This window comes from Acetobacter aceti, assembly GCF_002005445.1.
Classification (GTDB): Bacteria; Pseudomonadota; Alphaproteobacteria; order Acetobacterales; family Acetobacteraceae; genus Acetobacter; species Acetobacter aceti_B.
Map to the genome: position 1 here is coordinate 2,908,895 of NZ_CP014692.1, position 57,671 is coordinate 2,966,565.

Genomic DNA, 57,671 nt, shown 5'->3' on the forward strand with positions numbered 1-57,671 from the left:
AGACGCCGATCGACTCAGTCTTTACTTCCCGCTTTTGCCACTGAAATGCGCCGACAACGACAGGCTGACGAGCACGGCTTCGATCTGCTCTGATTTTATAATCCAGTATTCGGAGAATGCCATCAGCAATTCCGGCAGGATCTGAAACCTTGTACACTTCTGAAAATCCCTTTGTTTCATCAGGATTTTTCGCAGAATCCAGTGTAATCAGCTCGCCAGGAGCAATCCCATAATAATCAGCTTTTGCCTTATTCGCCTGATCGATCAAACAAAAATTACTATAAGTCGTCATATTATAGTTGATCATGAATATATAATCGCGCGGCACAAAAATGCTTGCATGAAAAGCTGAGCCGATAAAACCCGCCACGTAGGGACGATTGGCCCATAACGCAATCTGCTCTTCAAGAGATAGCATCTCGGGATAAACAATCTCAACACCGTTCGCCGCCAGACGCTCACAGATCACGTCTTCATTAATCAGACGCCTGACACCGGACTGAAGTTTCGATTTGGAAAGATAGACCGGACGATCATCAGATTTTCCCATCAGATGACCCGCAAGTTTTTGGCCGATCTCATGGCAAAACGTTGCATAACGACGATAAGCAAAACTGGCTTCTTCAAATGCCGGAGCTGGTACGATCAAGCGTCTTATTTTCTGGGGCGAAGAAAAGCGAACAAAATCATCCTGTGAAAGATTCAGAGCGCCAAACAGTTTCCGCATAAAACTGTTCTCTTCAAACCAGACGTCCATACCCTGGTGCGAGCTATAGAGTATTTTGGCTTGAGGATATTTTTCGCGTGCCGCCGACCAGAAACGACTGAATGTCGACAGCAGAAAGTGACCAAAATGGTAATGGATAAAGCCGCAATAAATATAAACATCGTCCGGAGCGTAGTCTGTGATGTCTCCGTAACGGTATCCCATAGTGAGAGATGGCGCCATCTCTTCCACATTCGGCCCACGAAAATAAGCCGTTTGCAGGACACGTTTACGCCCCTGATCAAATACTCCACTTGGCGAGTTGGAATCCTGCTCAGGCACATAAACAACATCACACAAATCAAGTACAGCCGGCTCTGAATCCAGAATAACTGTCTCACCAAAAACTATATTGGTTTTACAGATCGACGCCATCTAAAATTCCAATCCATTTTTATAGACAGTTTATTGTGTTATGGATGCAAATCTGACTTTCGTCGCAATGCATTACACAAAAAAAGGCGTTTGCAGAATATCGTGATGGAATAAAAATTCTACTTAGATAATCACAAAAATCCCTGAACGTCACGAACAGGACGGAGCGAATCTGTCGATTTCATCACTACCGAAAGAACGCCGCCCTTCCTCTCCCATACTGCCCAGAAAGTGCGTGAAAACAAAAAAAAGCCGACCTTGCGGTCGGCTTCCCTGTCCGGATGATCTGAAAAGATCAGGCAGATTTTGCCATGATCTCTTCGGCCACGTTACGCGGAACCGGATCGTAGTGATGGAACTGCATCGTAAAGGATGCACGACCTTTTGTCATCGAACGCAGGTGCGAGATGTAGCCGAACATTTCCTTCAGCGGCACCTGAGCGCGGACCATAACCGTGGAACCCGACGTTTCCTGACTCTGGATCATGCCACGACGACGGTTGAGATCGCCAACCACGTCACCGACGTGATCGTTCGGTGTCGTGACTTCCACGTCCATGATCGGCTCAAGGATCACAGGACCGGCGTTCTTCATGCCTTCACGGAAGCAGGCCTTTGCCGCGATTTCGAACGCCAGAGCGGACGAGTCAACGTCATGGTACTTGCCGTCAAGCAGGGTGAACTTGAAGTCCACCGTCGGGAAGCCTGCCAGGACGCCACTGGTGGACTGAACACGGATGCCTTTTTCGACAGCCGGAATATATTCCTTCGGAACCGTTCCGCCGACGACCTTGTTCTCGAACTCGATCTCACCTTCATGCGGAGCGAACTCGATCTTCACTTCAGCGTACTGACCCGAACCACCAGACTGCTTCTTGTGAGTGTAGGTTTCGACGTGCGCCTTCGTGATCGTCTCACGGTAAGCAACCTGAGGCGCACCGACGTTGGCTTCAACACCGTATTCACGGCGCAGACGGTCAACGATGATGTCGAGATGCAGCTCGCCCATTCCGGACAGAATGGTCTGACCTGTTTCCTGATCGGTCTTCAGACGCAGGGAAGGATCTTCCGCGGCCAGCTTCTGCAGGGCCAGCGTCATCTTCTCGACGGCGTCCTTTGTCTTCGGCTCGACGGAAATGTCGATAACCGGAACAGGGAAGCTCATACGCTCCAGAACAACCGGATCAGAACCGTCAGCCAGCGTGTCACCGGTCTGGGTGTCCTTCAGACCCACGAAAGCGGCGATGTCACCAGCATGAACTTCCGACAGCTCTTCGCGCTTGTCGGCATGCATCTGGTAGATACGGCCGATACGCTCCTTGTGGCCCTTGGTCGTGTTCAGGATGGTGTCACCGGTCTTCAGCACGCCACGATAGACGCGGACGAAGGTCAGTGTGCCATACTTGTCATTGATGATCTTGAACGCCAGACCGGCGAACTTACCATTCGGATCAACCGGAATGATCGGCAGGTTCTTGGAATCGGTCTCTTCCTCACCTTCCGGCGGGGCGCAGCGGATGCCTTCCACGTCGTCAGGAGCCGGCAGATAGTCGATGACAGCGTCGAGCAGCGGCTGAACGCCCTTGTTCTTGAAGGCCGTGCCACACAGAACCGGACGGAAGTCGCCGGAAATCGTGCCCTTCTTGATGCACTTTTTCAGGGTCTCGACGGAAACATCGCCTTTCTCGAAATACTCTTCCATGGCGTCGTTATCGACGGCCAGAGCGGTATCAAGCAGGTTCTGACGGGCTTCTTCAGCCTTTTCCTTCAGATCGGCCGGTATTTCTTCATCGTGGAACTTCGCGCCGAGTTCGCCGCCTTCCCAGACGATGGCCTTCATCTCGACGAGATCGACGACACCAATAAAGTTATCTTCGGCGCCGATCGGCAGTTGCAGCGGGATGGCGACGATGTCCAGCTTCTCTTTCAGCGTGCTGAAAGCATAGTAGAAGTCGGCGCCCGTACGGTCGAGCTTGTTGATGAAGATGATGCGGGGAACGTTGTAGCGGTCAGCCAGACGCCAGTTGGTCTCGGACTGCGGCTGCACGCCGGCCACACCTTCAATGATGAAGATCGCGCCATCAAGCACGCGGAGCGAGCGGTTCACTTCGATGTTGAAGTCGATGTGGCCCGGAGTGTCGATGATGTTGATGCGGTGGTTGTCCCACTCACAGGTCACGGCGGCGGACGTGATGGTGATGCCGCGCTCACGCTCCTGCGCCATGTAATCGGTCGTGGTGTTGCCCTCATGGACCTCGCCGATCTTATGCGACACGCCTGTGTAATACAGGATACGCTCGGTCGTCGTGGTCTTACCCGCGTCAATGTGCGCGGTAATCCCGATATTACGGATTTTCGAGAGTTCGGACTGGGCTGACACGGGGCTTCTCCGGGAAACGGCTGAACCAGAAATTCAGAGGAAAGCGACAAACACACAGGGCGCGACAGGAGAAAATCTCCCCGCGCCCTCTACCCTTTCGAACGCAGGCAGCATTCTCGCGGGCTGTGTGATCACGCGGTCCCCGCTGACGCGGGGGCGATCAGGGTGCCGGCCATCACCATGGCCGGCAGTCAATCAGGCTGCTGCCTGCTTCTTGCTCTGCGCACGCAGAATACGACGCTTGATCACCTGAGCTTCGGCGGTCAGGTTACGATTCGGTGTATCGAGCAGATAGGAGTCCAGTCCCCCATTGTGCTCAATGGTGCGCAGGCCGCGCGTGGTCACACGCATGGAAATCGGCGCGCCGAGAATGTCGGAAAGAACCGACACTTCCTGCAGATTAGGCAGAAAACGGCGGCGTGACTTGTTGTTGGCGTGACTGACATTGTTGCCCGTCAGCACACCCTTGCCTGTGATCTCGCAACGGCGGGACATTCGGTTTATCCTCGGTCAAAAAACAGAACGGGGCCGAGGCAGAAGCCCGGCTTTCATCCTTACAATCAGGCGCGGCTTATGACGGAGGCATCGCTTCCCGTCAAGCAAACAGTGGCGGAAAGCCGTTTTTCCGTCACTTTTCCACCAGCCGCACCCGCTTTTCTCCATACTTTCAGGGAGACAGGCTTTCTCTCAGGCGCTCCCTGCCTTGCGTGCTTTTTCAGCGTCTTCCAGTTCACCCGCGCGCACGCTCTGCACGGCGCTGTCCAGAATACGCAGAATCGTCTCACGATCCATCGTGCGGGACAGAAGGCCGAGCGAGCCACCCAGAAGCGCAGAGGCAACCGCCAGAGGCGCGTGGTTTTCCTCCAGAAGATGGTCTATGGCGTGCTCGATGACCATCGCACATTTGGTCAGTTCTTCAGACACCTGTTCCATCTGTCCGCTTCCCTCAGGAATATTCTCGGCCATGCTCATTCTCCCATACTGCTCCGGCAGCATGCCGGAGTGTGATTGTTCCTGTCAGGGCGCCGGTCACCCCAGGGCAGGAGCAGAAGCCTCCATGCCGGAGCCCGGCGCAGCGTCCTGTCCCGCGTCCTGCGCCGCCCACATGGCGGCATACAGCCCGCCACGAGCGATCAGATCAGCGTGACGCCCCCGCTCTTTCACAAGCCCGTCACCCAGAACCAGTATTTCGTCCGCTTCGACGATCGTTGAAAGACGGTGAGCGATCACGACTGTGGTACGTTCAGCCGAAACGGCCCTCAGGGCCGCCTGAATCTCGCGTTCAGTGTGGGTGTCGAGGGCGCTGGTGGCCTCGTCCAGTATCAGAAGGCGCGGGTCTTTCAGGATCGTTCGGGCAATGGCCACACGCTGCTTCTCGCCACCGGAGAGCTTCAGTCCTCTCTCACCAACCCGCGTCTTATAACCTTCCGGCAGGGACAGGATGAAGTCGTGGATGCGGGCCAGCTTCGCCGCCTGCTCGATCTCCTCCTGCGTGGCGCCCAGACGTCCGTAGGCGATGTTGTAGCCGATCGTATCGTTAAACAGCACCGTATCCTGCGGCACGACGCCAATCGCCTCCCGCAGGTCTGCCTGCCGGTACTCGCGGACATCATGCCCGTCGATCATCACCTTTCCGGACCATGTGTCATAGAACCGGAACAGAAGACGGCTGACGGTGGATTTTCCGGCTCCTGTCGGACCTACGATCGCAATCAGACCACCCGGCGGCACGGAAAAGCTGACGCCATGCAGGATCTCACGGTCCTTGCGATATCCGAAATGCACATCCTGAAAAGCGAGGACCACGGGAGGAGCATCCTTCAGATGAGCCGCCAGCGGCAACGGATGCGCGGGATCAGCCACTTCCACCGCCTCGTCCAGCAGCCCCAGCATGTGCTCAAGATCGACCAGCGACGTGCGGATGGACGAGTAGATGGAACCAAGGAAGTTCAGCGGCGCGTAGAGCTGCAACAGATAGGTGTTGATCAGCACAAACTGCCCCACCGTGAGATGACCCGCCGCCACATCGTGTCCGGCCAGCAGCATCACCAGCGTGAGCGCCAGCGAGATGATCACCACCTGCCCGAAATTCAGCGCGCTGAGGGAATACTGGGTGTGAACGGCGGCTCTGGCGTAGCGGGTCTGGGCGTCGCCGTAGCGTTTGGCTTCATGCGCCTCGTTGCCGAAATACTTGACCGTCTCGTAGTTCAGCAGACTGTCCAGCGCCTTGCCCGTCGCCTCGCTGTTGATGTCGTTCATCCGGCGACGGATACCGATTCGCCATGAGGTGAACGAGAACGTGAACACGACATAGCCGATGACCGCGCCCAGAACGAGCGCTGCATAACGCCAGTCGAACACCTTCCAGATCAGGCCGATGACAAGGATGGCTTCGAGCAGGGTCGGCAGGATCACCAGCCCCATCCGCAGCAGGGTTTCCACGCCTTCCGTGCCGCGTTCGATGGCGCGGGTGACGCCCCCTGTGCGGCGATCGAGGTGAAAGCGCAGCGACAGGTCGTGCATGTGCATGAAGCTGCGGAGCGCCGCATCGCGGGCGACCCGGTAGCGGACAGGGGCGAACACGGCGTCACGCAGTTCGTTGAACGCCGAGGCGACCAGCCTGACCAGACCATAACCGACAATCAGCAGGACCGGCACGGTGGCGATCCCCGCCGGATGGGACAGCGTGTCGATGATGCGGCTGTACACCCACGGCACGGCCACCGTGACCAGCTTGGCGGCCAGCAGCAGCAGGGCAACCACCGTCACGCGCAGTTTCAGCTTCGGGTCATTCCGTGGCCAGAGATACGGAAGCAGGCGGGCAATGGTCACTCCGGCAGGCTTGCCGGGCGCCGTATCAGATATTGATGGCGGGCTCATTGTGTCCGATGTGGCACGTTGCCGCTGTTTTGCAACCCCGCAGACAGTCGAACAGGTCATCAAACCACGATGTTGTCAGGGTCCACATCGCCCCGTAGGAGGGAGATGGGCCGGACAATGCCGGTCAGAATTCGTCGGAAGAGCACGATGACCCCAGTTTCCGAAGAAACATTTCACGGACCGCATGCGGAAGACGGCTCATGACCGAGCCCCACACAGACGGCTTCATGCGGCACATCAGGGCCTGCAACACGGCGACACTGCCAGGTCAGCGTCTGCCTCTCCGGATCAACGGCGCTCTGGCAGGGTATGTTGACCCGGACGTCGTCCCTGCCCTGAAGGAACTGGGCCTGACGGAAGACAGCGCTTCAGGCGGCCTGTCCCTCAGTGACCCGGCGCGACTCGAATCGATCGGGGAAGAGCTTGCGCGCCGGGGTCTCTATCGCACGCACAATGAATTGTTCGATGTGTGGGGTGACGACGGCCAGCCGCCACTCGGGCGCATCGACCGGGGCGCGTTGCCACTGTTCGGCTTTATCGGGGTCGGCGTCCATCTGAACGGTCTGGTCCGTAAGGAAGACGGGCTGCATCTCTGGATTGGTCGCCGCGCCCGGGACAAGCGCCTTGATCCGGGGAAACTGGATCATCTCGTCGCGGGCGGCGTTCCTGCGGGCCTCACGCCCGACGCCGCGATCCTGAAGGAAGCCGAGGAAGAAGCCAGCCTTCCCCCCGATCTTGTGCAGCGGGACGCGAAAAAAGTCGGGCTGCTGCATTACGCGCTCGAACGCCCGGAAGGACTGCGGCGCGACCGGCTGGTCTGCTACGATCTTTTTCTGGCGGAAAGCTTCCAGCCCATGCCCGCAGATGGTGAGGTCGAAGAGTTCCTGCTTCTGCCGATCGGCGAGGTATTCCGGCTTGTGCGCGACACGGACGAGTTCAAGTTCAACGTCAATCTGGTCCTGATCGACCTGTTCCTGCGAATTGGCCTGATCGATCCGCAATCAGAGGAAGGGGGAAGGCTGCGTCGGGGATTACAGGGCGACATCCACTGAAAGCGCGACCGCCCCGACCATCCGCCATCCTTTCCCTGCTGCTGGGACTGACGGCGGTCGGCTGTTCGTCGACGCATCCGAGCGGCCCTGCCAGTCTCTGCACTCAACTGGCGGCGCAGACCGACCTGCATGTGACCCTGATGTTTGGCCTGAGTCGCCCGGATGGCAGCCTGATTTCAGACGCTGCATGGCAGGATTTTCTGGGAAAGGAGATCACCCCCCGTTTCCCCGATGGTCTGAGCGTCCTTCCCGCTCAGGGTTTCTGGCGAGACCGGCAGACCGGAAAGACCGGCTCGGAGTCTTCCCGACTGGTCTGGATCGCCACGCCGGACAGGCCGGATCTTGCCGGACGCATCGAGGCTGTCCGTCGGGCCTACAGAGCCCGGTTCAGTCAGCAGTCCGTGGGCGTCAGCCTGCAACGTGGCTGCACCGCGTTCTGAACCGGCTTTGGTCACAATGCTGTCGTCACCGCCTGCCGGAATGCTGACGGCAGAAAAGACAGATCTCCGGAGTCTTCCGCCTCAACTGCATGATTGACCCCACACCCTCCCTCCGGCACCAGACTTCACTGCATGACACGATTTGATCCTCTTTTCAGGCAGGCCGTCGATGCGCTTCAGGCGCAGGACCGACGACGTATTCTCCGACCGCTGACAGCGACGGGTGTGGCGCGTTTCGAGCGTCCGGACGGGTCGTGTCTGCTGGATTTCTCGTCGAATGATTATCTCGGCCTGTCACAGCATCCTCTTCTGAAAGAACGGGCCGCAGACTGGGCGCTCGGATATGGCGCCGGTAGCGGGGCGTCCCGCCTGGTGACCGGCACGCGCCTGTTGCACGAGCAGGTCGAGGGGCGGGTCGCCCGCCTCAAAAAAACCGGGGCGGCCCTGCTGTTCGCCTCGGGCTGGCAGGCCAATGCCTCGCTGGTGCCGTCCCTCGCCCGCCTCTCGTCGGAGCAGATGGGAGCCGCACCGCTGATTTTTGCGGACAGGCTGAATCACGCCAGCCTGCATCAGGGATGCGCCGCGGCGGGCGTCAGGCAGATCCGGTTCCGGCATAATGATCTCGAACATCTCGGAACACTCCTCAAGGCCCGCGACAATGAACCGGGCCTGAAACTGATCCTGACCGAGAGTGTCTTCAGCATGGATGGCGATCGGGCCGATGTCCCCGGACTGGCCGCGCTGGCCGATCGGTATGGCGCCTTTCTCTGTCTCGACGAGGCGCATGCGACCGGTGTTCTCGGCCTTCATGGCGCGGGTCTGGCGAGCGAAGCGCCTGATGGGGTGCACCTTGTCATGGGCACGTTCAGCAAGGCGCTGGGCGGGATGGGCGCGTACATCGCAGGCTCACGCCTCCTGTGTGAATGGCTGATCAACAGCGCTTCAGGATTCATCTATTCCACCGCCCTGCCACCAGCCATGCTGGGCGCGGCGGACGCGGCGCTGGAGCTCCTGCCGGATCTGGAGGCGGAACGGGCACGTGTTGCGCGTCATGGGGCCGTATTGCGACAGCGCCTGCACGACGCAGGGCTGGAAACAGGCGCCTCCAGCACGCAGATTGTGCCGGTGATGCTGGGCGAGGCCGCGACTGCGCTGGCTGTCGCAGCGAAGCTGGAAGCGGACGGGATGCTGGTCGCCGCCATCCGCCCGCCGACAGTGCCGAAAGGAGAAAGCCGCCTGCGCATCACCCTGTCGGCTGCCCATACGGACGAGGATGTGATGCATCTGGCCGACGCGGTCATTCACCTGTGCGACACGATCTGATGCAGATTGTTCTTGTGCATGGATGGGGTTTCGCACCCACGATGTGGAAACCTGTGCTGGAGTTGCTGGGACGGTCGACCCTGACGCCTGATCTCGGTTTCTTCGGTCCGGCAGAGACGGCGCTCCCTTCTGATCAGCCGCTGCTGGCTGTCGGACACTCGCTGGGGCTGCTCTGGCTGTTGACCAGCGCCTGCCTGCCGGAAGGAAGCATCCTTCTGGGGATCAATGGCTTTACCCGCTTCAGCCGGGCAGACGGTTTCCCGGCGGGTGTCATGCCGCGTGTTCTGGAGCGTATGATGAGCGGTCTCGGGCGGGATGCGGCGCTGGTTCTGCATCAGTTTCAGCAGAATTGCGGCCTTCCCGCAGAGACACGTCTTTCCTGCGGCGTTCCGGAGAGTCCACGCCTCATGGACGGTCTCCGTCTTTTGCGGGATGGCGACGCCCGGACGCAGAGTTCCCGCGTGCACTCCGTCCTTGCCAGCCGGGATGATACGATTGTCGGTCCAGCCATGACGGACGCTTCTTTTCCATCTGAACGCATTCAGTGGGTGGAAACCGGCGGTCATCTTCTACCGCTCACCCATCCGGACAGATGTGCCGCTTTCATTCTTGAGGCTTGTGAGGAACTCTCTGCCGATGGTCGATAAACGCCCTCAGACGGAGCCGCAACGCAAGGCCATCGCGGCACGTTTCGGTGCGGCTGGAACGTATGATTCAGCGGCGGTCATGCAGCGTCTGGTCGCGCGCCGTCTGCTCGACAGGATCGTTCGCAGTCTCAATGGCCGGACGCCCGGACGCATTCTGGAATTTGGCTGCGGCACCGGCGCGTTTACGGCGCTGCTGAAAGAGCGTTGGCCGGAGGCGGAGCTGGTCGCCACGGATCTGGCTCCCGAAATGCTGGAACGGGCCAGAGCCCGTTGCGGAGATGACGTATCGTTCGCCATCATGGATGCGGCGGCGCCTGCTCTGGAGGGATCATTCGATCTCATCTGCGGCAATCTGGCCCTGCAATGGATCGACCCGCCGGAACTGGCTCTGTCCGCACTCTATCGTCTGCTCGCTCCCGGTGGTCTGCTGGCCGTCTCGACACTTGCCGCCGACTCTTTTGAGGAATGGCGGCGGGCTCACCTGCACGAGGACGTCCCTTCAAACATCCGCGTTTACCCCACGCGCTCGACCTTTCAGAAAGGATGGCCGGGGAATGGAGGCACCCCGATACTGCATCCGCCTTCCGGTCAATGGTCATTTGAAACATTCGTCGAACAGACGGCAGGCGGTCTGGCGTTTCTGCGCGGACTGAAACGGATTGGCGCGACGACGCCGGTTGCTGGCGGCCAGCCGCTGAATGCCGGGGCCTTGCGCAAAGTCGTGCGGCGTTTCGACGCCGAAGGGGCGGCGCTGACATGGGATATCGCCTTCGGACTTTTTCGCCGCGCGCCCCGGGCCGGGATTTTTGTGACGGGAACCGATACCGGAGTGGGCAAGACGTTCATCTCCGCCTGCCTGACAAAGGCGTGGGATGCGCTGTACTGGAAACCCCTTCAGACGGGTCTGGCGGATGAGGCGGGTGACACGCCGACTGTGACAGCGCTTGCGGGTGTGGCGACAGACCGGATCCTTCCTCCGGCTGATACCTTTCTGGCGCCTCTGTCTCCGCAGGCGGCGGCAGAAGCTGAAGGCCGAGCTGTGGACTTGAGCTGTCTGGTTCTGCCGATGATCCAGCCGGAGCGGCCTCTTGTTGTGGAAGGGGCTGGCGGAGTGGATGTGCCCGTGGCGAAAGACCAGCTTCTGATCGACCAGATCGCGGAATTTGGTCTTCCTGTGGTAGTGGTGGCGCGCAGTGGTCTGGGGACACTCAATCACACCCTGCTCACTCTTGAAGCCTTACGGCAGCGGGGCGTTGGCATTGCTGGCGTCGTGCTGAACGGACCGCTCAATCCCGGCAATCGGGCGGCGATCGAAGAGCATGGCCATACCGCAGTGCTGGCGGAAGTACCGTTCTTTGAGAACGTCTCTGCGGACAGTGTGAAGGAAGCGGCTCGTCTCATGCCCTGCTGGGATGACGTGGAGAACTGATCGCCCGGCGGAAGGCAGCGCCGGATCGTCAGCGGAGTGATGTCAGCCTCTTCCCGGAGACTGCATCAAACGCTTTGATGCACAAAATCTCCATAAGAAACGAGTAATTTTAAGTTTTCCACCACAAGAGCCCACTCACTTCGACCGGAACCAGAAGCACTTCATGAACAATCATCGATAAAAACAATAAAAGTTTTGGGTGCCTCCTTTTTTCAAAAATGAGGTGCCTTCAGAAGCTTTTTTTTAAAAAGCTTCACCAGAAACTTCCGTATAATTTACAGAAGGTTTCACGAACAGGCTCTGGAAACAGGCTCTTCCGTTCAACACGGAACACCCGGTCTCTGATGGAATTGCCTGCTGTAAAGACCAATGTCGGCTCTTGTCGGCATCCGGAAAGGACCGCAGCCTCAACTCCAGGGCAGGAAACGGATTACGAAAGCATCCCCGCGCGAGATCATGAGCGCAGTTCCGAAAAACATACTCTGCATAAGAGGCGGACCGGGTGGCATAAGGCGTTCAGCGCTGCCTGCGAGCGCGAACCGGAGCGTCCTGTGCTGGCCTGTCCTTTGCAAGAACAGGCACAGGAAGCGCTACCAGCTTGAGGCCGAGCGTGCTCTCGACTTTACGCATGGCCTTGCGTTCCTCCGCCGCGCAGAGGGTCATGGCCCATCCCATACGTCCCGCCCGCCCGGTGCGGCCAACCCGATGCAGATAAGTGTCGGGCTGTTCGGGCGGTGACATGTTGATGACCTGCCCCACCTGCTCAATGTCCAGACCACGTGCGGCGATGTCGGTCGCGACAAGGGTTGTGGCCCTGCCGGTGGAGAAAGCGTCGATGGAAGCGTTTCTTGCGGGCTGCGTGAGGCCGCCATGCAGACCTACGACTTTCAGACCCTGTTTACGCAGATGCCTTGTCAGAAGGTCGGCTTCATCGCGCGTGGATGCAAACACAATGGCGCTGCGGTCGGGGTGACGCCGGAGAAGGGCTTCCACAGCGGTCGGCTTGGCTGGTTTATCCACAAAGACCACAGCCTGCCGGATGCTGGGTTTTTCGTCTTGCGCCGGTTCGATCCGCACCGGCTTGTAGAGAAACTGCTGCGCTGCGGTCATCGTCTCCTGCGAGCCGGTGGCTGACACAAGAACCGTTTGCCGGTCACGCGGCAGAAGCGCCAGAATGCCCTGCATTTCTTCACGGAACTCTCCGGCCATCAGGCGGTCCCCCTCGTCGAGGACAAGGAAACGGCATGAAGCGGACTCAACGCGTTCCGTGCGGAGCATATCCAGCAGGCGGCCGGGCGTCGCCACGACCAGGCGAGCCGTTTCCGGCGGCGCATCATATTCCCTGTCCGGATCATCTTTTGTGCCGCCATAAACCGCAAATGGCGCAAGATCCGGACGCGGGGCGAGCAGGGCGCCCATTTCGGTGACCTGTCGCGCCAGTTCGCGGGTCGGCACAATGATCAGTCCGGTATTTTTTTTCTTGCGGAGCAGGACATCAAACAGCGGCAGCAGGTAACAGGCCGTCTTGCCGGTTCCTGTCGGCGCGAGGATTTCCGCATCGCTTCCCGAAAGCAGAGCGGGGATGGCCGCTTTCTGAATGGGAGTGGGGGCCTTCAGACCGGCCTTTCTGAGACGGGCATGCAGGGTGGCATTCAGATTCAGGGAAGAAAAACCGCTGTTTTCCGGATTTTTCTGAGCGTCAGATGTCTGAGAAGAAGCGGGAGTCGATGAAGGCATGATAGGTATCCGAAGGAGTCCGCTGAACGTAGTCGTGGAACGGACCACGACCGGTCCGGACAGCCTGCCGCAAACGGGTCAGGGCGTTAGCGCAGACATATGCCAAAATACCATCGCGGATGCCATGTTTCCATGACATCCGTTTTGCCAGAGGATATTATCCTGAGAGTGGCTGCTGTTCACGCTATCGATCTGTTCTGGATAAGCCCATCCGTTTCATTTTTCGAAACGGGTTTGTGTTGATCAGATCTCAGGCGGCGTCTGCGAGCTGAGTGAGATCTTCGTTATTGTTGTGGTTGTTATACAGGCGGGCCTGACGGGGCGTCTGAATGGCTAACCAGCTGATGGGATGCCCCGCAGCCAGCGGCTCGAGCCCCGCCTGCTCACGAACAGTACTGCAGGCACGAAAATGGATCTCATTTTGCATTCTCTGAGATCTTCTGTGAATAAAACTTCTACTAACTCCAAGTTCCTTAGCAGCGCCTCTAAGTGTCATCTTTTTCTTGTTAAGAAGAAATGAAAGTTTTTCATCCTGTTCCGAGGACCATATCAGTGCGCGAGGCATTAAATACTCTCTTTCTTTTGTGATCGAGTGAACATCTCCATTATTGCGATACCAACTGAAAAACGAAGGCAATATTTAACGATCAATTAACGGGAAGCGTGGTGTTGCGATAATAAGTGATCTAATTTTATTTTTTGTTTTTAAATTTACACATCCATATTATCGAATATTAGTTGTGTTATAGAGATACATTGTATCGAATAATATGTTTTTATTTATGATAAAAAATATCAAAAATAATAATATTCAAGAAAAAAAAGACAACGTCCGCAATAAATTGTCTGTTCTGAAAAGGGTTATGGAACCTATCTCATTGAAATATATCGATTAAATACAAAAGAATTTTCAATGAAACACTTTGCAGAAAAGTTGCATGGAAAAAGGCACAAAAAGAACGGCTTCGTCATTCTTATTGTATCGCATTATGAAGCCTGTCTGGAGAGGAACAGGCTGGTTTCATTCCTTGAAAATGCCGTTTTGTATGTCTCACCCCACGAGACCCGCCAGACAGGCGAGCGCGAATCCAAATCCGATGTCCCTGTTGGCGCGGAACTGGGCAAGACAGAGACGTGGATCCCGAGGATTGACGGTTGCGGCCTGTCTCAGCAGCAGGACGATGCAGAAAAGAGCGACAAAATAGAAGCCGGCGCCGGTGTGCGCGAGGAAACCCGCTCCCAGAAAGGCGAGGCTGGCCGCAGCGTAACAGACACCGATAAACGCTTTCGCGCGTCCTTGCCAAAGCAGCGACGTCGATTTCACGCCGATCCGGGCATCGTCATCCATGTCCTGAAAGCCGTAGATCGTGTCGAAACCGAGCTGCCACAGGATGGTCGCCGTGTACAGCAGGAGCTGTGTCGTGTCGCAACGGTCCGCCACCGCGGCGTAGCCCATGGGCGCGCCAAAGCCGAACGTGAAGCCCATGACAAGCTGCGGCCACCATGTGAACCGCTTCGCCAATGGATACAGCGCCACCAGTATAAGAGAGGAAGCGCCCAACATCTGCGCAAGCGGATTGAGCTGGAGCAGGATGCTCAGCCCTATCAGCAGCAGAAGCAGCAGAAACAGCGCCGCGTGACGCATTCTCAGGGCGCCTGACGCCAGCGGCCGTCCCGCAGTGCGTGTGACCTGACGATCGATATCCCGGTCCCACATGTCATTCACGACACATCCGGCGGACCGCATCACAAGACTGCCGATCCCGAACAGCGCCAGCAGGCGCACACGCTCAAGCGGCGGAGTTGTTCCACCAGCGTCCGGCAGCAGAATGCCCCATGCGCCCGGAAGGAAAAGAAGCCAGGTACCGATCGGCCGATCCAATCGGGCCAGAAGCGCATAAGGGCGCAAGGGCGCGGGAAGGCGGGAAATCCAGCCAGTGCTGCGAATGTCCGTGTGCGGAGTGGCTGTATCTGACACTGCAATCCCTCTTTTACTGGCTCTGTCACCGGGCTCTTCACCCAGGATCTGGGGCGGAGATGAGTCCGGCCTCTCTGAAACAACACTGAACCCGAGCCTTGCCACCCGGCATGCGGACGCACTTCGGACGCTTCGGGCTTGACCGACAGGCGAATCCCGTCGAAACCGCGCCGATTGATGCGGGGCAGGCCCGTCGGGGTCAATGGCGTCCGGGCATTCCGACGCAGGCCTGGCCCCACGTTGCTCCAAACCTGCGAGAAAGCGCCCGACATGTCAGCCCATCACACCCTGCCCCGCCTGTATCTCCCTGCGGATGCCCCGCTGACTGGTGATAGCGTCATTCCCATGCGCCCTGAACAGGCGCGGCATCTCGGGACGGTTCTGCGCCGGGCGGAGGGAGACACAGTCAGGGTCTTCAACGCCCGTGATGGAGAGTGGCTGGCCCGTATCGCGTCCATCAGAAAGGATAAGGGCGCTTTCACGATCATTGAGGCGTTGCGTCCCCCCACCGATGAATATGGCTGCACTCTCGCTTTTGCACTTTTAAAGCGTGATGCGACGGACCTCGTCATCCGGATGGGAACAGAGCTTGGCGTATCTTGTTTCAGGCCAGTGATTACGGAACGGACAGTTGGCCAGAGGGTCAATGAGGGGCGTCTCGAATCGATCGCCATCGAGGCGGCCGAACAGTGCGAACGCATGACGATTCCGCAAATTTCCACACCGGTGCGCCTCGCTGATTTTCTCGGCGAATGGTCTGCTGAAAATCGTCTCTTTATTGCCCTGGAACGACTGGAAAACCATGTAAGGACGCAGAAAACCGGACAGGAAGCCTCGACAAACCCGTTCGCCGGAGCGACCACAGGCGACGGGATTCTGACAGGGCCGGAAGGAGGTTTCGGCCGGGCGGAACTTGACGTCACGCTGACGCGCCCCTTTGTTACGCCAATCACATTGGGAAACAGAGTTCTGCGCGCCGAGACTGCCGTCGTCGCCGCGCTTTCCTTGTTCGATTCCCAGCTCCGAAATATCTGAGGCCGGATAGTCTCCCCGGTCGCCCCTGAGTGGAAGCACAGAAGCCCGATGTCGAATCCTGCCGATCAGGACACCCGTTCCATCACATCCACACGCGACCTCGTGGATGTACTGGCCGCAGGGAACAAGCCACGTGACCTCTGGCGGATCGGCACGGAGCATGAAAAATTCGGCTTTGTCCGCCCTGAAGCCGCAACGGCCGACCGGCCTGCTTTTTCGTCCCCTGACTACGAGCATCAGGGGATCGGCGCTCTCCTGAAGGGCGTGGAGCAGCAGGGCGACTGGCTCCCCATCACGGATGGCCCCGCAGTGATCGGCCTGAAGGGCACCGGGATCAACAAGGGCGGCGCGATCTCTCTTGAACCCGCCGGGCAGTTCGAACTGTCAGGCACGCCGCTGGCCAGCCTGCACGAAACACGGACGGAGCTGGAGCGTCATTTCGAGACGATCCGCGCACCTGCACGCGCCCTTGGACTCGGGTTTGCGCCACTCGGCTTCCACCCTTTCGCCACACGTGCGGCGCTGCCGTGGATGCCGAAGAGCCGCTACGCGATCATGCGGTCCTACATGCCCAGGGTCGGCGCGATGGGGCTCGACATGATGCAGCGGACCTGCACCGTGCAGGTCAATCTCGATTTCTCTTCCGAGGCGGACATGGTGCGCAAGATGCGTGTCTCGCTCGCGCTTCAGCCCGTTGCGACCGCCCTGTTCGCCAACTCGCCATTCTATGAAGGCAAGCCGAACGGCTGGCTGTCCAACCGGGCGCAGGTCTGGACCGACACCGACAATGCCCGTTCGGGCATCCCGGCCTTCTGCTTCGAGGAAGGCTTCGGTTTTGAACGTTATGTCGAGTGGGCTCTTGATGTGCCGATGTATTTCATCGTGCGCGACGGCAGGCTGATCGACGTGACCGGGCGCTCCTTCCGGGCCTGGCTCAACGGTGAGAGGCAGGATGGGCTGGAAGGTCTGACACCGACCATCGGTGATTTTGAGGACCATCTGACAACCCTGTTCCCGGATGTTCGCCTCAAGCAGTTCCTTGAAATGCGGGGCGCTGACGCAGGCTCAGCCGCGATGATGCTGGCGCAGTCTGCCCTCTGGGTTGGTCTGCTCTATGATGATGCAGCCCTTGCCGCAGCGGAAAGCCTAGTGCGCGAGCATGACTGGGAGACCTATCGCGTGCTGCGTGGAGACGTTCCCGCCCGCGCGCTCAACACACCCTTCGGCACGGGGACAGTGCGCGACGTCGCAGCGCGCATGGTGGAGATCGCTGATCAGGGGCTGCGCGCCCGTGCGCTGCGCAATGAAGCCGGGCAGGATGAAACGGTTCTGCTTGCGCCCCTGCAGGCGCTGGCCGCCGGCGCCCCGACGCAGGCCGAGCGATGGCTCGAGCGCTATAACGGGCCGTGGGCAGGCGATGTGTCCCGCATTCTTCTGGAAGGGGAAGTCTGACGTTCAGACTTTCTTTTCAGATTTGACGATACAGAATGTTGCAAAGTGACCTGTAGAAGGATGCGTTCATGGTGCGGCCCTGCCCCGATCCCGGAGCCGCGACAAAGGCAGTAACGGGCGCCCACAGGACCGTCCGGTTACGTCTGCTGGAGACATCGGATCTCCATATGTTTCTGCGTGGATGGAATTATTATCAGGCTGAAAAGGATCACGGTGTCGGCCTGGCCCATATCGCCACTCTGATCCGGACGGCGCGCGAAGAAGCGCCAAACTGCCTGCTGTTCGATAACGGCGACACCTGTCAGGGATCTCCCGTCGGGGATTTCATGGCGGGAGGCCTGGGCGGTGAAGAGGCGCATCCCATGATGCGGGCCCTGAACCTGCTCGGATACGACGCCGCGACGATCGGCAACCACGAATTCAATTACGGACTGCCTTTCCTGAAGCGTCTGATGAAAGACGCCGCCTTTCCGCTTGTCTGCAGCAATATCACTCTGTGCGACAACACGCCGCTTCTGCCTTCCTCCGTGGTGCTTGAACGCGACGTCATCGATGATCACGGCCAGACATGCCGTCTGCGCATCGGAGTGGTCGGTTTCATCCCGCCCCAGATCATGGTGTGGGACGCCGTCCATCTGCATGGGCAGATCAGGGTGGCGGATATGGTGGAGGCCGCCCGGACGATCGTTCCCGACCTGCGGGCACGCTGTGATGTCATCGTGGCGCTTTGCCACTGCGGCATTTCCACGGAGCAACGGCAGGGCGGCGATGAGAACGCGGCGCTCTACCTCGCGGAAATCGAGGGAATAGACGCGCTGCTGCTGGGCCATACCCATCATGTCTTTCCGGGGTCCGATCACGAGAATCTTCCTCATGTGGACGCTGTAGCGGGCACCCTGCATGGCACACCCGCTGTCATGCCAGGATTCTGGGGCAGCCATCTGGGGGTGATCGACCTGATGCTCCGGCAGACGGAAAAAGGCTGGCTCTGTGAGGATTTCCATGTCGAAGCCCGCCCCGTCTGTCGCCGGGAAGAAGGGCTCACCCATGCGCTCGTTCAGGAAGACCCCGCCATCATCAGGGAGGTGCAGCCGGAACATGAGGCGACCATGGCCTGGATGGAGGAGCCTGTCGGCTGGACATCCACCCCGTTGAACAGCTGGTTCACTTTTCTGGGGCCAGACCCGTGTCTGAAGCTGGTGAACGCGGCGCAACTGGCGTTCGGACACCACCTGCTGGCCGGAACGGAGTGGGAAAACCTGCCTCTCCTGTCCGCCGCAGCCCCGTTCCATGCGGGGGCCATGGCCACGGACGCCTTCGTGAATATTGCTCCGGGCAAACTGACCTTACGCGATCTGGTGAGTATTTACCCTTTCGCCAACACGCTGAGCGTCGTGCGGTGCAGCGGCGCTGAACTGAGGGAGTGGCTGGAACGCGCCGCGGTCGTCTTCAATCATATCGTGTCGGGAGAAGAAAACGCCCAGCCGCTGCTGGATCTGACGCCCCCGGTTTATACGTTCGATGTGATCATGGGAGACACCGTGAGCGGTGCGCTTACCTATACGATCGACGTGGGATCGCGTCGTCGTTATTGCGAACAGGGACGCCTTATCGATTCGTCCACCCGACGCATCCACGATCTGCGTCTCGGTGGGCAGCGCATCGCGGATGACCAGATGTTCGCTGTCATGACCAACAACTACCGCGCTTCCGGCGGCGGTCATTTTCCCGGCACGGGAACAGACCATGTGATTGTCACGACACGCGAACATAACAGGGATATTCTGGTCCGCCACGCCATCGAACGGGGGCGTCTTTTGGAACCTGATGTCGGGAATGAATGGTGCTTCCGGCCTTTCCCCTTCCCCGCGACGGTCTGGGTCGACCTCCCCGCAAACGCGGCCGCAGCCGCGGGACAACGCCATGATCTGACCTTCCTGAAGTCCGTGGAAGGAGGTGGCCGCTATCAGGTCAGACGTCACCCTTTCAGCGTAAATGGGGTGGTTGATCTTCGGAATGAAGAAGCCGCCACTCTGCCCCGCCCTCGTCCCTGAACAGGGACTCAGCGGGCGAAGTTGGCCCGAACGATCCGAACCGGCTTGACGTGCGCCGCTCCTCCGCCCATTCCTGCCCCATCATGCGTGTCGCCGCCATTCTTCTCGCGGCCGGGACCGGCAGCCGTTACGCCGCCGCAACCGGCTCCACCACCGCCAAGCAGTTCATCTCGCTTGCCGGTCGTCCTGTCATTCGCCACGCCGCCGAGGCGCTGGCCCCTCATGTCGCGCTGATCCAGCCCGTGGGTGATCCCGCGTCGCTGACCGAAGCACTGGACGGCATGTTGACCCTGCCGCCGGTCGCCGGTGGCAGGGAGCGTCAGGACAGTGTCCGCGCCGGGCTTGAGGCGCTGGCCGCTCTCCCGGAAGCCGAGCGTCCGGATGTCGTGCTGGTGCATGACGGCGCACGACCCTATGTGACCGCCTCCGTGATCGAAGGCGTGCTCAAGGGACTGGAGGACCATCCGGGCGCCATTCCGGCTGTACCGGTCGCCGATACGCTCAAGCGCGGCGAAGGGGGCGTCATCACGGACACGGTGCCCCGCAAGGATCTGTTCCGTGCCCAGACGCCGCAGGGCTTCCGTTTTACGATCCTGCTCGACCTGCATCGCGCCGCTGAAAAATCAGGCGTTTCCTCTGCCACGGACGACGCCCTGCTGCTCGAATCCGCCGGTTTCAGCGTGGCGCTCACGCCCGGTTCCGAAGACAATATCAAGCTGACCTATGAGGAGGATCTGGTGCGCCTCGAACGCCTGATTGGCCCGACACTGCTTCCCCGTACCGGTTTCGGCTACGATGTTCACGCCTTCGAGGCAGGCCGTCCGCTTATCATGTGCGGCATCACTATCCCGCATGATCGCGGCCTCGCCGGTCATTCGGACGCCGATGTCGGCATCCATGCGCTCTGCGACGCCATCTACGGCGCGCTGGCGGAGGGCGATATCGGTCGTCACTTCCCGCCCAGCCAGAACGAATGGAAGGACGCGGACAGCGCCCGCTTCCTCGTTCATGCAGGTGAACTGATCCGCAGGAAGGGCGGCATGCTGGTCAATGCCGATCTGACGCTGATCTGTGAGCGCCCAAAGATCGGCCCGCACGCACAGGCCATGCGCGAGCGTCTGGCCTCGCTGCTTCAGGTGGATGTGGGCCGGATTTCGGTGAAAGCGACCACATCCGAGCGTCTCGGTTTTACAGGGCGCGAAGAAGGGATCGCCTGCACGGCGACTGCGACTGTTCTGGTGCCCTGAAGCACCGAAAACATTCTGCATGGTGAGAGATTTCAACCTCATCCTGGTCCTCATGACCGGGTTCTGAAGACTGGAAAACGCTTTTATCTGGCCATCAGGGACGCCTCCTTTAGGCTGTCTCTGACGGCCGCAGAATGTTCATCCTGCTTGTTCAGGAAACGAGACTGCCGGGATGAGACCGATCTCTCTGATGTTCTCTTCAGTCCCATAGAGGCAAGAAAGAGGATGCGCTCCTCGCGTTTCGTTCGACAGATCGACAGAGTCGGGAGAGAGCCGCAGGCCACCACATACTGCGCAGATCCCTGCCAATCCAGCCTCAGCCTTTCTTCAGAAATGGCAATCCTCCGGTTCACTGGTATGAGGATAAACGCATGCGATCCCCTCCGAAAGGAAGCCCTGCCTTGACCTCCCCTGACTGGTACGAAGACGGTTTGCCGCATATCTGGCTTCCCTATTCCCAGATGAAGACAGCCCCCGCGCCGCTGGCGGCACGGGCGACGGAAGGGAGCCGGATCACTCTCGAAGACGGACGTTCTCTGGTGGACGGCGTGGCGGCATGGTGGACGGCATGCCACGGCTATAATCATCCCCACATCCGCGCCTGCGCCGAAGCCCAGCTTGCCCGGATGCCACATGTGATGTTCGGCGGCATGGTGCATGAACCCGCGCTACGGCTGTCTTCCCGACTGGCTGCCCTGCTGCCGGGCGATCTGGAACGGGTATTCTATACGGATTCCGGTTCCGTCGCCGTCGAGGTGGCGATGAAGATGGCGATCCAGTATCGCCTCAATCGCGGAGAGACCGGTCGCACGAAGCTGCTTGCCTTCAGGGGCGGCTATCATGGCGACACGCTGGCCACGATGGCGATCTGCGATCCTGAAGAAGGGATGCACCATCTGTTTGCCGGGGTCATGCCCGCCCAGCATGTCATCGACCTGCCGCAGGATGAGGCGACAACGACGGCTTTTGAGGCATTTCTGAACGCCCACGCCCATGAAATCACGGCCATCATTGTCGAGCCTCTGGTTCAGGGCGCGGGCGGCATGCTGTTTCACGCCCCCGCAGTGCTGCGCCACCTGCGGCACGCCGCCGACCGGCACGGGCTGTTGCTGATCCTGGACGAAATCTTTACCGGCTTTGGCCGGACCGGCAGCATGTTTGCCTGTCAGCGGGCGGGGATCGTCCCCGACATCATCACACTGTCCAAGGCCCTCACCGGCGGCACGATGGCGCTGGCTGCGACCGTTGCGCGGCGTCATGTCTATGAAGCGTTTCTCTCCGACAATCCTGAACATGCCCTGATGCATGGCCCGACTTTCATGGCCAACCCGCTGGCCTGCGCCTGCGCGAATGCGTCACTCGACCTGTTCGAACAGGAACCCCGACTTGAACAGGTCGCCGTCATCGAAACAGCTTTGCGGGAACAACTCGAGCCCTGCCGCCCATTGCCGGGTGTAAAGGACGTACGGGTCATGGGCGCTATCGGCGTGGTGGAACTGGACAGGATCGCTGATCCGGCTGCTCTGCGAACACGCTTCATCGCCGAGAATGTCTGGATCAGACCTTTCCGGAATATCGTTTACCTGACACCTGCTTTCACCATCAAACCAGAACAGTTGCAGGTTCTGACACAGGTTGTCCGGACGGTGCTCACCGTATAGTATGGAAAAGGTGCTGCGGCGATGTCCGCCGTGCGGAGCTTCGCGGAGAAGGATCTTTGTTATCCTTCGTTTGCCATACATCAAACTTCATATGGCATCTCAATGCGAAGACTCTGAACGAGACATTTCCGGCAGGCTGTTGGGCGCAAAGTTGTTTTTCCCGATATTTTCCCAAACAGTTTCAGAAAATATCGTCTTTGAAAAAGCCCTCAAAAATTCCGTTATTTTTTATATAACGGTTATCGCGCTTTACCACCCAGCGGCAGCAGCTTCATCTTCCTGTCGACTTTCAACCCAGACCCGCCGGCCATCAGAAAACTCTTCGGCTTTCCAGAACGGCGCGCCTGTTTTCAGACGGTCAATCAGAAAGCGCGTCGCATCCAGTGCCTCGCCACGATGCGCAGCTGCGGCCAGCACAAGAACGATGGGCTCTCCGACAGCAAGACGGCCAACACGATGAATGATCGTGCATCCGATCAGGCTGAAACGCAGCAACGCTTCCTCGGCCAGAACCGCCAGACTTTGCTCGCACATGCCGGGATAGTGCTCCAGCTCAAGAGCGACCAGCCCGTCGCCGCCCCGCACCACGCCCAGAAAAGAACCCAAACCGCCAATTCCGGGGCCGAGAGCCAGCAGTCGTGAGGTTTCCGCCCCCATGTCGAACAGTGAAGACTGTACCACGATACGAATTCTACTGGTGTTTTCCTGTCTGGACATAAGACGTCACCCTCCGGTCATGGGAGGGAAAAAGGCAATCTCATCGCCATTCTGGATGGGGGTCGAAAGGTCTCCAATGACCTTGTTTACAGCCACACGCACGCGGGAAGACTGAGAAAAAACTGCTTCAAAAGCGGCATCCTCCTGACGTCGCATCGTCAGGAAATCTTTTACCGTCAGAACATCCGGAGCAAGAGCCACCGCTTCGCTGCTTCGCCCGACCTGCTCACGCAAGGCGGCGAAATAGAGCACTGTCACGGTATCATTCATGCCGAATCCCTGTTCTGACTGCCTGACATATTCCGGAAACCCGGACTGACGTTCAGCCGTCAGGCAGCAACAGACGCCATCTTATCCGATCTTTACGCCAGAACGTAATGGGGCTGGCGTAAAGAACCCTGATCAGTGTCCGGATGCAGGATCAGTCGAAAGCAGAGGCGCAACGGGGACAACGATATCCTTCTCGCCCTTTGCAGGAGAGGAAGCCTCACTCTTCACGGCATCCTTCGCGCCGTGTGCGGCAGTGTCATGATGCGCAGTCTCATGATGCAGGGAAGACGTCTTCACCGTCCGGATTGAACCGTCCGGATTGATGAGTGTCGTCGTGCCGTCACCGTTTGGAATCTCGATGGTGGAACTGGCCGACTTCCCACCACCGTATTTGGACGCGACATCCGGTTCTACGCTGGGAAGAGCCGCGGACTTGCCTGCACCCGAGAAAGAATCCTGAAAGTCTTCGCCGATGGAGAGTTTGCCCCCATCCGGAAGATCGCCACCAACACCACCCGCGGTCTGGGCGTCATGGTCGGATGCGACATCCGAAAGAGAAGGCAACGGTTTCGGCGCGCCTGGCCAGATATTCCCGGCTTCCGGGAGAAGCGGCGTCTCGGTCGTGGCATAGCCACGGACACGCCGCAACGTCTCCGATTCTCCATGAGGCTCGTTAGGGTTGGCGCCCGGGAGTGTCGCCGTATCGGTAAGCCATTTGTCAAAGCCGGAACAACCGCTCAACACCAGTAATGACGCTACAAGAGCGGCTTTCCGCATAAGTACTTCCTCGTCCAGATGGTCCGCGTAGTGCGGTCTTTGATACAAGCGTGACAGCCACAGGTAAATTCCAGCTTACCTGAAACTCATGTTCTTTCACATTCTCACATCATGAGAGTGATGAAGCGTGGCGAACAGGTCACGCTCAGACCGTCGTTTTTTCCGCCCCCCCGGCTTTTTCCACATGCCGCAATCCGGCAACCAGATAATCCCATCCCGTCATCAACGTGAGGACAGCCGCAACCCACAGCATTACCGATCCCATGAGGCTCACCGGCAACCAGGGCATGTGCAGCAGGACGCCTGTGCTGTCACCGGCCAGAAGAAACCCGATAGCCGTCATCTGGAAACCGGTTTTCCACTTGGCCAGACGCGTGACGGGCAGGCTGATGCGCGTGCCGGCCAGATATTCCCGCAAACCACTGACCAGAATCTCACGACACAGAATCACTATGGCAGGCCAGAGCGCGCCATAGGTCAGTTTCCCCAGCCCCGCCAGCACCATCAGGGACGCGCCGACCAGCAGCTTGTCGGCAATCGGGTCCAGCATACGTCCGAGATCCGACTGCATCTGACGTGACCGGGCCAGATGGCCGTCAAAATAATCCGTCACCGCCGCCGCAATGAATAGCAGACACGCGCCCGCAGCCGCTTCCGCACGATTCAGCGCCACAAGCGCGACCAGAACCGGGATGGCGACGATCCGCGACAGCGTCAGAAGATTCGGCAGATCCGTTATCATGAGGACCACGTTACTCCACTTTGTCGCGAACAGGAACGGGACAGAGCTGAACATCTGCCTTTTTTATCAGGAAGAAAGCCTCCCCGGCACCAGAGTTCCCTGACTTTGAAAACCTGTATGGGCCAAGGAAACCCCTCCACTCCCGGCCCTCGCCACTCTCCCTCCATGAGACAAACCGGAGTAAGGAGCAAAAGCGCGCGTTCCCGTCAGGCCGGTGTCCAGTCGGGATGGAAATGACCATAGATGGCGCGGGCCGTCTCGCGATTCACGCCGGACACCGCCTCCAGCTCCGCCAGTCCCGCCTGGCTGACTCCCCGCGCCGACCCGAAGTGATTCAGCAAGGCCCGTTTGCGGGTCGGCCCGATACCCTGAATTTCATCCAGCTCCGACTTCACAAACGCCCTGGATCGGCCGGCACGGTGCGTGGTGATGGCGAACCTGTGCGCCTCATCACGCAGCCGCTGGAGGTAGTAGAGCACCGGATCGCGCGGTTCGAGCTGGAAAGGCGGCGCGTCAAGCGTGTGGAACCATTCCCGGCCGGCGTTGCGGTCCGGCCCCTTGGCGATCGACACCAGCTTCACATCCCGGACGCCCAGAGTATCCAGAACACCCTGCACGGCGGAAAGCTGGCCCGCACCACCATCGATCAACAGCACATCCGGCCAGTCGGCGGACTTCTCCCGCCCCTGCTCCGCTGCTTCCTTCAGTGCGCGGCCGAAGCGACGTTCCAGAACCTCGCGCATCATGCCGAAATCATCGCCCGGCGTGATGCCGCTTTTGATGCTGTATTTCCGGTAGGATCGCCGGTCGAAGCCCTCCGGGCCGCCCACGATCATCACGCCATAGGGGTTCGTCCCCATGATGTGGCTGTTATCATAAACCTCGATCCGGCTGGGCGGCTCAGCGAGGTCAAACACCTTCGCCACCCCATCCAGCAGCTTCGCCTGTCCGGCGCTCTCGGCCAGCTTGCGTTCCAGCGCCTCGCGGGCGTTGGTTTCGGCGTGTTCCACCACCTCCCGACGCTCTCCACGCTGAGGTCGCAGGATCTCGACCTTGTGGCCGCGCTTGATCCCCAGCGCCTCGCTCAGCAGCGGAGCTTCCTCCAGCTCGCGATTCACGAGCAGCAGGGCTGGCGGAGGTTTGTCGTCATAGAACTGCGTCAGGAAAGCCGCGAGGATGTCGGCGTCCGTCTCGTCCTTCGTATGGGCGGGATAGAAAGCCCGGTTGCCATTGTTCCGGCCGCCACGAATGAAGAATACCTGAATGCAGGCCTGCCCCGCCGTCTGCCAGACCGCGATGACATCGGCGTCGCGGATGCCGGACGGATTGACGACCGTCGAGTCCTGCATGCTGGCCAGCGCCCTGATGCGATCACGCAGGATCGCTGCCCGCTCGTAATCCAGCGTCTCCGCCGCCTGCTCCATTTCCTGCGCGAACTGCGCTTTCAACGCAGCGCCTTCGCCCGCAAGAAACTCCTTCGCCTGCGTGACAAGATGGCCATAATCCTCCTGGCTGATCCGGTCGACGCACGGCGCCGAGCACCGCTTGATCTGGAACAGCAGGCAGGGCCGCGTACGGGATGAAAACACGGAGTCCGAGCAGGTCCGCAGCTGAAACACCCGCTGCAGGATGTTGATCGTCTGGGTGACGGCCCATGCCGAGGCGAACGGTCCCCAGTAACTCGCACCCTTGTCCATCTTGCCGCGATGTTTGGCGAGTTGAGGAAACTCATGCTGGCCGGTCAGCATGAGCCATGGATAGCTCTTGTCGTCGCGCAGAAGGATGTTGAAGCGCGGCTTCATGCGCTTGATGTAGTTGGCCTCAAGCAGAAGCGCCTCGGCCTCCGTATGGGTCGTGACGATCTCCATGGACGCCGTCTCGGACACCATCCGGCGCAGCCGTTCAGGCAGGCGGGCAATCTGCGTATAGGAGGTCACGCGCTTCTTCAGCGCCCGCGCCTTGCCGACGTAGAGCACTTCGCCCTTCGTATTGATCATCCGGTAGACGCCGGGCGACAGCGGCATGGTCTTCAGAGCGGTCTGGATGACCTCCACACCGGTCAGTGACGGCGCAACTGCTGGTGACTCCGGTATTTTCGCAGCCGCCCCAAGGGTTTCCTCTGTCATGGGATATTCATCCACCGAACATGTGGATAACTTTGTGGAAGGAAAGATGACAGATTGATGCACCCCCCGGTCTTCCGCCTCGAACCTTGGATTGCATATTTTTTAATCAAAGCACTTAACTTGCTGTTTTTATTTATTTTTATCACCTGAACACTTTTCCCGCAGGGTCGAATCGACAAAAGTGAATAGAAATACAGGGAGTCAATCCCGGAGGTGGACAAAATCGGCGATCCCATTCTGATCGCCGTGTCACGCAGCGGTCCCGGTTTGTTCACAGAGGCGAATCCACCCCTGTCACACCCCTTTTTCAGCGGCTTCCTCACCCTTGCGAAGAAGCCGTCGGAAGTTGCCTCCCCAGAACGCCTGGATCTCGCTGCGATCGTATCCACGACGCATCAGTTCCGCTGTCAACGCGGGCGACGCCGCTGCGTTTTCCCATCCTTCAAGCTGGCCGCCACCGTCGAAATCCGACGAAATCCCGACATACTCGACCCCCAGCCGTTTCACGACGTAATCGAGATGATCCATGTAGTCCGCCACCGTCGCCCGACGACCGCCCAGCTCCGCACGGGGACGGAGAAATCCCCCGATCGCGGTGATCTGGATCAGGCCGCCGCCGGCCTTCAGCGCGTCAAGCTGCACATCGTCCAGATTGCGTGGGTGATCGCACAGGGCCTTCACGCAGGCATGGGTCGCCACCACCGGCACCGAGGACACCTCGACCGCCTGCAACATCGTCTCGCGACCAGTGTGGGAGACATCCACCAGCATGCCGAGCCGGTTCATTTCGGCAATGGCCTCCCGCCCAAGCGCGGACAGGCCGCCATGCATCGCCACCGGGTCACCCAGCGTCCGGTTCGGCTGACCGGAATCGCCCAGCGCGTTGTGCCCGTTGTGGGTCAGCGTGACATAGCGCGCCCCGAGCGCCCTGAACTTCGCCAGCATGCCGATGTCGTCGCCCATGCCGTAACCGTTTTCCACACCCGGCACGACCGCCAGCGCTCCGTCACGCCACGCGGCTTCGATTTCATCCACCGTCGGGCAGACGCGGGCAGTGATGCCGTTGCGCGCACCCTGCATCCGGTTGATCGCCTCCAGCATGGCGATGGTCTGCGCCTGTGCGGCTTTATGTCCTTCCGCGTCCAGCTTGCCCTGCGGCAGATAGGCGACGAAGCAGCCTGCCGAGAGATGCCCGCGCTGCATCTTGGGAAAATCGACAAAGCGATCCGGCGTATCGAGAAACGCGTCGTCACGGTCCGGCCACGGAATATCGATATGGCTGTCGAGCGTGAGCAGCGAGTGATGGAGGGCGAGCACCGCCTCGGTAATCGGTGCGGGAGCGGCCTGATGGCTGGAATTGGATGTCATGACTGAGAAATCGGGTCCGTATCGGGAGTTTGCAAGAGTGCGCCCGTCTGCGGGGCCGTCCCTACTGTGCCCTGCGAGACACAGCGCTGACCAGACCCGACAGAATCCCCCTTGCCTCGGCGTGTCATTTGGGCGATCCACCACGCCCCATGCGTATCGTGACCTGGAATATCAACTCGCTTCGCCTCCGTCTGCCGCTGCTTGCGGAGCTGGACAGGCAACTGCGCCCTGACGTGATCTGCCTTCAGGAAACCAAGGTTCCGGACGAACTGTTCCCGACCGAGGCGCTGACCGAACTGGGCTATACTCATCAGGTCCGTCGCGGCATGAAGAGCTATAACGGCGTGGCGATTCTCTCCCGTCATCCGCTGTCGCCGGTTCCGGATGCGCCCGACTGGTGTGAGCGCGGCGATTGCCGTCACGCGGCGGCCAGCGTTGCTGGCGAGCATGGGCCGGTCGAAATCCACAATTTCTATGTGCCAGCAGGCGGCGACATTCCGGATGTCGAGGAAAACCCGAAATTCGCCCACAAGCTGGCTTTCGTAGATCAGGTGACCGAGTGGTTCCAGACCCATCACCGCAAGCGCACGGTGATTGTCGGTGATCTGAACATCGCCCCGCTTGAGCATGACGTCTGGAGCCACAAGCAGCTTCTCAAGATCGTCAGCCATACCCCGCCGGAGACGACCCGCCTCAATGCCTGGCTCGACACAGGCTTCGTCGATGCGATGCGCCACTTCGTGCCACCGACCGAAAAACTCTACACATGGTGGTCCTATCGCAACCGCGACTGGAACGCTTCCAATCGTGGCCGACGGCTGGACCATATCTGGGTAACGCCGGATCTGAAGGATGCTCTCCACGGCATGCAGGTCATCCGGGAGGCACGGGACTGGACCTCGCCTTCAGACCATGTGCCGGTAATGCTGGATCTGGGAGCTTAACCCGCGTTCGACCGTCCCCAGGTCCGGAAAATCCGCTCCACCTGCTGGTTGAAACGCTGCATCTCTTCTGCTGGGCCGATCGTGACACGGGAGATGTTCGGCCATCCTCACCACCTTCCTGAAACGTTTTCTCCTGTCCGATCCTGAGGATGTTGTAGAGGCCATACCCTCAGCTCACGATCAATATAAGGGACTGCAAAACGACAGATCCGTTTCTTACCGCAAGGCATCTTCGAGAAGATCCTCCAGTGACAATCCTTCTCCTCGACTGGTCAACAGCGCATCCAGCAATCCGTCGATTGCCAGCACGGCAAGCCCATGCACCTTACCCCACAGGGCCGCACGGGTTCCCGCCTCTGTCTGCTGTGGCTGTCGTTCCGCAAGCTCATCAATCAACTGTGTGAACATACGGGATGTGCGGTCTGACGACGCGACCAGAGCAGGGTCGGCGCGGTCAATCACATCGCTTCGGAACATGAGGGTGAACAGCCCGGGATTGCCAATGGCAAAGCGCACATAGACAAGTCCGGTGGCATGCGTTCCTTCCGCAAGAGCCGGCTCAAGAGCGGCGGCAAGTTCTTCATACCCAACCGTTGCAAGGGCGCTCAGAAGCCCCGTCAGATTACCGAAATGCGGTGTGGCGGCGGCAGATGAAACCCCGGCCCGTCTCGTAATCGCCCGCAGTCCGAGAGCAGCAACACCCTGCTCTTCCAGAAGCTTACGGGCCGACCGCAGAAGCGCGGCGCGCAGATCTCCGTGATGATAGTTTTTCTTCACTTTCTGCGGTTCCATCTGAACCGTGCCTCCATAGCCATCCGGTCCGCCACACTCCTTGACAAAAAAACCACGGAAGAATCTTATCAATGATAAGTTAAATTTTCAATGCGTAGTCAGTGCTGTGACATTTTCAGAAAGGACACCTCATGTTTTTTCGTGGTTACCCTCGTATGGCGGCCAGCCTTTCTGGAGGCATCTGCCTTGCGGCCCTGGCATTCAATGCTTACGCAGAGGCGCCTTCTTCCCAGTCCAGACCCGGCGTTCTCTCCGCGTCTGAAACACTGCCCGCCGCCTACAGTCTGCCTGACGCGGGAAAATCCCTCCGGATCACCTATCTTTCCACCAATGGCGTGACGGGCAAAGGACTTGTTCCCGTGACAGAGGAAGTCATCCTGCCAGCCGGTCACCCTCCGGAAGGAGGGTGGCCTATCGTCGCCTGGGCACATGGAACCGTGGGAGTAGCTGACCGCTGTGCGCCCTCTGACAACCCCTACTCCGAACGCAACCGTCACTATCTCTCCGAATGGATGAAGCGGGGTTTTGCTGTGGTGGGAACCGATTATCAGGGTCTGGGGACACCCGGCACACATCCCTATCTCAATACTCGTGTCGAGGCTTACAGCGTTCTGGATGGAGTGCGTGCTGCCCTCGCAGGTGTCCCGGGTCTACAGAATAAAATCATGCTCGTGGGACAATCACAGGGTGGTGGCGCTGCTTTTGCGGCAGCCGCTTTCGCGCCGACCTACGCTCCTGATCTGAATATCCGTGGCACTGTCGCCACAGGCGCCCCCTATATTACAGCCGAACTGCTTCAGAAAATGACGACGGCTCCCGCGTCGGCGCAGGCGAACACAGGGTATGATCCGGTAATGGTCTACACCCTGTATCTCGCGCAGGGTCTGTCCGGGTACGATCCGGCCTTCCGACCTGAAAGCGCCTTCACCGCCAAAGCCATGCCAGCCTATCGCGCGGCGGCCGATCTCTGCGTCCATGAGTTGATGGACAAGGTGAAGAAAGACGGGCTCAACTTCAGCAACACCCTGAAGCCCGACTTCTCGAAGGCGCTGGCGCCCGCCCTGATCGCAATGAAATATCCGACCCTCAAGCTTTCCCGGCCCCTGTTCATGGGAACGGGGGAACTGGATCGGGATGTTCCGCCACCCCTTCAGTTTGGTCTGGTCAAGGCTGCCTGCGCTGCTGGAACAACTGTTCAGGCACATGTCTACAAGGGCCTGAATCACGATCAGACGGTCAATGCGTCACTTGCAGATTCAGCTATTTTCACGAAAGCCGTGATGGCAGACCAGCCGGTCGCCTCTGATTGCACGTTGCAACCGAAATAAAGATATTGCCTGCTCCCTCCAGAACTCAGGAGGGAGCATTGTCTTAATTTATATACATCACTTTAAGGCAGATAAATTACTTGAGTAGGAAAACAAAAGATGAGACAAATCTTGAGAGCTTAGCATTCCAAAAATACAAAAGGATTTACGAAGCATGCCAGATGCTGAATCCAATGCCGCGACCTACCTCACTTTAGACGGGAAAGTGTTTATCGCCCCCCAGTTTGCCATCGCATACGATAAAGAGCTGAAAAACGGAGGAAGTTGCCCGGACTTTGTAGCGCTCGACTTGCCTAAAAAAGAAATTATTATTGTGGAGGTATCAGAAGCCTCAAGCATTACAAGTTTAATAAAGAAAATTACAGAACGCAAAAACAGATGGTATATTCCTGCAATTGAAATATTACAAAAAAATAAAATCATAGACGAATCATGGCATCCCCCTCGTTTTCTAGGCATCATTCGAGAAGAAATTCTCGTGAAAACGCGAAATAAATTCCAGGACGATGCAGACGTAGCATTTATTTCTGTAGAAGATACTGCATTCCCTTGGAAATACTGGAATCAGCGTATGGAAAAAGGTATCGCCAACAAAGAAAATCAAGAAACTATTTTCAATCAGTAGCGATATGTACCACTATCTTATCAAGACAATCGATCCAAAATAAAACTCTCAAAAACCCTGTGCCACTTTAAAAAAAATCCGCTCTCTCCAGAGGAAAGAGCGGATTTTCATCAGACGGCTGAAATGCCGCCTTCCGGGTCAAGGCGGTAACCACCGCCTTCCGTAATCAGCAGCGTCGCGTTGGAAGGATCGGGTTCGATTTTCTGGCGCAGACGATAGATATGTGTCTCAAGCGTGTGCGTCGTCACGGCGGCATTGTAGCCCCAGACTTCATTCAGCAGAACCTGACGTGGCACGGGACGCGTACCGGCGCGATAGAGAAACTTCAGAATCGCCGCTTCTTTTTCAGTCAGACGGATACGCTTGTTGCGGATCGTCTCGACCAGCAGCTTGGCGGAGGGACGGAAGGTGTAGGGGCCGACAGTGAAGACCGCGTCTTCGCTGTTTTCAAAGATGCGGAGCTGGGCGCGCAGACGGGCCAGCAGTTCCGCGATACGGAACGGTTTCGCGACATAGTCGTTCGCACCGGCATCCAGACCACGGACGATATCGGCTTCGTCATCCGACCCGGTCAACATGATGATCGGCATCCGCAAGCCTGCCCGACGCAGCTCGACGCAGAAGTCACGACCATCGCCATCCGGAAGCGTCACATCAAGAATAATGGCGTCGAAGCGGGCATCCGGGGCTCTGAGAGCCTCCCATGCAGCCGCAACGGAATCGGCTTCCACAGCCTGAAACTCACCCTCGACCTGAAGCTGCTCAACCAGCATCTGTCGCAGCGTCTGGTCATCATCAACGATCAGGATTGGACGTGCGCCCGACATTCACTACCTCTTCTTTTTGCGGGCTCAGTAAGCGCCCTTGACCATTACAGCAAGAGGCAACCGAATCACTCCCCCCTCCGGCGGGAGAGAATGTCGAGCCTCCGCTTCACGGCGTCGTGACAGACTGGCATGAAACAGAGGATAACGCCAATTCCACTCTGCCCTCATTCCGATATAAGCACGGACCGATAGAAAATATGGGCCTTCTGTCGGAAAACCGGCCCCTCCATGACGCTGCTCCGGCTTCACCGCAACACATGGCCTTTCACAAGCCCGTCAGCTTCACCTGAAACCGGACCCATTGTCATGATACATGCGACACTCATTCCTGAAAGCGGCTGCACTGCACAACTGCATTGCGCAAACCGGATTTTCCCGGCTGTCATCGGCGCTGCGGGCGTCACCCACCACAAGGAAGAAGGCGATCACGCCACCCCCATCGGCACCTTCCCGCTGCGGAAGCTGTTCTACCGCGCCGACCGTATTTCCCGCCCGTTAGTCGGGCCGGTCCATACGGACGGCTCACGCCTGCTGCTTGAGCCGATCACCCGGCAGGACGGATGGTGTGATGACGTGTCACATGCCGATTACAACCGGCAGATCACGCTGCCTCATCCAGCTCGTCACGAAGAATTGTGGCGCGAGGATCATGTCTACGACATCATCGGCGTGCTGGGTTATAATGACGAGCCGCCCGAAGCAGGGCGTGGTTCAGCAATCTTTCTGCATCTCCAGTCGCCGGACAGAGCCCCCACGGAAGGCTGCATCGCCCTGACTGAAGCCGATCTTCGGGAAGCCCTCGCAATGGGCCTTGCCTCGATTACGGTTGAACCCCTGTCGTAACCGGCGGAACAGTGGGTGTGGGCGGAACCAGCGCGATGATCACTTCGTCGGCAGTCGGCGGGGCGGCCTGCCTCTCTTCGGCGGAATGAATCGAAATCCCGCCGCCCGGCCGGAGGGTCAGGAAATCGAGGCGATCTTTAGCATGTCGTGAGAGTTCCGCTTCGGTTTCAGGCGTGACCGGCAACGCCGCGAAACGCCATCCATCCTGATAGAGTGTATCCAGAAGCGTGAAATTCCACTCCGGCTCTCCCAGCAGCTTGCCGCGCGCATCCCGACTGAGACCACGATATTCATCAAGTTTCTTGAGGCCCGGACTCACCTGATAGACACGCGCCCGTCCGAAATGCGGTGCGAGATGGGCGCAGACCATGCCGTTATAGATGGCGTCCGGAGTGGCCGCGATCAGATAGTCCGCAGGCAGCTCCTCCAGACTCTCCGCGCCGGCGTCCGACAGCATCTCGGCGTGCAACACCGGAATGCCCGCCCGTTTCGCCGGGACCAGTCCCCGCGCCGCCGTATCGACCATGGTCACCGGCGTTCCGGCTTTGACCACGACCTCAGCCAGATTGCGCGTCCAGGGATTAGCCCCGACAATCGCCAGCGCGGGCACATTCGAGAGAGTCAGTTTCAGCTTTCGCGCCAGCGGTCGCAGCGAAAATCCATGCAGCAGCATGGTCGCCGCAATGAGCGCGAACACAGCGGGCATGACGAATTCTGAACTGGCGAAACCCGCCTCGCTCAGCCGAATTCCGGACACGCCAGCCACGGCCGCCGCGACAATACCGCGTGGTGCGATCCAGCCGACAAAAATCCGCTCGCTCCAGCTCAGGCCGCTCCGCAGCGTCGCCAGATAGATGCCCAGCGGCCTGATGACGAAGATCATCGCAAGGGTCAGCCCGAAGATGGACCAGGACAGACGGGCCAGCACGACGCGATGAAGATCGGCGGTCAGCAGAATGAACAGGAGCGAGACGATCAGGACGACCATGCTCTCCTTCATCCGCTGCAACTCGCCCAATCCCGGCACACGCATGTTGGCCAGCGCCATGCCGAAGACCGTCGCCGCCATGAGACCCGCCCCGTCCATGAACAGGGTGCCCAGCCCGTAGACTGCCAGCGCCAGTGTGAGCAGCAGCGGCATCTTGAGCGTCTCGGGCATCATATCCCGGACAAAGAGCTGCTTGACGCTCCAGCCACCACCGATACCCAGCCCGATCGCCACGACCATGCTGATCAGGAGATGCGGCATCATCTCGGTGAAATAGACCGACGTGCCTTCATTCGGCTTCATCAGCAGAATTTCCAGCACGAGCGTCGCGAGGATCGCCCCTACCGGATCGTTGACGATGGCTTCCCAACGCAGAAAGGCGGCGATACGCGGTTTCAGCTTGGCCTGACGGAGCAGCGGCAACACGACCGTCGGGCCGGTCACCACGACAATGGACCCGAAGAGGCAGGCAGGCCCCCATGCCAGACCGCCGACATAATGCGCGGCGGCGGAACCCAGAATCCAGTTGATGGGCAACGCCACCAGGGTAAGCCTGATCACCCCTTCACCGGCTACGCTGAGTTGTCGGAAATCCAGCGCAAGACCACCTTCAAACACGATCAGCGCCACGGCGAGCGAGACGACAGGGTGAAACAGCGGACCGATCAGCGTCGAGGGATGAAGGATATCGAGCCCCGGTCCCAGCACCAGTCCCAGCACAAAAAGCAGCACGATGGCGGGAAGATGGAATCGCCAGGCAATCCACTGCGCGGCCATGCCGCCGCAGAAAACAAGGAAGATCAGGAAGGCCGCATCCTGAGTCATGCAGGGAACCCTGTAAACGTATCTGCCATTTTCTCTCCCATGCCGTGGAAACCACGCCGCCGGCGCCCTGTGCCGCGTTCAATGCTGATATGAAACAGCTTATACACGACAGGACGTGATCGCCCCATAGAGGGGCGGCTCTTGGCGAACATTCTGTTTGCGTTCACACTCGGCCTCATACGCCGTCGGTCCCCGACTGGCTCTCCATGCAGCATCAGGGAATTGTTGAATGTCTCAGATCGAAGTTGTAGCCATCGTGAAGGTCAAGGCGGGCAAGGAAGCGGAAGCTGCCGAAGCCATGAAGGCCTGCGTGGCACCCTCACGGGCTGAAAGCACCAACCATGCCTACACACCGCATCGTGATCTCGATGCACCCGACACGATGATTTTCATCGAACGCTGGGACAGCCGCGAGGCGTTGCAGGCCCACATGGAAACGCCGCATTTCAAAAAAATGGCCGCCATCCTGGAACCGCTTCTGGCCGCTCCGCTGGCGGTCCATATTCTCCAGCCTCTCTGAAAGACCGCGCGGGAAAATCTGATTCCCGCGCCTGCCGTGAATCGACCGGATGATCCTGAACGCCGCCTTTCTCACAAGGGCGGCGTCCCTGAAGCTTTGTGAAAAAAGCTTCACCAGACACGTCTCCATAACTTACAGGGAGCGCCACAAGCAGCCGTTTGAAATCCTCGCCTGTCAGTTTTCCAGAGCCGCCCTTTACAGCCGTCCGCGTTGCCGCAATCGTCCGAGCAGCTTTCTTGCCGCCAGCAGCATCACAGGACCGATCCGGCCAAAACGCGCCTCCGCGAGCTGTTTTTCCAGAGCGAGCACACGACTTTCCAGCGCCCGAATATGCCGGTCATCGGCCTGACGCTTCTCCAGCAACTCCAGTAAACGCCGTTCCAGAAACGCCTGTTCCTCCGCCGGATCGACCAATGGAGCAGCAGAAATCGCTCCGGACTGACGCCTGCCTTCGCCCGTCACCACCGTTTTCTGCTCACACCCCGACCGGACGTGGACACAGAGCCCGTTCGACCAGTCCGCAGACAATATGCGCGGCGGTGATGTGAAGCTGCTGGATTACCGGCGTCCAGTTGGCTGGCACCGCGAGCGTGACGTCACAATGCGCGCCCTGCACACCGGCATGTCCCGTGAACGCCGCCGTCACCAGACCGATTTCACGCGCAGCCTCGAAAGCCCGCAGGATATTGGGAGAACGCCCTGAGGTGGTGATACCGAGAAAGACATCCCCCGCCCGTCCCAGCGCCATGACCTGACGCGAGAAAATATCCGCAAACCCGTAATCATTGCCGATGGCGGTGATGCCGGACGTGTCAGTCGTCAGCGCGACCGCGCTCAGCGGGCGGCGGTCATACATCAGCCGCGCCGTGAACTCTCCGGCGATATGCTGCGCATCGGCGGCGCTGCCACCGTTACCGGCAATCAGCAACCGACCGCCTTTTTCCAGTGCCGCGACAATCCGGGCACCCATGTCCAGCATGACAGCCTGAGACGCTTCATCCTGCGCGAAAGCCGCCATTGCATCGGCTGACTGACGCAGATAGTCGGTCATGAACCCTTTGTCGGCCCCGACTGTTTCCGCTGCGTCGTCCATGGCTACCCTCTCAAGCATCACCCGTTATCCTCAACTGACCATAGCGCGAGACTAAGACAAGGACATGTCTAAACCGTTTCCGCACCAATGCCGTCTTTTCTTCTGACGGGACAGGTCTTGGCACATTCTGCTCCAGCAGACTCATTCAACCCGATAAAGATGGCACAAAAACAAGTCTCTAAACCTCCTCCTGCCGCGACGACGGCTCACTGCCTGTTCATTGCCCCAGAAGGCCAGATCGCCCGTCATCGCATGCCCATGGCCCACACGAAAAACGCAGAAGCAGCGCATCATCCGTCACCCGCAGTGATGGATTGAGCGCCGGATCACGCGACATCCTGCCGGACCAGCGAGCGACGAGCCGCGCCGTCTCCAGCCAGTAGCTCAGGATCTGCACCGGGGTCGCATCCCGTCCCCGCGTGCCCCCATCCACATGCGTCAGGCTCGCATGGGGCGTCCATACCACCCGCCAACCCGCCGCTCCGGCACGCAGACACAGATCAATATCGTTGCAGGATACAGCGAAAGACTCGTCGACACCGCCGATCCGGTCGAAGACCTCCCTGCGAATCATCAGGCACGCCCCTGTGACAGCACTCATATCCCGCTGGCAGACCAGCGCGTTCAGGTAGCCGGACTCCTGTGCTTTCGCGCCGCGCAGCAGATGCGTAGCGCCATCCCGCGACAGCATCACCCCGGCATGCTGCACCGTTCCATCCGGATAAAGCAGTCGCGCCCCCACAACCCCCACACCCGGACGCAGGGTCTGCCGCACCATTTCGTCCAGCCAGTCCGGGTGCAGAATACGCACATCATCATTGAGCAGAAGCAGTCTATCGCCCCGACTGTGCGCCACAGCCTGATTATTCAGGCGCGCCCAGTTGAACGCCCCCTCCTGCCGGAGAATGGTCACGACCGGGTGACGGGACAGATCTTCCAGAAGCGCCCGCATGTCCGGGCGGATGCTGCCGTTATCCACCACAATGACTTCGAAATGCGGATAGTCCGTTTCCTCAAGAAGACCACGCAGACAGGTTTGCAGAAAATCAGGCCGGTCCCTTGTAGGAATGATGATCGACACAAGCGGAAGCGCTGGAGGAAGCGGATAACAGACCCGGACAGGCTGCGGACTGCCTGCTTCGACCGGCGTCAGGGCCGCTTCTGTCAGAGTGACATCCGGCCTGTGACGCGCGAGGTGTTTTTCCGCCAGACGACGAAACAGTGATTGCGGAGAAGCTTCACGAGAACAGTTCCTGAAACGATGGAACAGGACGGCTGGCAGATGAACAATCTGCTCCGCCTTTCCGCCCTCCACGACTGCAAGCTTCAGCGCATAGAGCCATCCCTCGGGGGGCGGAGACGGATCAGCCGCATCAAGTTCCTCGACAACGTCCAGCACACGTTGCCGGGAAAAGACGCAGAGCTGCCCGAGCGTATCCCCGGTCAGCAACTGGTCATCACTCCATCCCGGCTTCAGACAGGCTCCGACATGGTTACCCACCCGATCAATCCTGTCCTCATCCGTGAAAAGCAGGACAGTCTCGGGCTTCGCCTCCAGCACCGGGGCAATACGGGCAAAAGCATCTTTTGCCAGTCGATCTCCCGGCTCAACAAACGCCAGATAAGGAGCCTGTCCTTCAAGTGGCGTCATGGCGCGTCGGACGTGCTTCAGGCCTAGATGAGGAAGCAGATGTTCAAATATCTTGCGGGAGGCGGCAATATGCAGAGTCCAGACTGCCTCTTCCTGCTCGCATAACGAACGAAGGGTGAGTTGCGCCGCCTCAACATCACCTTCCCCGACAGTCATATAAACATCGAAAAAGATATCGCTTCGACAGGACTTCTTCAGTCCGCGCTCCGTCTCTCCCTGCAACACGGACACAAACCACAGCGCATAGGCCCGGTCATCATCAGGAGGAGCGCCCTGCGGATAACACAACTGAAACGGCATCATCCCGGCACGATTTTCAGGAAGCAGGGTAGCGGCCACCAGATCGGCACAGGCACGTCGCCTCAGATCGACACGACGCAAAACAGAGCCGCCTGCCCTGTCGCCATCCAGCCGACAGAACTCGCCTGATTTAACCACGATCCGCGCCAGACAGCGCAACGAGGTCATCGTCACTTCACCTGTCCTGCGATCCACCGCGCGGGGAACAAGTCGCCTGATCTCACGCTGATCGGGCAGACGTTTCAACCCGACACGAAACATGACGCCTATGGCGAGCACGGCCTCGTGGAGCTGCCGCGCCGTGAGAACTGCTGCGCGATCGCGAAATGTCTCAAAATATCGTTTTTGTATCAAATATATTTTCAATCTCCTGTCAGGTTGACGGACACCTTTCCAGTGGTGATGGATGCCTTTCGCCCCGCGATGCAACAGACCTGAGCCTTATGATACGATCCTCTCCTCAATGCACGATCCGGGTCGATGTTGAAGATCTCTTCCAGTATGCGATGGCGAATCCCAGACCAAGCGGAATCCAGCGCGTCGTCTACGAAATCCTGAGCGTTCTGGTCGTGCGCGCAGCCCGGCGCCCCCAGTCGCCCCGCATCCTGTTTGTGCGCCGTGGCCGCAACGATGAGCCTTTTGCTGAAGTCACATGGTCCGAGATCACCGCTCTGTTCAGCACGCTCTCCGGCGCCCACCAGACGACCGAAAGACATAACGTCAGCCGCCGCACCGGGCAGGCTCTTCTTCATCAAACGCGTTTCGGGGAGAGTATCCGCAGAGCGCTGATTACAAAATTTCAGTCCATGCCGGAAGATATAGGAAAACCTCTTCTGGCGTCCGGCATCGCGCAAATCCGTGTCTTCCGTTTGCTGCGACAATTCTTCAAACCCTCACGTCCGACGCAGGTCTCACCACACGCTCCACCCGTTTCCGAAATCTCCGAAAACATTACAGCCGAATGCCCTGAAAAGACGGTTATCTCCGGACAGAAAGACATCTTTCTGATTCTCGGCGCAGCATGGTGCGACCCGCTGTTCAGCGAACGTCTCCGTCATGCAAGGGAACGCTATGATGTCCAGCCCGTTCTGCTGCTCCACGACCTGATCCCGTTCCGGCGTCCCGAATGGTGCGACCCTTCTCTCGTCAGGCACTTTCAGCACTGGCTGAGGACCACACTCCCGCACTGCTCCCGACTTCTCGCTGTCAGCCGGGCCACGGCGCGAGACGTGGCGCATTACGTCACAGACCATGAACTGCAACTGTCGGCACCCGTCCAGGTGATGCCCATGGGCTCCGGTTTCCGAATCATGCAGACAGAACCAGAAGTGGCTCCGGCCGGACTCCCTGCCCCCGGCACCTATGTCCTGTTCGTTTCAACGCTGGAAGTCCGCAAGAACCATGCCTTCCTGCTGCGGGTCTGGCGGCGTCTCCTCAGTGACGGAAACCCGGCGGATGTCCCCACTCTGGTTTTCGCCGGGCGTGTCGGCTGGCTGGTGCGTGACCTGATGCAGCAGCTCGATAACAGTGACTGGCTGAACGGCAAGATCAGACTGATTGCTGATCCGACAGATACAGAACTGAAACATCTTTATCAGGGATGTCTGTTTACCGTTTTTCCATCCCTGTTCGAAGGGTGGGGACTTCCTGTATCGGAAAGTCTGATGATGGGGGTTCCCTGCCTTGCATCCAGCGCCACGTCCGTGCCGGAAGCGGGCGGACGATTCACCCGTTATTTTGATCCTGAAAACGTCAGTGACGCAGTGGAGAGCATTCGGGATATTCTCTCCGACCGGGAAAAACTCCTGAACTGGAAACACGAGATCAGAACCCATTTCACAGCCACGTCATGGAGAGACTCTGCCGATACGCTGCTGGACGCCTGCCTTGAAACGTCCACTCAGGAGGCCGGACCATAATGCCCGTGCTCTGGGTCGATGTGACCGATCTCCTGCATTATCTTGGTCAGCACAACAGGCCGAGCGGCATTCAGCGCGTGGTTTCTGAACTCGGGCGCGCACTTGTGGAATGCGCCCCTGAACACATAAGATTCGTACGTCGCTTTGCAGGTCCGTATGATTTCGAAACCGTAAGCTGGCTTGATATAAAAAGTCTTTTTTCCACAACCGCAGAAAAACCCGTTCCACGGGAACAGACCCGGACCTCGCTTCCATCACCCCACGATCCTGGGCCATTCACTCCTCCACAAGGACGACTTGCTCTCCTCAAAGCATCCGCCGACATGCAGGCCGCGACTTTCCGGCATCTGAACCGGCTGACCGGCAGTCTGGCTGGGCGAATCAGGAGAGCCGTTCGTCACAGATCCCGACACCATCATGCTTCTTTCCTGCATACGGATTCCGGCGCCCTGCTGTCAGAACTGGCCCGTCCCGGCGATATATTTCTGGTTCCCGGCTCCCCCTGGGATTTTTCAGATTACGCCCGGACAGTGCGCTGGTTACGCGACAGTCGTAGAATGACGTTCGGACTGCTCATTCATGACATGTTCCCGATTTTCAATCCGGAATGGTGTGATCGCGGCGTGATCGCGAGTTTCACGGCCTGGCACAGGACGGTGCTGCCTCTGGCGGACCATGTTTTCACAACCAGCACCGCAACAGCGCGGGATGTTCAGAACCATGCGCGGCAGGAACGGATTTCCCTGATATCGGAACCGGTGCGCATCGGCGTGGGCACGACACTGCATAACAGCGTTCCCGGATTGCGCCGTCCCGAGACTCTTCCGCCTCCCGGCACTTACGTTCTGTTCGTCTCCACGCTGGAAGCCCGCAAGAATCATATCCAGATGGTACGGGTATGGCGTCGGCTTCTGGAAGAGCGCGGGTCCGCCAATGTACCTACGCTGGTCTTCGCCGGACGCGTGGGCTGGCTTGTGTCGGATCTCATGCAGCAACTGGAGGCCATGCAATGGCTGGGCGGAAAAATACGCCATATTGCCAGCCCCACAGATACTGAACTGGCGTTTCTCCATGAAGGCTGCCTGTTCACCGTGTTTCCCTCTCTCGCCGAAGGATGGGGGCTCCCGGTCTCGGAAAGCCTTGCGTCCGGAAAACCCTGCCTTGCGTCAAACTCAACGGCCATACCGGAAGCCGGAGGGTTACTGACGCGCTATTTCGACCCGGAGAATGCCAACGATATTTTCAGGGTAGTTTCTGAAACCCTGGATCATCCGCAGGCGCTGACCGAGTGGGGAGAGCGCATTCGCAGGACATACCGTCCCCCACAATGGCGGGACTGCGCACGGCGTATTCTGGACCAGACCGGCTGTCAGCAATCCTGAGCACCGGCCGCCGGAGAATTTATCCAGAACGCGAAACCCTCCGGCAGACCGGGTTTCAGAAACCAGCGTCTTTCCATGGGTTGGAAAGCGGGCGGGCGCCATAATGGGAAATCACTTCAGAAGCCGACAGGGAAGCCAGTCGTCCACACTCTTCAAGCGAGCGGTTCGAGGTCAGGCCCGTCAGGAATCCCGCTGCATACGCATCACCCGCGCCGGTCGTATCGATAACCTGCGTCGGAACGGGTGCGACATTCACTCTCTGACCACCACGGATCACCACACTTCCCTGCTCTGAGCGTGTCAGCGCCGCAAAGCTTGTATCTTCCGCAACATGCCGGGCCGCGGTTTCAAATCTGTCTGTCTGGTAGAGAGCGCAGATTTCATTTTCGTTGGCGAAGAGAATATCGACATGGCCTTTGACCAGATCGAGAAAGGCGTCACGGTGGCGACCGACGCAGAACGGATCTGAAAGGGAAAGCGAAACCTGACGTCCGGCATTATGCGCCAGTGTCGCTGCCCGACGGAAGGCTTCCTGCGCATGCGGAGGATCGAAGAGATAGCCCTCAAGATAGACGATCGACGATGCTGCAATGACATCAAGCAACACGTCTTCCGGTGAAAACTGTGTGCAGGCTCCGAGATACGTGCACATCGTGCGCTGGCCATCCGGCGTGATCAGCACGATGCAACTGGCTGTGGCCAGATTGGCTCCGAGCCGTCCATCAAGGGGTTTGGATGGGAAAGTAACTCCGCAGCCACGCATATCTTCAGCAAACGCCTGTCCGGCCGTATCGCCTGACACCTTCCCAAGGTAGGCCACGCGGGCGCCGAGCTGGGCTGCGGTCACGCAGGTATTGGCGGCTGATCCGCCACCTGTCTCACATTCAACCTGCACCGCCGCCCGGAGAGTCTTTACCCTATCCTCATCAATGAGCGTCATGCTCCCGGCTACAAGTCCCTGAGCGCTGAGGAAATCGAAACTCACCTTTGCCAGCACATCCGTGATGGCGTTTCCTATGCCGCAAAGATCGTAAAGGATGGTCATGAACTCGTCCCGCTGACTGAAAAGCTGGCTTTCTCTAGCCTTAATGCGCGGGCGCAGTCCATGCCTCCGAAGCACCCTCTTTTCCGCTGCCTATCCAAAGATAACCATTCGATCGCCATTTTCTGGGATATTTACGCAACGAACTCCCTTGTCGCGCCGTCTCTTATGCGTATAACCGTGAAGGACCGCCGACATGGTTACAGACTTCCATCCCGAAGCTGGCGATGTTGGCAGCTATCCGGTCGCCCTGCGGCCCATACACGAGTGACGGGGTTTTTCTTGCTATTCAAGAGACACAAACCTGACGCCTCCAAGACCCAGCCAAACGGGTCGGCCGCACCTGCGACCGGTAGTAATGCCGGCGTCTCCCGGTCGCCTGTTTCTGGTTCTTCCGAAAGCAAACCTGCAAAAGCAGATGCAGCCGGACCTGGCGCCATCTTTTCGCCCACACCAGCAGACGAGCCGGACAGGGCGCCAACCAGCGCAGCTGGTTCTTCCTCACCTTCGAAGGATTCAACATCTATGGGTCGTGCTCCCTTTCCTCCCACGTCTGGAACTCCGGGCTCATCCCCAGCCGGTGGCCCTACCCCGCCGAGCGCACCCCTTGCAGGCGGACAGGGCATTGTCCCGGGCCAGCGCCCTTCAGCAGTCAATGCTCCGCGTGATGACCGCCGCACACTCGTTGTCGGCCGTGGCATCAGCGTTCAGGGTTCTGTGCAGGATGCAGAGCGCCTTGTGGTTGAAGGCACCGTCGAGTCCAGCATGATCAACGCCAAGGAGCTGTCAGTTGCTCCGGGTGGTCTGTTCCGTGGCGGCGTCGAAGTGGAAGACGCGGAAATCGCAGGCACAGTTGACGGCACCCTGACCGTCCGCGGTCATCTGACGGTTGCATCGACCGGCCGACTGCTCGGCAAGGCGACCTGCAAGCGTCTGCGCGTTGAAGATGGTGGTCAGATCACCGGTCAGCTCGAAATGCTCTCCGATAAGGACGCAGCAATCAAGACCGACAAACCCGCCTGATCAGATCGCTCAGAAAAGCACAGGTTCCGACCTGTGCTTCTGACCAGAAAAAACCCGCCATACGGCGGGTTTTTTTGTTTCCATTCCCTGGACTCCGCCTGTCGCAAAGGCAGGCTATCGGTCCATCTTCTCTTCACTGGGAGTGCAGGAGTGAGAGCACATAAACGCCCTTCCCACCCCACAGAGAAATTCCTGCACCCAGATCAGGCTACGCTGTCGCGACGATCCCGCAGCTTGACGTAAGCCAGAGCGGCATGTTCCGCACAATAGGGTTTGCCCGGCAACGGAGTCGCACCACAGAAGTGGAAACCCGGCGTTCCCGGATCACCCAGCGGCCAGCAGCAGGTAGCGCTGCGACGACGCGGTTCCATCACAGCAGCCAGACGCTGGGCAGCCGGACGTGCAGCCGAAGAGGCTTTTTTCTCGGCCGGAGCTTTTTCTACAACCGGCTCTTCCTCAACTGCTTTGACGACGGCCGGGACTGTGACTTTCGCATGCGTCTCGACCGGCTTTTCCTTGACGGCGATGTCCGCCAGCTTTGCAGCCGCATGTTCCGTTTTTGCAGCGCTGACCACTTCCGGCTTTTCGACAGGCTTCACCAGAAAGGACGCAGACGTACCGGCACTGGCATCGGCTGTCGCGATGGCGGCAGGCTCAGGAGCCGCGACACCCTCGACAGTGTTACCGGTCTTGGCAGAACGGCGAGGCGATGCGGCTCTGGCCTGCTCGCCAGCTTCTCCCGCTTTCTTTGTGGTCGTCTTTCCGTCCTGCCTTCGAATCGGGGACGGGCGTGCAGGAAGCCCCAGACGGTGAGCCTTGCCCACCACCGCGTTCTTTGTAATTCCGAGTTGCCGCCCGATCTCAGCCGTTGACAGTCCTTCCTGCCATAAAGCCTTGAGACGAGTGATTGTCTCGTCTGTCCATTCCATGACACGCCTCTCCCATTCTCGGACGACCGCACCCGGTTCCGAGTTTTGAACGAAAATATGATTTTCGCCACACATACTCAAGCAACACTCGTCAAAAGACCGCAGCGAGTCTTGATCCCTATGCGGTCTTTGTAACGCCGCTGTTCCGAAGCCTTTTCACCCGTTCAGGTATTCCATCCGAGCGGGATCAGCCCTGCTCATCCGCCCGGATCAGACGAAGCCGTCCGGCACTCACGCCCAGAGACAGATGTCCCTCACACAGCGCGAGCGCCTCCTCACCGAAAACGTCACGACGCCAGCCTGTCAGTAGCGGCCCGGTCGGGTCGGGGTCCAGAGCAAAAGCGTCAAGATCCTCGGAACTGGCGACAAGCTTGGGGGCAACATCATGTTTTTCGCATTGATACGCCAGCAATACCTTTAACAATGCCACCAGCGCCGGAGAGGGGCGCGGGCTGTCAGACCCTTTCCCGCTTCGCGCTACCTTGGGCAATTCCGCGTCCGGAAGCCTGCTGGCGTCCCTGACCACATTCAACAGTTCCTGTCCGGCCCTGCCTTCCGCAAATCCCCGGCTGACACCCCTTACACGAGCCAGATCGTCTGTATTTCCCGGCGCGGTCGCCGCGATTTCCAGAAGGCTCTCATCCTTGAGCATACGCTGCCGAGGTATATTCGCGTTCTGGGCTTCTCTTTCCCGCCAGGCCGCAATGGCCCTGAGAATGCCCAGCACTCTCCGGTTACTTGTCCTGGCGCGGAGTTTTTCCCACTGCTTTTCCGGGTCAACCCGCAATCTGTCAGGATCGGCAAGCGCGGCCTGTTCAGCACTGACCCACGCGGCCCTGCCTTCCCGGTCCAGTTGCCTGAGCAGGGATTCATAGACCACACGCAGATAGGTCACATCGGCAGCAGCGTAAGCCAGCTGAGCCGGGGACAGGGGACGGGCTGACCAGTCCGTGAAGCGGTGACTCTTGTCGATTGACGCACCTGTCACAGCCCCGACAAGATTGTCATATCCGACCTGATCCCCATAGCCCGCCACCATCGCCGCAACCTGCGTATCGAACAGGGGCTGTGGCAGGCGGTCAAACAGATGCATGAAAATTTCCAGATCCTGACGGGCTGCGTGAAGAACCTTCACAACAGACTGATCATCGAACAGGGCCGTCAGTGGAGTCAGATCAATATCCGGGGCGACAGCGTCAATCAGGACGACTTCCTTCTCCCCTGCGATCTGCAGCAGACACAGCTCAGGCCAGTACGTCTTTTCCCGCATGAATTCGGTATCGACCGTAACGAACGTCTCGTCTCTGAATCTTTCGACTGTTTCTGCAAGATCAGTCGTGCTCGTAACAAGACGGGGCACCGGAAAGCTGTATCGGAGACTTTTAGCCATGAGCGTTCCATACACAGAGCCGCTGAAAAGAGAAAGTCCGCTTGCTTGACGTCAGCACTTCGCCAGTGACACATCGCCCGAAAGATTGAATGGAGAAAGACCATGACCGCGCAGAATGATGGCCGGGAAACCCTTACCCAACTCGGTCGATCCACACCGATGCCGCAGTCCCCTGAAGAGGCCGAGCTGGAACGTGTCCCGGCGCCTCACAAGGGACGACAGTATGTCGTGCGCTTCACCGCACCCGAATTCACATCCCTCTGCCCTGTCACCGGTCAGCCGGATTTTGCCCATCTGGTAATCGACTACATTCCCCGTGACTGGATTGTCGAAAGCAAGTCCCTGAAGCTGTATCTGACGAGCTTCAGAAATCATGGCGCGTTTCATGAAGACTGTTCTGTGACGATCGCGGAAACACTGGTCAAACGTCTCGATCCGGTCTGGCTGCGGATTGGCGCTTACTGGTATCCCAGAGGTGGAATGCCGATTGATGTCTTCTGGCAGACGGGCCTGCCGCCAGAAGGTGTCTGGATCCCCGCTCAGGACGTTCCTGGCTATCGCGGACGCGGCTGATTGCCCCGTGTCTGAGGCGGTATGAGAGACAATTTCACGGATTTATCCCGGGAGGCCGCTGTCTTTTGGGTTTTGGTTCAGCAGGTCGGGGTTAAAAGGTCCGCTCCTTTGTGATGAGGACGGGATTCTGAAAACATATCTGCACAATATACACACGCCATAAAAAAACCCGGCTCAGAAAACTGAACCGGGTTTTTAGGATAAATGACGTGACGAGGGAGCTTCAGCCACCCACTCCGGCATCGATCTCGGCACGCACGGACTGAATCTTCGACATCAAACCTTCGAGACGTGAAACATCCGACTTGTCTGCGGCTTCCCACGCTTCGGTCAGGGCTTCAAGTCTCGCCGTAGCGGCGTCGACTGAAATTTCCGTCACGGGCACTGCCTGATCCGCAAGGATCGTGCAGCGCGTCTCTGTCATGTCAGCAAAACCGCCACCGACGAAATAATGGTCCGTTGGGGTTTCGCCTTGATAAAGAGTAACGGTGCCGCCACGCAGAAGCAGCATCACGGGTGCATGCTCGGGCATCGCGGCGATATCGCCTTCCTCGCCCGGCATGACGACCATGTCCACGTCGCGGGACACCAGAACCTTCTCCGGGCTGATGATTTCGACCTTGATCGGCATTCTGTTGGTCCCTTCCGACGTCGGCGACTTACGCCGCTTCCTTCATCTTCTCAGCCTTGGCGACTGCTTCCTCGATGGAGCCCACCATGTAGAAGGCGCCTTCCGGAAGGTCGTCATACTCACCGGCAACGATCGCCTTGAACGAGCGCACCGTGTCTTCCAGCGAAACCAGCTTGCCCGGCGCACCCGTGAACACTTCGGCCACGTGGAACGGCTGGGACAGGAAGCGCTGGATACGACGGGCGCGGGCTACGAGCTGCTTGTCGTCTTCCGAGAGCTCATCCATGCCGAGAATGGCGATGATGTCCTGCAGGGACTTGTAGGTCTGCAGGATACGCTGCACGTCACGCGCAACCTGATAATGCTCTTCACCAACGATTTTCGGATCAAGCGAGCGGGATGTGGAGTCCAGAGGATCCACAGCCGGATAAATGCCCATTTCAGCGATCGAACGGTTAAGAACCGTTGTTGCGTCGAGGTGAGCGAAGGTCGCGGCAGGAGCCGGATCGGTCAGATCGTCGGCAGGCACGTAAACGGCCTGAACGGAGGTGATCGAACCCTTCTTCGTGGAGGTGATACGCTCCTGCAGAGCGCCCATTTCCGTGGCCAGCGTCGGCTGATAACCCACAGCAGACGGGATACGACCCAGCAGAGCGGACACTTCCGAACCAGCCTGCGTGAAGCGGAAGATGTTATCGACGAAGAACAGAACGTCCTGCCCTTCCTCGTCACGGAAATACTCAGCCTGCGTCAGGCCGGAGAGAGCAACGCGGGCACGCGCTCCCGGCGGCTCGTTCATCTGGCCGTAAACCAGCGCCACCTTGGAGCCATCCGTGGAACCGTCTTCGTTCACCTTGATGACGCCTGCATCCTGCATTTCGAAATACAGGTCGTTACCTTCACGGGTACGCTCACCAACACCGGCGAACACGGACACGCCGCCGTGCGCCTTGGCGATGTTGTTGATCAGTTCCTGAATGATGACGGTCTTGCCGACGCCAGCCCCACCGAACAGACCGATCTTGCCGCCCTTGAGATACGGGCAGAGCAGGTCAACAACCTTGATGCCGGTCACGAGGATTTCGGACGCACCGGCCTGCTCTTCAAAGGAAGGAGCCTCGCGGTGAATCGGAGCCGTGCGCGTCGTGCGGATCGGACCCTTTTCGTCGATGGCTTCACCGATCACATTCATGATGCGGCCCAGCACTTCCGGGCCGACCGGCACGGAAATCTGCGCGCCCGTGTCCACGACTTCCTGACCCCGGATGAGGCCGTCGGTGGTGTCCATGGCGATGCAGCGCACTTCGTGTTCGCCAATTTCCTGCGCCACTTCGAGCACAAGAGTGTGGCTGCCCAGCTTCACATGCAGTGCGCCGAGAATTTTGGGCAGTTCGCCTTCAAACTGGACGTCAACGACAGCGCCACGAATCTGGGTGATACGGCCGACATTGTTTGACGAACCCGCGGCTGATGACTGGGCCGGGGTCTGTATGGTGGTGTCCGACATGGGATCAGCTCCTGCGGGCAAATTCGGTCTGAATGATACGGAATCGGATGGAGGCGGCGTCAGACCGCCTGCGCACCCGAGATGATCTCGATGAGGTCGTTGGTGATGTTGGCCTGACGTGTCCGGTTATAAGTCTGCGTCAGACGGTCGATCGCCTTGCCTGCGTTCCGGGTTGCGTTGTCCATGGCGGTCATACGCGCACCCTGTTCGCCGGCTGCCGATTCAAGCAGGGCGGCATAGATCTGCACCTGCAGATTGCGAGGCAGCAGACGTTCCAGCAGCACCTGCTCGTCCGGCTCGAACTCATACTGAGCAGCGTTCGGATCAGGCTTTGCCTCGGCCTCTTCCAGTCCCAGCGGGATGAGCTGCAGAGGCGTCGGCACCTGCGACATCACGTTTTTGAACTGGTTGTAGATAACGGTGCAGACATCGAACTGTCCGGCCTCCAGAAGCGCCGTCACTTTCGCACCGAGATCACTGGCCGCAGAGAACGGAATTTCCTTCCCGCCAACACCGATCACATGATCGACGATCAGATCGGCATATTCACGGGACAGATAGTCATATCCCTTGCGACCAACCGGCAGCAGCTTGACGACCTTGCCTTCGGACTGAAGGCGACGGATCGTGAGACGGGTCGTGCGGTTGATGTTCGAGTTGAACCCACCGGCAAGACCACGGTCACTGGTGATCGGGATCAGAAGATGGACACGGTCATTGCCTGTACCAGCGAGAAGCTGTGGGAGGCCATCCTGACCAGCCATTGATCCGGCAAGCTCACCGAGCATACGACGCATGGCAGCCGCATAAGGGCGAGCCGCCTCAGCGTGCAACTGGGCGCGGCGGAGTTTCGCCGCCGCGACCATTTTCATCGCGCTCGTGATCTTCTTCGTCGACTTGACGCTTCCGATCCGTGCGCGGAGTTCCTTCAGGGAGGCCATGAACGGTTACTCGCGATCAGGCTGCGAAACGACGGTTGAAGTCCGTAAGGAACTCGCCGATCTTCGTTTCAAGATCCTTGGTGATCTGACGCTCGGTACGCAGTCCCTGGACAATGTCCTTGGCGGGGCTACGCAGTTCGGCCAGAAGCTTCGTCTCCCAGGGCACGACCTTGTCGACAGCGATGCCGTCGATATAGCCACGCGTTCCTGCGAACAGCACCACAACCTGCTCTTCAACAGACAGAGGAGAAGACTCAGGCTGCTTCAGAAGCTCCACCAGACGGGCACCACGGGCAAGCTGCTTCTGTGTTGCCGGATCGAGATCCGATGCGAACTGCGAGAACGCAGCCATTTCACGATACTGGGCCAGCTCCAGCTTGATCTTGCCGGCAACCTGCTTCATCGACTTGATCTGCGCGGCAGAACCAACACGGGAAACCGAGCCACCGACGTTCACGGCCGGACGGATACCACGGTAGAACAGGTCGGTCTCAAGGAAGATCTGACCGTCCGTGATGGAAATCACGTTCGTCGGAATGTAGGCGGCGACGTCACCTGCCTGCGTCTCAATGACAGGCAGGGCCGTCAGGGAACCAGCGCCGTTCGCGTCGGACATCTTCGCAGCACGCTCCAGCAGACGGGAGTGCAGGTAGAAGACGTCACCCGGATAGGCTTCACGTGCTGGCGGACGACGCAACAGCAGCGACATCTGACGGTAAGCGACAGCCTGCTTCGACAGATCGTCGTAACAGATCAGGGCGTGCATGCCGTTGTCACGGAAATACTCACCCATGGCGCAGGCGGAGTAAGGCGCCAGATACTGCATGGGCGCCGGATCGGACGCCGTAGCGGCGACCACGATGGAATAAGGCATCGCACCGCGCTCTTCGAGCGTGCGGACAAGCTGGGCCACCGTGGAACGCTTCTGACCGATCGCGACGTAGATGCAGTACAGCGATTTATTGTTGTCGCCCAGCGCATTCACTTCTTTCTGCGCCAGAATGGTGTCGAGCAGGATCGCCGTTTTGCCGGTCTGACGGTCACCAATCACCAGCTCACGCTGTCCACGCCCAATCGGCACAAGAGCATCGATCGCCTTGATACCGGTCTGCATCGGCTCGCTGACCGACTGACGTGGCATGATGCCAGGCGCCTTGACTTCCGCAGGCGTCATGGTGACGTCCGTCAACGGCCCCTTGCCGTCGATCGGGTTGCCGAGACCATCGACAACACGTCCGAGCAGACCCTTGCCGACCGGAACCTCGACGACCGCACCGGAACGGTTGACGGTATCGCCTTCACGGATCTCCGTGTCGGAACCGAAGATAACGACACCAACGTTGTCATTCTCAAGGTTAAGGGCCATGCCCTTCTGACCGGCCGTCGGAAAGTCGACGAGTTCGCCGGCCATGACGTTCTGGAGGCCATAGACACGGGCGATACCATCGCCAACTGTCAGGACAGTTCCTGTTTCGGCGATTTCAGACGCCGTGTCGTATGAAGCGATCTGCTGCTTCAGGATATCCGAAATCTCGGCGGGACGGATTTCCATCACGCGGCTCCCTTCATGGCATAGTGCAGGCGTACAAGGCGGGATTGCAGGCTGGTATCAACAAGGCGCGGACCGACACGCACCACAAGACCACCCAGGATCTCGGGGTCAACGTGCTCCTGAAGCACGACACGCGAATAGCCGGCTTCAGCAAGCTTGCCCTGCAACTGGGCACGCTGCGCTGTTGTGAGGGGTTGCGCGCTGACAATCTCCGCCGAAACCTCGCCCCTGCGGGCAGCAGACACAGCAGCAAAGGCTGCCAGAATCTGGCGCAGGCGAGGGAGTCGGCGATTATCAGCGATCACACCCACGAAATTAATGATCAGGTCACTGAAGCCCTGCTGCTTGACCACGGCAAGGACTGCCTTGCGGGCATCTCTGATATCGAGACGCACATCCTGCAGGACAGCCGCAAACTGAGGACTTTCATCAATCAGTCTGGCAAGAGCTTCGGCCTGGGGCAGAACCTCGTCGAGCTTCCACTTGTCAGCGGCAAGCTCATAAAGCGCGGTCGCATACCGCCCGGCGAGGCCGCCTGTCCCTACCGGGGACTGAGCAGCGGATCGGGTACTTGTTACGGCAGTGGCCACTGTCGACTGTTTCCTTCTGCGTTCCCCAGGGGCATCGGAATGCGCCGTCCCGGTCCGGTTTTCACCCGACCTGAAAGCATACCCGGTCGCATTTGTTATCGTGGCGGCCTCTAGCATGGTGATTACCACCGCGCAACAGACCAGATGAAGAGAAGTCAATCTTCTCCTAATATTTCAACGGCGGCAACACTCTCCCCACCGCGAGCCCTGTCAGGAAAACGCTCGCGCAACCCGCTCGGCACTCTCATGCGCAAAGCGGCTAGTCGCAAGCGCCCCCACCAGCACCACACCGCAGCCGAGCCCCACCGCGATCCAGCACACGAAATAGCTAAGATGTAGAAATGATGCAGAAAATTCCGCCCTGTCACTCGCCACGCTTCCAACGGCCCGCAAGCTGCCAGCTATCGCGACCCCAAGGGCGGCGCCGATCTGACGACTCGTGGAAGCCACCGCCGCAGCCAGCCCGGCCTGCCTTCGCGGCATTCCCGAGACCGCAGCGTTCGTGATCGGCGCATTGCAGAGCCCGAATCCTCCACCCGTCAGCGCATAGGCGATCGCCAGCCAGAGTGGCGACGTATCCGCCGCAAGACCGGTCAGCATCCACGCTCCACCAGCAAGACCACAGCCGGAAAGCATCAACGGCACACGAGCGCCACGCGCCGCCACCAGCCTCCCGGAAAGGGGAGCGGCGACCATCACCGCCACGGCAAAGGGCATGAGCTTCCAGCCCGCTGCGCCGGGAGCAAACCCTCTTACGTCCTGAAGGTAGATGGTGCTCAGGAAAAGCAGTGACGCGAAAATCGCGAAACAGAGCACGGCGAGCACAGTGGCTGACGCGAAAGGCACAGAGCGAAAAAACCCGAGATCCAGCATGGGATGACTGCTCCGTTTTTCGACGACGAGAAACGACACCAGCGATAGGGCAGACAGACCCAGCAGTCCGAGAATCGAAGCACTGCGCCAACCGAGATCCGGCCCCTCGATCAGGGCACCCACCAGCGCCAAGGTCGTCAGGGCCGAAAGCCCCTGCCCGACCGGATCGAATCGCGCCGGAACCGGCGATCGCGATTCGGGCACAAAACGGAGCGTCATTGCCAGAGCGATCAGCCCGACGGGCACATTGATCCAGAACACCGCCCGCCAGCTCAGCGCATCGGCAATAAACCCACCAACGGCCGGCCCCAAAGCCAGAGCGATGCCCGACATCATTCCCCACACACCGATCGCACGGGCACGATCCGCGGGATTCAGGAACGTATTCGCGATGATGGAGAGAGCCACCGGGTTGAGCATTGCCCCTCCCACTCCCTGCAGAATCCGCGACGCGATCATCTGCGCCGGTGTCATGGCCATGCCGCAGAGTGCGGATGCCGCGCAGAAAATCACGATTCCCGTCAGAAAGACTCTTTTGCGACCGAACCGGTCCGCCAGAGTTCCCGCCGCCATGAGCAGGGCCGCGACCGTCAGCGTGTACGCGTCGACAATCCATTGCAGACCGGAGAGGCTGGCCCCGAACGCCTGCCTGATGGAAGGCAGAACGACATTGATGATAGTCACGTCCATCATGACCAGCAGCAGGCTCAGGCAGCAGGACGCCAGCACAAGCCACTGCTGTTTTCCGGCAGGCGACTGAGCGGTTTGTGAGGACATATCATTTCTTTTCCTGTCGGCGCTTCAGACACGACGAAACGCAGGCAAATTGGGTATCCCCAGCCTGACCGGCCTGTCACATCACATATCAGCGCATACAGGAAATCTGGAGCGGGCGAAGGGAATCGAACCCTCCTAAGAAGCTTGGAAGGCTACTGCATTACCACTATGCTACGCCCGCATCCGAGGCGCTTATATAACTTCCCTTTCCGACGAAGCAAGCCTCTATCCGCACCCTGCATGCGCAGGAAGATCCGGACAGCTTCTTCCCATGAAAATAATTCCTGCAAAAAACAGGCGTTTCCTCCGGATTTACGGCATTTTTTCTATTGGGAAGAACATTTTTCCAGAGCAATTCTCTCTTCCTCCTCTTGACTTTGAACGCGCAACATATTCTTTTCCGCCACCTGTGCCCGACCTGAGTGAAAGTGGCGGAAAAGACTTCGGTCTGCTCCAGGGTCACTCGGGATGGTACCGCAGGGGTGTAGCTCAATTGGCTAGAGCGCCGGTCTCCAAAACCGGAGGTTGCGGGTTCGAGACCCTCCGCCCCTGCCAAATCAGCCTGAATTCAGTCTCAACGGGATCAGTCCCGACGCTGGACAGGGCTGGCACAGGTTGCCGGCTCCGGTCGGTTTCTGGCGAGTGTTACCGGTTTGCCGGATTCGGTCTTTGTCAGGACCGATGGGCAGGCCGAAAGAGAAGGTTTTTTCGTGTCAGCCAGTCCAGTCAAATTCCTCCGGGATGTAGAAGCCGAGGCCAAAAAGGTCACCTGGCCGTCACGGAAAGCGACGCTGGTGACAACGGGAGCCGTGCTCGCGATGGCTACGCTCGCTTCCATTTTCTTTTTCGTCGTCGATCAGGCTATCGGGCTCGGCGTGCGGGAACTTTTCGGACTGGGAGGCTAGAAGACCGGTATGGCCAAGCGGTGGTACGTCGTTCACGTCTATTCGGGTTTCGAGAAGAAAATCGCCACCCAGATTATGGAAGAGGCTGCCCAGAAAGGGTTGTCCGACCATATTGAGCAGGTTCTCGTCCCTTCCGAGGAAGTGGTGGAGATCCGTCGTGGCCAGAAGGTCAACTCCGAGCGCAAGTTTTTCCCGGGATACATTCTGGTGAACATGGAGCTCACGGATGACGCCTGGCATCTGGTGAAAGACACTCCCAGAGTGACCGGCTTCCTCGGTTCCAAGACCCGTCCAAGCCCAATTCCCGCGGCGGAAGCCGAACGGATCATGAAGCAGGCTCAGGAAGGCGTCGAGCGCCCGCGCTCTTCCGTCACCTTCGAGGTCGGCGAGCAGATCCGTGTCGCGGATGGCCCCTTCACGTCGTTCAACGGCGTTGTCGAGGAAGTCGACGAAGAGAAGCAGCGCCTCAAGGTCAGCGTTTCGATCTTCGGACGCTCCACACCTGTCGATCTGGAATATGGGCAGGTCGAGAAGCTCTGACCGTCCCTTCAGTTCATATCTGACGGAAAGCCCCGGTTCAAAAGACCGGGGCTTTTTTCTGTATGGGCTTCCAGGCCGGGAACAGGAGATTGTGTCTCCCGCTTTCGTCCATCCCGATCAGCAACCATAATGTCCGGATCAAAAAGACTGCGGCGCCCAAGGCAGGGAGCGTAGCGGATCAGGGCCTCTCCCCGACCAGAACACGCCTGACAGGGCGCTCTCGTAAACCCGCTGGCCACTCACTGAAGGAGCCAGCGGGTTCACCACTCCTGTCAGAGAAGCGAGGACGCCTTGCTCATGACAGCCTTGCAGACTTTCCTGCGCACAGCGTCCTTCAGGGAAGAAAGGGAAAGCTGGTTGCCGTCAGCAAGCTGGAGCAGACCCTGCTGACCCGAAGCATAGGACGAGTCACTGGCCACGCCAGAATTGCCTGTCAGCGTGCTGAGCGTGGATTTTGCGGACGATACATTGCTGACCAGATCATTCTGCACACAGTAGCTCAGAAGGCCGGTCACGTTGCCGGAGCTTGCGGAAGAAAGCGAAGGAACGCCAAGGTTACCGAGCAGCCCGGATGTGGTGGGTGTACCGGCAGAGCCCGTCACGCTTTGCAGCGCACCCTGCTCCGCACCCTGGACAATGCCTCCAAAGGACTGTGCGTGCGCGGCGGATACACCTGCAAGTGACAGCCCAGCGATGAGCGCCAGAACGCCAGAACGACGAAAGATCATGAGTTTTCCTTCTTAGTGATGGCCCCGGCAAGCCAGTTATCACCGAAGCGCTTTCAGACTGTTGGACCTTAATGAGGCGGAAACGCGGCACAACCGCAAAGTTACCCGTGAATTGCAGGACTGTTCCGCCTGCAACTCTCTCATCCTGCTCCTCACAAGCCAGACGCCACATGTGAACCCGGCTCAAAAGCCTTGATCTCACACGCAGGCACCCTTGAGCCTTGCGATAAGTCTTCCACGCACCACGTTCCTGCTATAGGTGTCGACTCGCAATTTTACAGTGGCACTTCCACAGTGAGCGTGGATCAGGAGAGGAACTGAGATGGGTTATCGCGTGGCGGTCGTGGGCGCGACAGGCGCTGTCGGACGCGAAATACTGAAAACCTTGCACGAGCGGGAATTCCCCGTCGACGAGATCGTGGCTCTGGCGTCACCTCGTTCGGCCGGCCGTGAAGTCTCCTTCGGGGACCGCACGCTGAAAGTGCAGAATCTCGAGACATTCGATTTCACGGGCTGGGACGTCGCCCTGTTCTCGCCGGGAGCGAGCGTATCCGCCATTCACGGCCCCCGCGCCGCGAAGGCCGGGTGTATCGTGATCGACAACACCTCCCACTTCCGCATGGAGCCTGATGTCCCGCTGGTTGTGCCGGAAGTGAATCCGAACGACCTGAAAAAGGCCAAACGCGGAATCGTCGCGAATCCGAACTGCTCCACCATCCAGATGGTCGTGGCGCTGAAGCCGCTCCATGACCTTTTCACGGCCAAACGTGTCGTCGTCGCGACCTATCAGGCTGTCGCAGGCGCAGGCAAGGACGGCATGGACGAGCTGTTCGCCCAGACCAAGGGCACGTTCGTCAACGATCCGCCAAAGATCGAGCAGTTCCAGAAGCAGATCGCGTTCAACTGCATTCCTCAGATCGACCGTTTCATGGATGACGGCGCGACCAAGGAAGAGTGGAAGATGACTGTCGAGACGAAAAAGATTCTCGACCCGGAGATTCAGGTTCTCGCCACCTGCGTGCGCGTGCCGGTGTTCATCGGTCACTCGGAAGCCGTTGTCGTCGAGTTCGAGGAGCCGGTCGATCTCAGGAAAGCGCGTGAAGCGCTGCGCGAGGCGGAAGGAGTCGTTCTTCTCGATGAGCGCGAGGATGGTGGTTACGTGACGCCGATCGAATGC

The 57,671-nt window shown here is 59.0% G+C and carries 52 protein-coding genes and 2 tRNA genes (2 of these 54 running past the window's edge); 23 read left to right on the plus strand and 31 right to left on the minus strand.

All coding sequences use genetic code 11. The features are described 5' to 3' along the window. The 5 genes from A0U92_RS13250 to A0U92_RS13270 form a co-directional block, all read right to left on the minus strand. Positions 1-1,141, minus strand: partial view of a glycosyltransferase 61 family protein gene (locus A0U92_RS13250; protein ID WP_077813612.1) — the 5' portion only. 440 nt of this gene lie to the left of the window's left edge; the window shows 1,141 of its 1,581 coding nt (coding positions 1-1,141); the start codon lies at positions 1,139-1,141; the stop codon falls past the left edge of the window. Positions 1,142-1,436: 295 nt separating this feature from the next. Next, on the minus strand, positions 1,437-3,521 hold the full coding sequence (fusA, locus tag A0U92_RS13255) for an elongation factor G (protein WP_077813613.1): 2,085 nt from the start codon (positions 3,519-3,521) through the stop codon (positions 1,437-1,439). A gap of 195 nt (positions 3,522-3,716) precedes the next feature. Continuing rightward, positions 3,717-4,016 carry a 50S ribosomal protein L28 gene (gene rpmB / locus A0U92_RS13260; RefSeq protein WP_077813614.1) on the minus strand — a complete coding sequence of 100 codons (300 nt, stop codon included), beginning with the start codon at positions 4,014-4,016 and terminating at the stop codon, positions 3,717-3,719. A gap of 192 nt (positions 4,017-4,208) precedes the next feature. Beyond that, a complete protein-coding gene (locus A0U92_RS13265; RefSeq protein WP_077814458.1) occupies positions 4,209-4,487 on the minus strand; it encodes a hypothetical protein in 279 nt (92 codons plus the stop codon). 63 nt (positions 4,488-4,550) lie between these two features. After that, a complete protein-coding gene (locus A0U92_RS13270; protein WP_077813615.1) occupies positions 4,551-6,401 on the minus strand; it encodes an ABCB family ABC transporter ATP-binding protein/permease in 1,851 nt (616 codons plus the stop codon). Positions 6,402-6,601: 200 nt separating this feature from the next. Here A0U92_RS13270 and A0U92_RS13275 point away from each other — a divergent pair, with 200 nt between their 5' ends. From A0U92_RS13275 to bioD, 5 genes are all read left to right on the plus strand, one after another. Next, positions 6,602-7,453 carry an NUDIX hydrolase gene (locus A0U92_RS13275; RefSeq protein WP_077813616.1) on the plus strand — a complete coding sequence of 284 codons (852 nt, stop codon included), beginning with the start codon at positions 6,602-6,604 and terminating at the stop codon, positions 7,451-7,453. Between the two features lie 140 nt (positions 7,454-7,593). Next, on the plus strand, positions 7,594-7,893 hold the full coding sequence (locus tag A0U92_RS13280; RefSeq protein ID WP_236748145.1) for a DUF3574 domain-containing protein: 300 nt from the start codon (positions 7,594-7,596) through the stop codon (positions 7,891-7,893). A 132-nt stretch (positions 7,894-8,025) separates the two neighbouring features. Further along, complete coding sequence (locus tag A0U92_RS13285; protein ID WP_077813618.1) at positions 8,026-9,216, plus strand: aminotransferase class I/II-fold pyridoxal phosphate-dependent enzyme; 1,191 nt, start codon at positions 8,026-8,028, stop codon at positions 9,214-9,216. Then, entirely contained in the window at positions 9,201-9,863 is a 663-nt protein-coding gene (locus A0U92_RS13290) for an alpha/beta fold hydrolase (protein ID WP_236748146.1), read from the plus strand. Before A0U92_RS13285 ends, A0U92_RS13290 begins: the two co-directional genes overlap by 16 nt. Continuing rightward, complete coding sequence (gene bioD, locus A0U92_RS13295; RefSeq protein ID WP_077813620.1) at positions 9,853-11,292, plus strand: dethiobiotin synthase; 1,440 nt, start codon at positions 9,853-9,855, stop codon at positions 11,290-11,292. Before A0U92_RS13290 ends, bioD begins: the two co-directional genes overlap by 11 nt. Positions 11,293-11,808: 516 nt before the next feature. On the opposite strand, the gene A0U92_RS13300 is transcribed toward bioD, so the two are convergent. The 3 genes from A0U92_RS13300 to ubiA all read right to left on the minus strand — a co-directional run bounded on the left by A0U92_RS13300 (position 11,809) and on the right by ubiA (position 15,007). Continuing rightward, a complete protein-coding gene (locus tag A0U92_RS13300; protein WP_077813621.1) occupies positions 11,809-13,029 on the minus strand; it encodes a DEAD/DEAH box helicase in 1,221 nt (406 codons plus the stop codon). A 250-nt stretch (positions 13,030-13,279) separates the two neighbouring features. Beyond that, entirely contained in the window at positions 13,280-13,594 is a 315-nt protein-coding gene (locus A0U92_RS17420; RefSeq protein WP_149026476.1) for a hypothetical protein, read from the minus strand. A gap of 486 nt (positions 13,595-14,080) precedes the next feature. After that, positions 14,081-15,007, minus strand: coding sequence for a 4-hydroxybenzoate octaprenyltransferase (gene ubiA, locus A0U92_RS13305; RefSeq protein ID WP_077813622.1), 927 nt, complete (start codon positions 15,005-15,007; stop codon positions 14,081-14,083). Between the two features lie 270 nt (positions 15,008-15,277). On the opposite strand from ubiA, the gene A0U92_RS13310 reads away from it, so the two are divergent. The 5 genes from A0U92_RS13310 to A0U92_RS13330 all read left to right on the plus strand — a co-directional run bounded on the left by A0U92_RS13310 (position 15,278) and on the right by A0U92_RS13330 (position 22,456). Further along, positions 15,278-16,042 (plus strand): 16S rRNA (uracil(1498)-N(3))-methyltransferase, encoded by a 765-nt coding sequence (locus A0U92_RS13310; protein ID WP_077813623.1) that lies wholly within the window; start codon positions 15,278-15,280, stop codon positions 16,040-16,042. A gap of 48 nt (positions 16,043-16,090) precedes the next feature. Beyond that, complete coding sequence (locus tag A0U92_RS13315) at positions 16,091-17,494, plus strand: glutamate--cysteine ligase (RefSeq protein ID WP_077813624.1); 1,404 nt, start codon at positions 16,091-16,093, stop codon at positions 17,492-17,494. A 68-nt stretch (positions 17,495-17,562) separates the two neighbouring features. After that, a complete protein-coding gene (locus tag A0U92_RS13320) occupies positions 17,563-19,548 on the plus strand; it encodes a bifunctional 2',3'-cyclic-nucleotide 2'-phosphodiesterase/3'-nucleotidase (RefSeq protein ID WP_077813625.1) in 1,986 nt (661 codons plus the stop codon). An 83-nt stretch (positions 19,549-19,631) separates the two neighbouring features. Further along, positions 19,632-20,795 (plus strand): 2-C-methyl-D-erythritol 2,4-cyclodiphosphate synthase, encoded by a 1,164-nt coding sequence (ispF, locus tag A0U92_RS13325; protein WP_077814459.1) that lies wholly within the window; start codon positions 19,632-19,634, stop codon positions 20,793-20,795. Positions 20,796-21,166: 371 nt separating this feature from the next. Next, positions 21,167-22,456: an adenosylmethionine--8-amino-7-oxononanoate transaminase gene (locus A0U92_RS13330; protein ID WP_187668770.1), complete on the plus strand. Its 1,290-nt coding sequence runs from the start codon at positions 21,167-21,169 to the stop codon at positions 22,454-22,456. A 249-nt stretch (positions 22,457-22,705) separates the two neighbouring features. On the opposite strand, the gene A0U92_RS13335 is transcribed toward A0U92_RS13330, so the two are convergent. The 6 genes from A0U92_RS13335 to A0U92_RS13360 form a co-directional block, all read right to left on the minus strand. Beyond that, the gene (locus A0U92_RS13335) at positions 22,706-23,173 is read right to left on the minus strand and encodes a molybdenum cofactor biosynthesis protein MoaE (RefSeq protein ID WP_077813627.1); all 468 of its coding nucleotides are present in this window, start codon (positions 23,171-23,173) and stop codon (positions 22,706-22,708) included. A 6-nt stretch (positions 23,174-23,179) separates the two neighbouring features. Continuing rightward, positions 23,180-23,443, minus strand: coding sequence for a molybdopterin converting factor subunit 1 (gene moaD / locus A0U92_RS13340; protein WP_077813628.1), 264 nt, complete (start codon positions 23,441-23,443; stop codon positions 23,180-23,182). Positions 23,444-23,575: 132 nt separating this feature from the next. Next, the gene (locus tag A0U92_RS13345; protein WP_077813629.1) at positions 23,576-24,220 is read right to left on the minus strand and encodes a hypothetical protein; all 645 of its coding nucleotides are present in this window, start codon (positions 24,218-24,220) and stop codon (positions 23,576-23,578) included. A gap of 145 nt (positions 24,221-24,365) precedes the next feature. Further along, positions 24,366-24,962, minus strand: coding sequence for a CDP-diacylglycerol--glycerol-3-phosphate 3-phosphatidyltransferase (pgsA, locus tag A0U92_RS13350; RefSeq protein ID WP_077814460.1), 597 nt, complete (start codon positions 24,960-24,962; stop codon positions 24,366-24,368). A gap of 206 nt (positions 24,963-25,168) precedes the next feature. Next, on the minus strand, positions 25,169-27,088 hold the full coding sequence (gene uvrC, locus A0U92_RS13355; protein ID WP_077813630.1) for an excinuclease ABC subunit UvrC: 1,920 nt from the start codon (positions 27,086-27,088) through the stop codon (positions 25,169-25,171). A 294-nt stretch (positions 27,089-27,382) separates the two neighbouring features. Beyond that, positions 27,383-28,456: a dipeptidase gene (locus tag A0U92_RS13360; protein WP_187668771.1), complete on the minus strand. Its 1,074-nt coding sequence runs from the start codon at positions 28,454-28,456 to the stop codon at positions 27,383-27,385. Positions 28,457-28,605: 149 nt separating this feature from the next. On the opposite strand from A0U92_RS13360, the gene A0U92_RS13365 reads away from it, so the two are divergent. Next, positions 28,606-29,400: an exodeoxyribonuclease III gene (locus A0U92_RS13365; RefSeq protein WP_077814462.1), complete on the plus strand. Its 795-nt coding sequence runs from the start codon at positions 28,606-28,608 to the stop codon at positions 29,398-29,400. 216 nt (positions 29,401-29,616) lie between these two features. Here A0U92_RS13365 and A0U92_RS13370 read toward each other — a convergent pair whose 3' ends face one another. Further along, entirely contained in the window at positions 29,617-30,192 is a 576-nt protein-coding gene (locus A0U92_RS13370) for a TetR/AcrR family transcriptional regulator (RefSeq protein ID WP_077813631.1), read from the minus strand. A gap of 155 nt (positions 30,193-30,347) precedes the next feature. On the opposite strand from A0U92_RS13370, the gene A0U92_RS13375 reads away from it, so the two are divergent. Together A0U92_RS13375 and A0U92_RS13380 are read left to right on the plus strand one after the other, a co-directional pair. Then, on the plus strand, positions 30,348-31,520 hold the full coding sequence (locus A0U92_RS13375) for a lipase family protein (protein ID WP_475638756.1): 1,173 nt from the start codon (positions 30,348-30,350) through the stop codon (positions 31,518-31,520). Between the two features lie 154 nt (positions 31,521-31,674). Beyond that, positions 31,675-32,145 carry a hypothetical protein gene (locus A0U92_RS13380; protein ID WP_077813633.1) on the plus strand — a complete coding sequence of 157 codons (471 nt, stop codon included), beginning with the start codon at positions 31,675-31,677 and terminating at the stop codon, positions 32,143-32,145. A 110-nt stretch (positions 32,146-32,255) separates the two neighbouring features. Here the strand turns inward: A0U92_RS13380 and A0U92_RS13385 are convergent, their stop codons facing one another. After that, positions 32,256-32,972 (minus strand): response regulator transcription factor, encoded by a 717-nt coding sequence (locus A0U92_RS13385; protein WP_077813634.1) that lies wholly within the window; start codon positions 32,970-32,972, stop codon positions 32,256-32,258. Between the two features lie 306 nt (positions 32,973-33,278). On the opposite strand from A0U92_RS13385, the gene A0U92_RS13390 reads away from it, so the two are divergent. Then, positions 33,279-33,815 carry a L,D-transpeptidase family protein gene (locus A0U92_RS13390; protein WP_077814463.1) on the plus strand — a complete coding sequence of 179 codons (537 nt, stop codon included), beginning with the start codon at positions 33,279-33,281 and terminating at the stop codon, positions 33,813-33,815. Here the strand turns inward: A0U92_RS13390 and A0U92_RS13395 are convergent. After that, positions 33,793-35,628, minus strand: a complete 1,836-nt coding sequence (locus A0U92_RS13395; RefSeq protein WP_077813635.1) for a cation:proton antiporter — start codon at positions 35,626-35,628, stop codon at positions 33,793-33,795. The two genes, A0U92_RS13390 and A0U92_RS13395, sit on opposite strands and share 23 nt — an antisense overlap. A gap of 229 nt (positions 35,629-35,857) precedes the next feature. Between A0U92_RS13395 and A0U92_RS13400 the strand changes: the two genes are divergently transcribed. Then, positions 35,858-36,148, plus strand: a complete 291-nt coding sequence (locus A0U92_RS13400) for a putative quinol monooxygenase (RefSeq protein ID WP_077813636.1) — start codon at positions 35,858-35,860, stop codon at positions 36,146-36,148. A gap of 195 nt (positions 36,149-36,343) precedes the next feature. Here A0U92_RS13400 and A0U92_RS13405 read toward each other — a convergent pair whose 3' ends face one another. The 3 genes from A0U92_RS13405 to A0U92_RS13415 form a co-directional block, all read right to left on the minus strand. After that, entirely contained in the window at positions 36,344-36,613 is a 270-nt protein-coding gene (locus A0U92_RS13405; protein ID WP_236748147.1) for a hypothetical protein, read from the minus strand. Between the two features lie 10 nt (positions 36,614-36,623). Further along, positions 36,624-37,259 (minus strand): D-sedoheptulose 7-phosphate isomerase, encoded by a 636-nt coding sequence (locus A0U92_RS13410; RefSeq protein WP_077813638.1) that lies wholly within the window; start codon positions 37,257-37,259, stop codon positions 36,624-36,626. Between the two features lie 199 nt (positions 37,260-37,458). Next, the gene (locus A0U92_RS13415) at positions 37,459-39,546 is read right to left on the minus strand and encodes a glycosyltransferase family 2 protein (RefSeq protein ID WP_077813639.1); all 2,088 of its coding nucleotides are present in this window, start codon (positions 39,544-39,546) and stop codon (positions 37,459-37,461) included. Between the two features lie 89 nt (positions 39,547-39,635). Between A0U92_RS13415 and A0U92_RS13420 the strand changes: the two genes are divergently transcribed. Continuing rightward, on the plus strand, positions 39,636-41,111 hold the full coding sequence (locus A0U92_RS13420; protein WP_077813640.1) for a glycosyltransferase family 4 protein: 1,476 nt from the start codon (positions 39,636-39,638) through the stop codon (positions 41,109-41,111). Next, a complete protein-coding gene (locus A0U92_RS13425; RefSeq protein ID WP_077813641.1) occupies positions 41,111-42,493 on the plus strand; it encodes a glycosyltransferase family 4 protein in 1,383 nt (460 codons plus the stop codon). The genes A0U92_RS13420 and A0U92_RS13425 overlap by 1 nt, the downstream gene beginning before the upstream one ends. A gap of 55 nt (positions 42,494-42,548) precedes the next feature. On the opposite strand, the gene A0U92_RS13430 is transcribed toward A0U92_RS13425, so the two are convergent. Next, a complete protein-coding gene (locus A0U92_RS13430) occupies positions 42,549-43,538 on the minus strand; it encodes an adenosine kinase (RefSeq protein ID WP_077813642.1) in 990 nt (329 codons plus the stop codon). A gap of 264 nt (positions 43,539-43,802) precedes the next feature. Between A0U92_RS13430 and A0U92_RS13440 the strand changes: the two genes are divergently transcribed. After that, the gene (locus tag A0U92_RS13440) at positions 43,803-44,558 is read left to right on the plus strand and encodes a bactofilin family protein (RefSeq protein WP_236748148.1); all 756 of its coding nucleotides are present in this window, start codon (positions 43,803-43,805) and stop codon (positions 44,556-44,558) included. Between the two features lie 203 nt (positions 44,559-44,761). Here A0U92_RS13440 and A0U92_RS13445 read toward each other — a convergent pair whose 3' ends face one another. After that, positions 44,762-45,487 carry a GcrA family cell cycle regulator gene (locus tag A0U92_RS13445; RefSeq protein WP_077814464.1) on the minus strand — a complete coding sequence of 242 codons (726 nt, stop codon included), beginning with the start codon at positions 45,485-45,487 and terminating at the stop codon, positions 44,762-44,764. A 187-nt stretch (positions 45,488-45,674) separates the two neighbouring features. After that, positions 45,675-46,877, minus strand: a complete 1,203-nt coding sequence (rnd, locus tag A0U92_RS13450) for a ribonuclease D (RefSeq protein WP_077813644.1) — start codon at positions 46,875-46,877, stop codon at positions 45,675-45,677. A 102-nt stretch (positions 46,878-46,979) separates the two neighbouring features. Here rnd and queF point away from each other — a divergent pair, with 102 nt between their 5' ends. Continuing rightward, entirely contained in the window at positions 46,980-47,450 is a 471-nt protein-coding gene (gene queF, locus A0U92_RS13455) for a preQ(1) synthase (protein ID WP_077813645.1), read from the plus strand. Between the two features lie 223 nt (positions 47,451-47,673). Here queF and atpC read toward each other — a convergent pair whose 3' ends face one another. From atpC to A0U92_RS13490, 7 genes are all read right to left on the minus strand, one after another. Further along, entirely contained in the window at positions 47,674-48,081 is a 408-nt protein-coding gene (gene atpC / locus A0U92_RS13460; RefSeq protein ID WP_077813646.1) for an ATP synthase F1 subunit epsilon, read from the minus strand. A gap of 28 nt (positions 48,082-48,109) precedes the next feature. Further along, complete coding sequence (gene atpD / locus A0U92_RS13465) at positions 48,110-49,588, minus strand: F0F1 ATP synthase subunit beta (protein ID WP_077813647.1); 1,479 nt, start codon at positions 49,586-49,588, stop codon at positions 48,110-48,112. Between the two features lie 59 nt (positions 49,589-49,647). Continuing rightward, positions 49,648-50,529, minus strand: coding sequence for a F0F1 ATP synthase subunit gamma (locus A0U92_RS13470; RefSeq protein WP_077813648.1), 882 nt, complete (start codon positions 50,527-50,529; stop codon positions 49,648-49,650). A gap of 16 nt (positions 50,530-50,545) precedes the next feature. Next, positions 50,546-52,081, minus strand: a complete 1,536-nt coding sequence (gene atpA / locus A0U92_RS13475) for a F0F1 ATP synthase subunit alpha (protein ID WP_077813649.1) — start codon at positions 52,079-52,081, stop codon at positions 50,546-50,548. Next, positions 52,081-52,671 carry a F0F1 ATP synthase subunit delta gene (locus A0U92_RS13480; RefSeq protein ID WP_077813650.1) on the minus strand — a complete coding sequence of 197 codons (591 nt, stop codon included), beginning with the start codon at positions 52,669-52,671 and terminating at the stop codon, positions 52,081-52,083. Before A0U92_RS13480 ends, atpA begins: the two co-directional genes overlap by 1 nt. 210 nt (positions 52,672-52,881) lie before the next feature. Continuing rightward, on the minus strand, positions 52,882-54,321 hold the full coding sequence (locus tag A0U92_RS13485; protein ID WP_077813651.1) for an MFS transporter: 1,440 nt from the start codon (positions 54,319-54,321) through the stop codon (positions 52,882-52,884). A 107-nt stretch (positions 54,322-54,428) separates the two neighbouring features. After that, a tRNA-Gly gene (locus tag A0U92_RS13490) sits at positions 54,429-54,502 on the minus strand. A 297-nt stretch (positions 54,503-54,799) separates the two neighbouring features. On the opposite strand from A0U92_RS13490, the gene A0U92_RS13495 reads away from it, so the two are divergent. The 3 genes from A0U92_RS13495 to nusG all read left to right on the plus strand — a co-directional run bounded on the left by A0U92_RS13495 (position 54,800) and on the right by nusG (position 55,766). Next, positions 54,800-54,876: transfer RNA gene (locus A0U92_RS13495), tRNA-Trp, on the plus strand. Between the two features lie 155 nt (positions 54,877-55,031). Further along, positions 55,032-55,226 carry a preprotein translocase subunit SecE gene (secE, locus tag A0U92_RS13500; protein WP_077814465.1) on the plus strand — a complete coding sequence of 65 codons (195 nt, stop codon included), beginning with the start codon at positions 55,032-55,034 and terminating at the stop codon, positions 55,224-55,226. Positions 55,227-55,235: 9 nt separating this feature from the next. Further along, complete coding sequence (gene nusG, locus A0U92_RS13505; protein WP_077813652.1) at positions 55,236-55,766, plus strand: transcription termination/antitermination protein NusG; 531 nt, start codon at positions 55,236-55,238, stop codon at positions 55,764-55,766. Between the two features lie 272 nt (positions 55,767-56,038). Here the strand turns inward: nusG and A0U92_RS13510 are convergent, their stop codons facing one another. After that, complete coding sequence (locus A0U92_RS13510) at positions 56,039-56,494, minus strand: DUF2501 domain-containing protein (protein ID WP_077813653.1); 456 nt, start codon at positions 56,492-56,494, stop codon at positions 56,039-56,041. A 322-nt stretch (positions 56,495-56,816) separates the two neighbouring features. Here A0U92_RS13510 and A0U92_RS13515 point away from each other — a divergent pair, with 322 nt between their 5' ends. Then, positions 56,817-57,671 carry the 5' portion of an aspartate-semialdehyde dehydrogenase gene (locus A0U92_RS13515; protein WP_077813654.1) on the plus strand. Its footprint extends 168 nt past the window's final position, so the window shows 855 of its 1,023 coding nt (coding positions 1-855); its start codon is at positions 56,817-56,819; its stop codon lies beyond the right edge, outside the window.

Excerpts from the sequence above, each read along its gene's own strand:
- rpmB (WP_077813614.1), bottom strand. The coding sequence starts at position 4,016 with ATGTCCCGCCGTTGCGAGATCACAGGCAAGGGTGTGCTGACGGGCAAC.
- A0U92_RS13265 (WP_077814458.1), bottom strand. The coding sequence starts at position 4,487 with ATGGCCGAGAATATTCCTGAGGGAAGCGGACAGATGGAACAGGTGTCT.
- A0U92_RS13270 (WP_077813615.1), bottom strand. The coding sequence starts at position 6,401 with ATGAGCCCGCCATCAATATCTGATACGGCGCCCGGCAAGCCTGCCGGA.
- A0U92_RS13275 (WP_077813616.1), top strand. The coding sequence starts at position 6,602 with ATGACCGAGCCCCACACAGACGGCTTCATGCGGCACATCAGGGCCTGC.
- A0U92_RS13280 (WP_236748145.1), top strand. The coding sequence starts at position 7,594 with ATGTTTGGCCTGAGTCGCCCGGATGGCAGCCTGATTTCAGACGCTGCA.
- A0U92_RS13285 (WP_077813618.1), top strand. The coding sequence starts at position 8,026 with ATGACACGATTTGATCCTCTTTTCAGGCAGGCCGTCGATGCGCTTCAG.
- bioD (WP_077813620.1), top strand. The coding sequence starts at position 9,853 with ATGGTCGATAAACGCCCTCAGACGGAGCCGCAACGCAAGGCCATCGCG.
- A0U92_RS13300 (WP_077813621.1), bottom strand. The coding sequence starts at position 13,029 with ATGCCTTCATCGACTCCCGCTTCTTCTCAGACATCTGACGCTCAGAAA.
- A0U92_RS17420 (WP_149026476.1), bottom strand. The coding sequence starts at position 13,594 with ATGCCTCGCGCACTGATATGGTCCTCGGAACAGGATGAAAAACTTTCA.
- A0U92_RS13310 (WP_077813623.1), top strand. The coding sequence starts at position 15,278 with ATGTCAGCCCATCACACCCTGCCCCGCCTGTATCTCCCTGCGGATGCC.
- A0U92_RS13315 (WP_077813624.1), top strand. The coding sequence starts at position 16,091 with ATGTCGAATCCTGCCGATCAGGACACCCGTTCCATCACATCCACACGC.
- A0U92_RS13320 (WP_077813625.1), top strand. The coding sequence starts at position 17,563 with ATGGTGCGGCCCTGCCCCGATCCCGGAGCCGCGACAAAGGCAGTAACG.
- ispF (WP_077814459.1), top strand. The coding sequence starts at position 19,632 with ATGCGTGTCGCCGCCATTCTTCTCGCGGCCGGGACCGGCAGCCGTTAC.
- A0U92_RS13330 (WP_187668770.1), top strand. The coding sequence starts at position 21,167 with ATGCGATCCCCTCCGAAAGGAAGCCCTGCCTTGACCTCCCCTGACTGG.
- A0U92_RS13335 (WP_077813627.1), bottom strand. The coding sequence starts at position 23,173 with ATGTCCAGACAGGAAAACACCAGTAGAATTCGTATCGTGGTACAGTCT.
- moaD (WP_077813628.1), bottom strand. The coding sequence starts at position 23,443 with ATGAATGATACCGTGACAGTGCTCTATTTCGCCGCCTTGCGTGAGCAG.
- A0U92_RS13345 (WP_077813629.1), bottom strand. The coding sequence starts at position 24,220 with ATGCGGAAAGCCGCTCTTGTAGCGTCATTACTGGTGTTGAGCGGTTGT.
- pgsA (WP_077814460.1), bottom strand. The coding sequence starts at position 24,962 with ATGATAACGGATCTGCCGAATCTTCTGACGCTGTCGCGGATCGTCGCC.
- uvrC (WP_077813630.1), bottom strand. The coding sequence starts at position 27,088 with ATGACAGAGGAAACCCTTGGGGCGGCTGCGAAAATACCGGAGTCACCA.
- A0U92_RS13360 (WP_187668771.1), bottom strand. The coding sequence starts at position 28,456 with ATGACATCCAATTCCAGCCATCAGGCCGCTCCCGCACCGATTACCGAG.
- A0U92_RS13365 (WP_077814462.1), top strand. The coding sequence starts at position 28,606 with ATGCGTATCGTGACCTGGAATATCAACTCGCTTCGCCTCCGTCTGCCG.
- A0U92_RS13370 (WP_077813631.1), bottom strand. The coding sequence starts at position 30,192 with ATGGAACCGCAGAAAGTGAAGAAAAACTATCATCACGGAGATCTGCGC.
- A0U92_RS13375 (WP_475638756.1), top strand. The coding sequence starts at position 30,348 with ATGGCGGCCAGCCTTTCTGGAGGCATCTGCCTTGCGGCCCTGGCATTC.
- A0U92_RS13380 (WP_077813633.1), top strand. The coding sequence starts at position 31,675 with ATGCCAGATGCTGAATCCAATGCCGCGACCTACCTCACTTTAGACGGG.
- A0U92_RS13385 (WP_077813634.1), bottom strand. The coding sequence starts at position 32,972 with ATGTCGGGCGCACGTCCAATCCTGATCGTTGATGATGACCAGACGCTG.
- A0U92_RS13390 (WP_077814463.1), top strand. The coding sequence starts at position 33,279 with ATGATACATGCGACACTCATTCCTGAAAGCGGCTGCACTGCACAACTG.
- A0U92_RS13395 (WP_077813635.1), bottom strand. The coding sequence starts at position 35,628 with ATGACTCAGGATGCGGCCTTCCTGATCTTCCTTGTTTTCTGCGGCGGC.
- A0U92_RS13400 (WP_077813636.1), top strand. The coding sequence starts at position 35,858 with ATGTCTCAGATCGAAGTTGTAGCCATCGTGAAGGTCAAGGCGGGCAAG.
- A0U92_RS13410 (WP_077813638.1), bottom strand. The coding sequence starts at position 37,259 with ATGCTTGAGAGGGTAGCCATGGACGACGCAGCGGAAACAGTCGGGGCC.
- A0U92_RS13420 (WP_077813640.1), top strand. The coding sequence starts at position 39,636 with ATGATACGATCCTCTCCTCAATGCACGATCCGGGTCGATGTTGAAGAT.
- A0U92_RS13425 (WP_077813641.1), top strand. The coding sequence starts at position 41,111 with ATGCCCGTGCTCTGGGTCGATGTGACCGATCTCCTGCATTATCTTGGT.
- A0U92_RS13430 (WP_077813642.1), bottom strand. The coding sequence starts at position 43,538 with ATGACCATCCTTTACGATCTTTGCGGCATAGGAAACGCCATCACGGAT.
- A0U92_RS13445 (WP_077814464.1), bottom strand. The coding sequence starts at position 45,487 with ATGGAATGGACAGACGAGACAATCACTCGTCTCAAGGCTTTATGGCAG.
- rnd (WP_077813644.1), bottom strand. The coding sequence starts at position 46,877 with ATGGCTAAAAGTCTCCGATACAGCTTTCCGGTGCCCCGTCTTGTTACG.
- queF (WP_077813645.1), top strand. The coding sequence starts at position 46,980 with ATGACCGCGCAGAATGATGGCCGGGAAACCCTTACCCAACTCGGTCGA.
- atpC (WP_077813646.1), bottom strand. The coding sequence starts at position 48,081 with ATGCCGATCAAGGTCGAAATCATCAGCCCGGAGAAGGTTCTGGTGTCC.
- atpD (WP_077813647.1), bottom strand. The coding sequence starts at position 49,588 with ATGTCGGACACCACCATACAGACCCCGGCCCAGTCATCAGCCGCGGGT.
- A0U92_RS13470 (WP_077813648.1), bottom strand. The coding sequence starts at position 50,529 with ATGGCCTCCCTGAAGGAACTCCGCGCACGGATCGGAAGCGTCAAGTCG.
- atpA (WP_077813649.1), bottom strand. The coding sequence starts at position 52,081 with ATGGAAATCCGTCCCGCCGAGATTTCGGATATCCTGAAGCAGCAGATC.
- A0U92_RS13485 (WP_077813651.1), bottom strand. The coding sequence starts at position 54,321 with ATGTCCTCACAAACCGCTCAGTCGCCTGCCGGAAAACAGCAGTGGCTT.
- nusG (WP_077813652.1), top strand. The coding sequence starts at position 55,236 with ATGGCCAAGCGGTGGTACGTCGTTCACGTCTATTCGGGTTTCGAGAAG.
- A0U92_RS13510 (WP_077813653.1), bottom strand. The coding sequence starts at position 56,494 with ATGATCTTTCGTCGTTCTGGCGTTCTGGCGCTCATCGCTGGGCTGTCA.